53 protein-coding genes and 1 pseudogene (2 of these 54 cut by a window edge) are annotated in these 56,635 nt (G+C 61.5%); 40 read left to right on the plus strand and 14 right to left on the minus strand.

What is annotated here, in order from left to right; genetic code table 11:
* The 7 genes from P3T16_RS18100 to P3T16_RS18130 all read left to right on the plus strand — a co-directional run.
* Positions 1–407: the end of an FAD-dependent oxidoreductase gene (locus P3T16_RS18100; RefSeq protein WP_429343301.1), read on the plus strand. 1,657 nt of this gene lie to the left of the window's left edge; 407 of the gene's 2,064 nt are visible here — the last part of the coding sequence; its start codon lies beyond the left edge, outside the window; its stop codon occupies positions 405–407.
* A gap of 2 nt (positions 408–409) precedes the next feature.
* Positions 410–2,323, plus strand: a complete 1,914-nt coding sequence (locus P3T16_RS18105) for a (Fe-S)-binding protein (RefSeq protein WP_429343302.1) — start codon at positions 410–412, stop codon at positions 2,321–2,323.
* A 4-nt stretch (positions 2,324–2,327) separates the two neighbouring features.
* Positions 2,328–3,497, plus strand: coding sequence for an electron transfer flavoprotein subunit alpha/FixB family protein (locus P3T16_RS18110; protein WP_429343303.1), 1,170 nt, complete (start codon positions 2,328–2,330; stop codon positions 3,495–3,497).
* A complete protein-coding gene (locus tag P3T16_RS18115) occupies positions 3,494–4,270 on the plus strand; it encodes an electron transfer flavoprotein subunit beta/FixA family protein (RefSeq protein ID WP_429343304.1) in 777 nt (258 codons plus the stop codon). Before P3T16_RS18110 ends, P3T16_RS18115 begins: the two co-directional genes overlap by 4 nt.
* A 73-nt stretch (positions 4,271–4,343) precedes the next feature.
* On the plus strand, positions 4,344–5,654 hold the full coding sequence (locus P3T16_RS18120; RefSeq protein ID WP_429343305.1) for an aromatic ring-hydroxylating oxygenase subunit alpha: 1,311 nt from the start codon (positions 4,344–4,346) through the stop codon (positions 5,652–5,654).
* A 33-nt stretch (positions 5,655–5,687) separates the two neighbouring features.
* On the plus strand, positions 5,688–6,929 hold the full coding sequence (locus P3T16_RS18125) for a 2Fe-2S iron-sulfur cluster-binding protein (RefSeq protein WP_429343306.1): 1,242 nt from the start codon (positions 5,688–5,690) through the stop codon (positions 6,927–6,929).
* A gap of 146 nt (positions 6,930–7,075) precedes the next feature.
* Positions 7,076–7,933, plus strand: coding sequence for a glycine betaine ABC transporter substrate-binding protein (locus P3T16_RS18130; protein ID WP_429343307.1), 858 nt, complete (start codon positions 7,076–7,078; stop codon positions 7,931–7,933).
* An 87-nt stretch (positions 7,934–8,020) separates the two neighbouring features.
* On the opposite strand, the gene purU is transcribed toward P3T16_RS18130, so the two are convergent.
* Positions 8,021–8,896 (minus strand): formyltetrahydrofolate deformylase, encoded by an 876-nt coding sequence (purU, locus tag P3T16_RS18135; RefSeq protein WP_429258859.1) that lies wholly within the window; start codon positions 8,894–8,896, stop codon positions 8,021–8,023.
* Between the two features lie 434 nt (positions 8,897–9,330).
* On the opposite strand from purU, the gene P3T16_RS18140 reads away from it, so the two are divergent.
* From P3T16_RS18140 to P3T16_RS18150, 3 genes are all read left to right on the plus strand, one after another.
* A complete protein-coding gene (locus tag P3T16_RS18140; protein WP_429343308.1) occupies positions 9,331–10,479 on the plus strand; it encodes a porin in 1,149 nt (382 codons plus the stop codon).
* Positions 10,480–10,848: 369 nt separating this feature from the next.
* Positions 10,849–11,667, plus strand: a complete 819-nt coding sequence (locus P3T16_RS18145; RefSeq protein ID WP_429343309.1) for a YhfC family intramembrane metalloprotease — start codon at positions 10,849–10,851, stop codon at positions 11,665–11,667.
* A 26-nt stretch (positions 11,668–11,693) separates the two neighbouring features.
* Positions 11,694–12,059, plus strand: coding sequence for a DUF3022 domain-containing protein (locus P3T16_RS18150; protein WP_429343310.1), 366 nt, complete (start codon positions 11,694–11,696; stop codon positions 12,057–12,059).
* Between the two features lie 36 nt (positions 12,060–12,095).
* On the opposite strand, the gene P3T16_RS18155 is transcribed toward P3T16_RS18150, so the two are convergent.
* Both P3T16_RS18155 and P3T16_RS18160 read right to left on the minus strand, forming a co-directional pair.
* Positions 12,096–12,533 (minus strand): PGDYG domain-containing protein, encoded by a 438-nt coding sequence (locus P3T16_RS18155; RefSeq protein WP_429343311.1) that lies wholly within the window; start codon positions 12,531–12,533, stop codon positions 12,096–12,098.
* Positions 12,534–12,749: 216 nt separating this feature from the next.
* Positions 12,750–13,259, minus strand: coding sequence for a Spy/CpxP family protein refolding chaperone (locus tag P3T16_RS18160; RefSeq protein ID WP_429343312.1), 510 nt, complete (start codon positions 13,257–13,259; stop codon positions 12,750–12,752).
* Positions 13,260–13,418: 159 nt separating this feature from the next.
* Between P3T16_RS18160 and P3T16_RS18165 the strand changes: the two genes are divergently transcribed.
* From P3T16_RS18165 to P3T16_RS18175, 3 genes are all read left to right on the plus strand, one after another.
* Positions 13,419–14,303 (plus strand): LysR family transcriptional regulator, encoded by an 885-nt coding sequence (locus tag P3T16_RS18165; protein WP_429343313.1) that lies wholly within the window; start codon positions 13,419–13,421, stop codon positions 14,301–14,303.
* Positions 14,304–14,400: 97 nt separating this feature from the next.
* Positions 14,401–14,865 (plus strand): Lrp/AsnC family transcriptional regulator, encoded by a 465-nt coding sequence (locus tag P3T16_RS18170; RefSeq protein WP_429343314.1) that lies wholly within the window; start codon positions 14,401–14,403, stop codon positions 14,863–14,865.
* 246 nt (positions 14,866–15,111) lie between these two features.
* A complete protein-coding gene (locus P3T16_RS18175) occupies positions 15,112–16,212 on the plus strand; it encodes a saccharopine dehydrogenase C-terminal domain-containing protein (RefSeq protein WP_429258851.1) in 1,101 nt (366 codons plus the stop codon).
* A gap of 47 nt (positions 16,213–16,259) precedes the next feature.
* Here P3T16_RS18175 and P3T16_RS18180 read toward each other — a convergent pair whose 3' ends face one another.
* Both P3T16_RS18180 and cydX read right to left on the minus strand, forming a co-directional pair.
* The gene (locus P3T16_RS18180; RefSeq protein WP_429343315.1) at positions 16,260–16,889 is read right to left on the minus strand and encodes an AAA family ATPase; all 630 of its coding nucleotides are present in this window, start codon (positions 16,887–16,889) and stop codon (positions 16,260–16,262) included.
* A complete protein-coding gene (cydX, locus tag P3T16_RS18185) occupies positions 16,886–17,044 on the minus strand; it encodes a cytochrome bd-I oxidase subunit CydX (RefSeq protein WP_429258941.1) in 159 nt (52 codons plus the stop codon). The genes P3T16_RS18180 and cydX overlap by 4 nt, the downstream gene beginning before the upstream one ends.
* Before the next feature lie 219 nt (positions 17,045–17,263).
* Here cydX and P3T16_RS18190 point away from each other — a divergent pair, with 219 nt between their 5' ends.
* The gene (locus P3T16_RS18190) at positions 17,264–17,707 is read left to right on the plus strand and encodes a hypothetical protein (RefSeq protein ID WP_429343316.1); all 444 of its coding nucleotides are present in this window, start codon (positions 17,264–17,266) and stop codon (positions 17,705–17,707) included.
* A gap of 154 nt (positions 17,708–17,861) precedes the next feature.
* Entirely contained in the window at positions 17,862–18,839 is a 978-nt protein-coding gene (corA, locus tag P3T16_RS18195) for a magnesium/cobalt transporter CorA (protein WP_429343317.1), read from the plus strand.
* Positions 18,840–18,901: 62 nt separating this feature from the next.
* On the opposite strand, the gene P3T16_RS18200 is transcribed toward corA, so the two are convergent.
* Positions 18,902–19,537, minus strand: a complete 636-nt coding sequence (locus P3T16_RS18200; RefSeq protein WP_429343318.1) for a LysE family translocator — start codon at positions 19,535–19,537, stop codon at positions 18,902–18,904.
* A gap of 404 nt (positions 19,538–19,941) precedes the next feature.
* Between P3T16_RS18200 and P3T16_RS18205 the strand changes: the two genes are divergently transcribed.
* The 15 genes from P3T16_RS18205 (at position 19,942) to P3T16_RS18275 (ending at position 41,099) form a co-directional block, all read left to right on the plus strand.
* The gene (locus P3T16_RS18205) at positions 19,942–20,898 is read left to right on the plus strand and encodes a sugar ABC transporter substrate-binding protein (RefSeq protein ID WP_429343319.1); all 957 of its coding nucleotides are present in this window, start codon (positions 19,942–19,944) and stop codon (positions 20,896–20,898) included.
* Between the two features lie 267 nt (positions 20,899–21,165).
* Positions 21,166–22,761: a sugar ABC transporter ATP-binding protein gene (locus tag P3T16_RS18210; protein ID WP_429343320.1), complete on the plus strand. Its 1,596-nt coding sequence runs from the start codon at positions 21,166–21,168 to the stop codon at positions 22,759–22,761.
* Complete coding sequence (locus tag P3T16_RS18215) at positions 22,758–23,777, plus strand: ABC transporter permease (RefSeq protein WP_429258844.1); 1,020 nt, start codon at positions 22,758–22,760, stop codon at positions 23,775–23,777. Before P3T16_RS18210 ends, P3T16_RS18215 begins: the two co-directional genes overlap by 4 nt.
* A 160-nt stretch (positions 23,778–23,937) precedes the next feature.
* Positions 23,938–24,966: a LacI family DNA-binding transcriptional regulator gene (locus tag P3T16_RS18220; protein ID WP_429343321.1), complete on the plus strand. Its 1,029-nt coding sequence runs from the start codon at positions 23,938–23,940 to the stop codon at positions 24,964–24,966.
* A 73-nt stretch (positions 24,967–25,039) separates the two neighbouring features.
* The gene (gene rbsK, locus P3T16_RS18225) at positions 25,040–25,966 is read left to right on the plus strand and encodes a ribokinase (protein WP_429343322.1); all 927 of its coding nucleotides are present in this window, start codon (positions 25,040–25,042) and stop codon (positions 25,964–25,966) included.
* A gap of 203 nt (positions 25,967–26,169) precedes the next feature.
* The gene (locus P3T16_RS18230) at positions 26,170–27,918 is read left to right on the plus strand and encodes a methyl-accepting chemotaxis protein (RefSeq protein ID WP_429343323.1); all 1,749 of its coding nucleotides are present in this window, start codon (positions 26,170–26,172) and stop codon (positions 27,916–27,918) included.
* Positions 27,919–28,173: 255 nt separating this feature from the next.
* Positions 28,174–28,935, plus strand: a complete 762-nt coding sequence (locus P3T16_RS18235; protein ID WP_429258840.1) for a 2-keto-4-pentenoate hydratase — start codon at positions 28,174–28,176, stop codon at positions 28,933–28,935.
* A 640-nt stretch (positions 28,936–29,575) separates the two neighbouring features.
* Positions 29,576–31,498, plus strand: coding sequence for a PrkA family serine protein kinase (locus P3T16_RS18240; protein ID WP_429258839.1), 1,923 nt, complete (start codon positions 29,576–29,578; stop codon positions 31,496–31,498).
* Positions 31,499–31,624: 126 nt separating this feature from the next.
* On the plus strand, positions 31,625–32,896 hold the full coding sequence (locus P3T16_RS18245; RefSeq protein WP_429258838.1) for a YeaH/YhbH family protein: 1,272 nt from the start codon (positions 31,625–31,627) through the stop codon (positions 32,894–32,896).
* On the plus strand, positions 32,893–34,569 hold the full coding sequence (locus tag P3T16_RS18250) for a SpoVR family protein (RefSeq protein ID WP_429258837.1): 1,677 nt from the start codon (positions 32,893–32,895) through the stop codon (positions 34,567–34,569). The genes P3T16_RS18245 and P3T16_RS18250 overlap by 4 nt, the downstream gene beginning before the upstream one ends.
* A gap of 1,025 nt (positions 34,570–35,594) precedes the next feature.
* Positions 35,595–36,890: an MFS family transporter gene (locus P3T16_RS18255; RefSeq protein ID WP_429343324.1), complete on the plus strand. Its 1,296-nt coding sequence runs from the start codon at positions 35,595–35,597 to the stop codon at positions 36,888–36,890.
* A gap of 309 nt (positions 36,891–37,199) precedes the next feature.
* Positions 37,200–38,045: a TauD/TfdA dioxygenase family protein gene (locus P3T16_RS18260; protein ID WP_429343359.1), complete on the plus strand. Its 846-nt coding sequence runs from the start codon at positions 37,200–37,202 to the stop codon at positions 38,043–38,045.
* Positions 38,046–38,097: 52 nt separating this feature from the next.
* Positions 38,098–39,159, plus strand: coding sequence for an ABC transporter substrate-binding protein (locus tag P3T16_RS18265; protein WP_429343325.1), 1,062 nt, complete (start codon positions 38,098–38,100; stop codon positions 39,157–39,159).
* A gap of 222 nt (positions 39,160–39,381) precedes the next feature.
* Positions 39,382–40,224 carry an ABC transporter ATP-binding protein gene (locus P3T16_RS18270; RefSeq protein ID WP_429343326.1) on the plus strand — a complete coding sequence of 281 codons (843 nt, stop codon included), beginning with the start codon at positions 39,382–39,384 and terminating at the stop codon, positions 40,222–40,224.
* A complete protein-coding gene (locus P3T16_RS18275) occupies positions 40,221–41,099 on the plus strand; it encodes an ABC transporter permease (RefSeq protein WP_429343327.1) in 879 nt (292 codons plus the stop codon). Before P3T16_RS18270 ends, P3T16_RS18275 begins: the two co-directional genes overlap by 4 nt.
* A 45-nt stretch (positions 41,100–41,144) precedes the next feature.
* Here the strand turns inward: P3T16_RS18275 and P3T16_RS18280 are convergent, their stop codons facing one another.
* Positions 41,145–42,092 (minus strand): glycosyltransferase family 2 protein, encoded by a 948-nt coding sequence (locus P3T16_RS18280; protein WP_429343328.1) that lies wholly within the window; start codon positions 42,090–42,092, stop codon positions 41,145–41,147.
* 379 nt (positions 42,093–42,471) lie between these two features.
* On the opposite strand from P3T16_RS18280, the gene P3T16_RS18285 reads away from it, so the two are divergent.
* The 4 genes from P3T16_RS18285 (at position 42,472) to P3T16_RS18300 (ending at position 44,895) form a co-directional block, all read left to right on the plus strand.
* Positions 42,472–43,338 carry an NmrA family NAD(P)-binding protein gene (locus tag P3T16_RS18285; RefSeq protein WP_429343329.1) on the plus strand — a complete coding sequence of 289 codons (867 nt, stop codon included), beginning with the start codon at positions 42,472–42,474 and terminating at the stop codon, positions 43,336–43,338.
* 87 nt (positions 43,339–43,425) lie between these two features.
* On the plus strand, positions 43,426–43,911 hold the full coding sequence (locus P3T16_RS18290) for an SRPBCC family protein (RefSeq protein ID WP_429343330.1): 486 nt from the start codon (positions 43,426–43,428) through the stop codon (positions 43,909–43,911).
* Positions 43,912–44,257: 346 nt separating this feature from the next.
* Positions 44,258–44,461, plus strand: coding sequence for a cold-shock protein (locus tag P3T16_RS18295; protein WP_429258829.1), 204 nt, complete (start codon positions 44,258–44,260; stop codon positions 44,459–44,461).
* Positions 44,462–44,664: 203 nt separating this feature from the next.
* Positions 44,665–44,895: a hypothetical protein gene (locus tag P3T16_RS18300; protein ID WP_429258828.1), complete on the plus strand. Its 231-nt coding sequence runs from the start codon at positions 44,665–44,667 to the stop codon at positions 44,893–44,895.
* A gap of 58 nt (positions 44,896–44,953) precedes the next feature.
* Here P3T16_RS18300 and P3T16_RS18305 read toward each other — a convergent pair whose 3' ends face one another.
* A complete protein-coding gene (locus P3T16_RS18305; protein WP_429343331.1) occupies positions 44,954–45,400 on the minus strand; it encodes a hypothetical protein in 447 nt (148 codons plus the stop codon).
* Positions 45,401–45,452: 52 nt separating this feature from the next.
* Between P3T16_RS18305 and P3T16_RS18310 the strand changes: the two genes are divergently transcribed.
* Positions 45,453–46,175 carry a dienelactone hydrolase family protein gene (locus tag P3T16_RS18310; RefSeq protein ID WP_429343332.1) on the plus strand — a complete coding sequence of 241 codons (723 nt, stop codon included), beginning with the start codon at positions 45,453–45,455 and terminating at the stop codon, positions 46,173–46,175.
* 147 nt (positions 46,176–46,322) lie between these two features.
* Here the strand turns inward: P3T16_RS18310 and P3T16_RS18315 are convergent, their stop codons facing one another.
* On the minus strand, positions 46,323–46,595 hold the full coding sequence (locus P3T16_RS18315) for a hypothetical protein (RefSeq protein ID WP_429258825.1): 273 nt from the start codon (positions 46,593–46,595) through the stop codon (positions 46,323–46,325).
* Between the two features lie 103 nt (positions 46,596–46,698).
* Between P3T16_RS18315 and cynR the strand changes: the two genes are divergently transcribed.
* Positions 46,699–47,607, plus strand: a complete 909-nt coding sequence (gene cynR, locus P3T16_RS18320; RefSeq protein ID WP_429343333.1) for a transcriptional regulator CynR — start codon at positions 46,699–46,701, stop codon at positions 47,605–47,607.
* A gap of 35 nt (positions 47,608–47,642) precedes the next feature.
* Here the strand turns inward: cynR and P3T16_RS18325 are convergent, their stop codons facing one another.
* Together P3T16_RS18325 and P3T16_RS18330 are read right to left on the minus strand one after the other, a co-directional pair.
* Positions 47,643–48,518 carry an amidohydrolase family protein gene (locus P3T16_RS18325; RefSeq protein WP_429343334.1) on the minus strand — a complete coding sequence of 292 codons (876 nt, stop codon included), beginning with the start codon at positions 48,516–48,518 and terminating at the stop codon, positions 47,643–47,645.
* 3 nt (positions 48,519–48,521) lie between these two features.
* Positions 48,522–49,820: an MFS transporter gene (locus P3T16_RS18330; RefSeq protein ID WP_429343335.1), complete on the minus strand. Its 1,299-nt coding sequence runs from the start codon at positions 49,818–49,820 to the stop codon at positions 48,522–48,524.
* A gap of 155 nt (positions 49,821–49,975) precedes the next feature.
* On the opposite strand from P3T16_RS18330, the gene P3T16_RS18335 reads away from it, so the two are divergent.
* Both P3T16_RS18335 and P3T16_RS18340 read left to right on the plus strand, forming a co-directional pair.
* On the plus strand, positions 49,976–50,719 hold the full coding sequence (locus P3T16_RS18335) for a GntR family transcriptional regulator (protein WP_429258821.1): 744 nt from the start codon (positions 49,976–49,978) through the stop codon (positions 50,717–50,719).
* 343 nt (positions 50,720–51,062) lie between these two features.
* Complete coding sequence (locus P3T16_RS18340; protein ID WP_429343360.1) at positions 51,063–52,340, plus strand: MFS transporter; 1,278 nt, start codon at positions 51,063–51,065, stop codon at positions 52,338–52,340.
* A 110-nt stretch (positions 52,341–52,450) separates the two neighbouring features.
* On the opposite strand, the gene P3T16_RS18345 is transcribed toward P3T16_RS18340, so the two are convergent.
* Positions 52,451–53,074, minus strand: a complete 624-nt coding sequence (locus tag P3T16_RS18345; protein ID WP_429343336.1) for an ABC transporter ATP-binding protein — start codon at positions 53,072–53,074, stop codon at positions 52,451–52,453.
* A gap of 290 nt (positions 53,075–53,364) precedes the next feature.
* On the opposite strand from P3T16_RS18345, the pseudogene P3T16_RS18350 reads away from it, so the two are divergent.
* Together P3T16_RS18350 and P3T16_RS18355 are read left to right on the plus strand one after the other, a co-directional pair.
* Positions 53,365–53,848 (plus strand): annotated as a pseudogene (locus P3T16_RS18350) (MarR family winged helix-turn-helix transcriptional regulator).
* Positions 53,845–55,140, plus strand: a complete 1,296-nt coding sequence (locus P3T16_RS18355) for an MFS transporter (RefSeq protein WP_429343337.1) — start codon at positions 53,845–53,847, stop codon at positions 55,138–55,140. Before P3T16_RS18350 ends, P3T16_RS18355 begins: the two are co-directional and overlap by 4 nt.
* 58 nt (positions 55,141–55,198) lie before the next feature.
* On the opposite strand, the gene P3T16_RS18360 is transcribed toward P3T16_RS18355, so the two are convergent.
* Positions 55,199–55,867 (minus strand): response regulator transcription factor, encoded by a 669-nt coding sequence (locus P3T16_RS18360; protein WP_429343338.1) that lies wholly within the window; start codon positions 55,865–55,867, stop codon positions 55,199–55,201.
* An 18-nt stretch (positions 55,868–55,885) separates the two neighbouring features.
* A protein-coding gene (locus P3T16_RS18365; RefSeq protein WP_429343361.1) for a S1C family serine protease crosses the window boundary here: on the minus strand, positions 55,886–56,635 show its 3' portion. The gene runs 156 nt beyond the window's last position; only the last 750 of its 906 coding nucleotides appear in the window; the start codon falls outside the window, past its right edge — the gene reads right to left on this strand; the stop codon is at positions 55,886–55,888.

Raw genomic sequence — 56,635 nt, forward strand, 5'->3', positions numbered from 1 at the left:
ATGACGTGGGCGGCACCACGTTCCCGATCTTCTATCGCCGCCTCTATGCGCAAGGCGTGATTCACACGCCGAACTACTGGCTCGACAAGGTCTACGAAGAGAACGGCAAAAAAATCGCCGTGATCCGCAACGAGTACACGGAAGAGCAGGAAGAGCGCGCGGTCGATCAGGTTGTGATCGAAAACGGCAGCACGCCGAACGACGCGTTGTACTGGGCGCTCAAGCCGGAGTCGGTCAATCGGGGCCAGGTGGACGTGCACAAGCTGTTCGCCTCCGAACCCCAGCCTTCGTTGAGCGAGGACCTTGGTAACGGCCGCTTCCTGCTGTTCCGCGTCGGCGACTGCATTTCGATGCACAACATTCACGGCGCGATTTACGACGCGCTGCGCCTTTGCAAGGATTTCTGACGATGAGCCCCGTGTTTGTCATCACTGTCCTGCTGTGGTTGTCGGTGGCCGGCCTCGCGTTCGCGCTGGCCAGACGCGCCGCTTACTGGCGCGAAGGTCGCGCGACGGCAGCGGGCGCATACGGCTGGGCCAATCTGCTTGCGATTCCGAAGCGCTATTTCGTGGACCTGCATCATGTGGTCGCGCGCGATCCGTACATCGCGAAGACGCACGTGGCGACCGCGGGCGGTGCGCTCCTCGCGATGGCGCTGGTGTTCGTCAACTACGGGCTCGTGATCTATTCGCCGTGGCTCGACAAACTGATCTTCCTCGCGGCACTCGTGATGCTGACGGGCGCGGTGTTCGTCTGGCGTCGGCGACATGGCGCGAAGGCGGTGCCGGCGCGGCTCTCGCGTGGGCCGTGGGATCGTCTGCCGCTGCTGCTCGGGTCGTTCGCGCTGGGTCTCGCGCTTTTTATCGCGCTGCCGGCGGCCGCGATGTCGGGTGCGCTCGCGGTGATCGTCGCGTTGTTGATCGGCGTGGGCGCGTTCACGATGACCTTCGGCGCCGCGCGCGGCGGTCCGATGAAGCATGCGCTCGCCGGGCTCCTGCATCTCGCGTTTCATCCGCGCCAGGAGCGTTTTGCCGGGCGCAACGATCACGACATCGTGCCGCCGACCGCGCTGAAGGCGCCGCTGCTCGACGCAAAAGATTATGGCGTCAGCAAGCCGGTTGAGTTTCGCTGGAACCAGTTGCTGAGCTTCGACGCGTGCGTGCAGTGCGGCAAGTGCGAAGCGGCGTGCCCCGCGTTCGCCGCCGGTCAGCCGCTCAATCCGAAGAAGCTGATCCAGGACCTCGTTACCGGGATGGTGGGCGGCACGGACGCCGCGTACGCGGGCAGCCCGACGCCCGGCATTCCGGTCGGCCAGCACAGTGGGGCGCCGGGCAAGCCGTTGATTTCGAGCCTCATCGAAGCGGATACGCTGTGGTCGTGCACGACCTGCCGCGCTTGCGTGCAGGAGTGCCCGATGTTGATCGAGCACGTCGATGCGATCGTGGACATGCGGCGCAACCAGACGCTGGTTGAAGGCAACGTGCCGGGCAAAGGGCCGATCACGCTCGCGAACCTGCGCGAGACCGGCAGCGCGAACGGCTACGACATTGGCGCGCGTTACGACTGGGCCGTCGATCTGCAGGTGCAGGTTGCGCAGCCGGGGCGTCCGGTGGACGTGCTGCTGATCGCCGGCGAAGGCGCGTTCGACATGCGTTATCAGCGCACGCTGCGCGCGCTGGTGAAGGTGCTGAACCGCGCGGGCATCGACTATGCGGTGCTCGGCGGTGTCGAAACCGATACCGGCGACACCGCACGGCGGCTCGGCGACGAAGCCACTTTCCAGCAGCTCGCGCACAAGCTGATCGGCACGCTGTCGCAGTACGCGTTCCGCAAGATCGTGACCGCCGACCCGCATGTGCTGCACAGCCTGCGTAATGAATATCGCGCGCTCGGCGGCTTCTACGAAGTGCAGCATCACACGGCGCTGATCGAGGAACTGGTTGCCAGCGGCAAGCTGTCGCCGCGCGCGGTCGCCGCATTCGCGGACCGCAAGATCACGTATCACGATCCGTGCTATCTGGGCCGCTATAACGGTGAAACGGAAGCACCGCGCCGCCTGCTGAAAACCATCGGCATCAACGTGATGGAAATGGAGCGCAACGGCATGCGCGGACGTTGCTGCGGGGGTGGCGGCGGTGCGCCGTTGACCGATATTCCCGGCAAGAAGCGCATTCCGGACATCCGTATCGACGACGCGCGCGCGGTCGGCGCTGACATCGTCGCGGTGGGTTGCCCGAATTGCACGGCGATGCTCGAAGGCGTGGTCGGCCCGCGTCCGGAAGTGCTCGACGTCGCCGAACTGGTTGCAGCGGCGCTGGAGTAACGCGATGAACAATCTCAAACGAATCGATCCGCGCCGGCCGTTCACGATCACGGCGGAAGGGCTCAAACGCATCACGGCCGGCGTTGCCGGTGCCGCGGGCTTGACCGGATTTCCCGCGCCCGGCTCCGCGCATCGCGAGCAGCCGAAGCCTCGCCGCACCACGGCCACGCCGCAGCGCGTGATGCTGGTCGCCGCGCACGCTGACCGTGGCGCGCTCGATGATCACGCACGCCAGGCGCTTGCCGCCGCGGCGCTGATCGCGGACGCACACACCGAAGTCGTGTTGCTGGTATTCGGTGAATTCACCGGCGACGCGGCCGCGCTCGGCGCCGACAAGCTGATCGAGTTGCCGATGTTCGACCGCCGCCGGTTTGCGCCGATCGACGCATTGAACGCACTGGCCGCGTGCATTGCGGCCTATGCGCCGGTGCACGTTTTTATGCCCGACAACGCAACCGGCGACGGCGATCTGGGCCGCCGTTATGCGGCTGCCGTCAATGCAAGCGTCGCGACGCATGTCGTCGAGATCGACGCGACGCATGTCGCGACTTACGTGCAGGCCAATAGTGCATTCGCCGCGCGTGGGTTGCCCGAGGTCGTTCTGCTCGCACCGCACGCGGTCGATCCGAAATTGCCGTTTATCGGCGCGGGCGAACGCGTGGTGTGGCGCTTCGACGGCGAGCCCGTGTCGTCCAAAGGCGTGGTGCGCGATCTCGGCATCGAGGAGATCGACGCTGCCCGGCTCGCATTGGAAGAAGCGGATTTCATCGTGTCGGCGGGCAACGGCGTCAGCGATGTCGCCGCGTTCGAGCGTCTGGCGAGCACGCTGGGCGCCGCGATCGGCGCAAGCCGCGTCGCCGTGGACGACGGCAAGTTCACGCGCGACAAGCAGATCGGCGCGACCGGTAAGACCGTCGAAGCGAGCGTCTATATCGCGTTCGGTATTTCCGGCGCGGTGCAGCATCTGCAGGGCATCAAGGATTGCCGGCACGTGATCGCCGTCAATCTCGACGCCAGCGCGCCGATCGCCAAACGCGCGAATCTGACCGTGATTGCCGACGCGCGGGAAACCATCGCGGCACTGACGGAAGCGGCGGCTGCTGCGCGCAGCGCGCGCGGCACGGGCGCTGCGCTGCTGGATTCCGCGGCCGTTGCCGAAGGAGCGCTCGTATGAAAATCGCCGTACTGGTTTCAGTGGGACGCCATCCGGTTAGCGGCACGGCGCGCTACAGCCGCAACGACGCCGCCGCGCTGGGCATCGCGCTGTCGCTCGCGAAAAAGCACGCCGCGACGCTCGACGTGCTGCATGCCGGCGACCCGTCGAATCCCGCGTTAAGCGAATATCTCGCGCTGGGCGCGCGCAGCGTCGAAGTGCTTGACCTGCCGTCGACGCCGGAACTGCAAACCGATGCGGCGCCGCCGCTGGCCGCGCGCCTGAAGGGCTACGACCTGGTGCTGACCGGGACCCGTGCCGAAGGCGCGTTTGACAGCGGCATGCTGCCGTATCGCGTCGCGAATGCGTTGGAGATTCCTTTGGTCGGCGCGGCCGTCGATCTGACGATTCGCGACGGTCGCGCCGAGATTCGCCAATTCATGCCGAAGGGTTTGCGCCGGCGGGTGGAGGTTGAGTTGCCTGCGCTGATCGCCGTGCATCCGATGGCAAACGCCGCGCCGGGTTACGCGTACGCACGCATGCGCGAAGGCGCGATCCGCGCGGTTCCGACGCAGGCCGCAGCCGATGCTGACCGCCTCGCCTGGAGCACCCGCCCGGCCACCGCCAGGCCCGTGCGCCTCGCCGCCGCCGAAAAGCGCTCCGGCCACGCCCGCATGCTCTCGGCGACCACGACGGAAAGCCGCGGCGGCAACGTCGTAATTGAAGGGAGTTCCGTCGAAAAAGCACAAGTGATCCTCGCGTATTTGCGCGAGCATCAACTCGTAGATTACTGATTTCCGGTTCCGGCCAGCATGCGACCAGGAGGGCCTGGCGCGGCGCCAGACGTGACACGCAACGGAGCACACAATGAAAGTTTCCGCAGACGTTCGCGCAATGATCGAACGCCGCAAAAGAGGCTATACGCTGGAAGCGCCGTTCTATACGAGCGAAGACATTTTCGCGCTCGATCTCGACGCGATCTTCCGGCAACACTGGATTCAGGTCGCGGTCGAGCCGGACGTGCCGGAGCCGGGCGATTACATCACGGTGGACATCGGCAACGATTCGATCCTGATCGTGCGCGACGACGACATGCAGGTGCGGGCGTTCCACAACGTGTGTCGCCATCGCGGCGCGCGGCTGTGCAATACCGACAAGGGTTCGCTCGGCAATATCGTGTGCCCGTACCACAGCTGGACCTACAGCCTGACCGGCGAGCTGATGTTCGCCGAACACATGGGCGATCAGTTCGACCGCTGCAAACATAGCCTGAAGACGGTGCACGTCGAGAACCTCTCCGGGCTGATTTTCATCTGCCTCGCCGACACGCCGCCCGCGGATTTCGCGGTGGTGCGCGCCGAAATGGAGCCGTATCTGTTGCCGCACGATCTGCAGAACTGCAAGATCGCGGCGTCGATCGACATCATCGAGGAAGGCAACTGGAAGCTGACGATGGAGAACAATCGTGAGTGCTATCACTGCGTCGCGAACCATCCCGAGCTGACCATTTCCCTGTACGAATACGGGTTCGGTTATCAACGCACGCCTGCTAACGAAGAGGGCATGGCCGCTTTTGAAGCGACCGTGGCACGCCGCACCGCGCAATGGGAAGCAATGAAGCTGCCGTCGGCGGAAATCGACCGGCTCGACGATCTTGTCACCGGCTTTCGCACGCAACGTTTGCCACTCGACCGCGACGGCGAATCGCAAACCATGGATGCGCGCGTGGCGTCGAAGAAACTGCTCGGCGGTTTCGAGCAGGCCGACCTCGGCGGGCTGTCGTTCTGGACACAGCCGAATTCATGGCATCACTTCATGAGCGACCATATCGTCAGCTTCTCGGTGATTCCACTGTCGGCCGGAAAAACGCTGGTGCGCACCAAGTGGCTTGTGCACAAGGACGCGCGCGAAGGCATCGACTACGACGTGAACAACCTGACAGCCGTATGGCGCGCGACCAACGACCAGGACCGCGCGCTCGTCGAGTACTCGCAGCGTGGCGCGAACAGCAGCGCGTATGAGCCGGGCCCGTACTCGCCGTTCACCGAAGGACTCGTCGAGAAATTCTGCGCGTGGTACATCGGTCGCATCGCGGATTACAGCAATGCGCCACACACCACGGATGCCGGCGACACGCCGGTTTCGCACGGCGAAAAAGTCGTGTCATTCAAGCGCTGAGCGCGACGCCGCAACCAGGAGCGGGAGAAAACAATGATGCGCGATCCGGCGACATTTCAGCTCAGTCCCGAAGCAGCTCCCAACCGCGTCACGCAGCCGCGGTTCTGGGAGACGTTGCCGGCGCGCTGGAACAGCGATGCCGACGACACGCTGGTGTGCTGCCAGGTCCGGCAGGAAACGCATGACGTCAAGAGCTTCTTCTTTCGTGCGCCGTCTGAACGGGTGTTCGTATTCGAGCCGGGGCAGTTCATTACTCTGGAGCTGGAGATCGACGGCGAGCCGGTGAATCGCTGCTATACGATCTCGTCGCCGCCTACGCGCCCGCACACTATTTCGATCACGGCGAAGCGCGTGCCGGGCGGCAAGGTGTCGAACTGGCTGCACGACAATCTACACCCCGGCATGCAGGTGCGTGTGCTGGGACCGTCCGGTGAATTCACCTGCGCGCGGCATCCGGCGCGCAAGTATCTGTATCTTTCGGCGGGCTCGGGTATCACACCGTTGATGTCGATGAGCCGCGCGCATCACGAACTCGGCGAAGACAGCGATATCGTGTTCGTGCACAGCGCCCGCACGCCGGACGACATCATTTTCGCGCGAGAACTCGATCTGATCGCATCGAATCAGGCCAGGTTCCGCACGGCGTTCGTTTGCGAACGGGTAGGCGCGCGCACGAACTGGCCAGGTGTCACCGGTTTTCTGACATTGCCGCTGCTCAAGCTGATCGCGCCGGATTTTCTGGAGCGGGAAATCTTCACCTGCGGGCCAGCGCCGTATATGCAGGCGGTGCGCAATCTGCTGGAAGAGGGCGGCTTCGACCGCGGTCACTATCACGAGGAAAGCTTCTCGTTCGAAACGGTCGGCGAAATAGTCAACGGAGCGGTCACGCAATTGACGACCGCGCCCGTGGCCGATGCGTTGCAGACGGCGGAGACTCTGGTCGACGCGCGGGAGCAGTCAGTTGGGTTCGCGCCCGATCCGGCACCGGTCAAAACGTCCGTCGAGACGGAGATCAGGTTCAAGGTCAGCTTCGCTAAAAGCAATCGCGAGATCGAATGCGGCAGCGGACAGCACGTGCTCGATGCGGCAAAGAAAGCCGGTGTGCGTCTGCCGGCGTCGTGCACGCAAGGCATGTGCGGCACCTGCAAGGTCAAGCTCGTGTCGGGCGAGGTCGCGATGAAGCACGCGGGCGGCATTCGTCAGCGGGAAATCGATCAGGGCATGGTGCTGCTTTGCTGCAGCAAGCCGCTGAGCGATCTGGTCGTCGATAAGTAAGACGGGAACACGGTGCATTAGCCGTTCGCCGGCGATGCAGGTCGCTTGCGGACAACTGGATGTCGGAAATCGGCGCTACCCGGCAATTCTGGCTGGTGATTCTAAATGCTCAATGGGTTGTCTGAACGGTGAACGGGAGAACGACGATGAGACTGATCAAAAAGATACTGGTGTTGAGCGCGATGAGCGCGGCGCTGGCGGCGAGCAGCGTGGGCGTGTCGGCGGATACGAAGCCGATCATCAAGATCGGCTACGTGGAAGGCTGGGACGATAGCGTGGCCACCTCGAACGTGGCCGCGCGCGTGATCGAGAAGCGCCTCGGCTATCAGGTGCAACTCGTGCCGGTCGCGGCCGGTGTGATGTGGCAGGGCGTGGCGCGCGGCGACCTCGACGCGACGCTGTCCGCCTGGCTGCCGGTCACGCACGGCGCGTACTGGAACAACTTCAAGGATAAGGTGGTCGACCTGGGCCCGAACTTCAACGACGCAAAAATCGGCCTGATCGTGCCGGAAAACGTCGACGTGAATGCACTCGGCGATCTGGAAGCGAAGAAGGCGGAGTTCGGCTCACGTATTGTCGGCATCGATGCCGGCGCGGGCGTGATGCAGAAAACCAGCGAAGCGATCAAGGCCTATAACCTCAACTATCAGTTGATGCCCAGTTCGGGCAGCGCGATGACCGCTGAACTGGCGCGCTCGGAAGCCGCTAACAAGCCGATCATCGTGACGGGTTGGAAGCCGCACTGGATGTTCGCGAAGTACAAGCTGAAATTCCTCGACGACCCGAAGAAAGTGTTCGGCGAAGCAGAACATGTGGATAGCGTCGTGAATCCAGAACTCGAGAAGAAGGCGCCGCCGGTCGTCGCGTTTCTCAAGAAGTTCCAATGGAAACCGGGCGAGATCGACAGCGTGATGCTGTCGACGCAGAACGGCGAGAAGCCGACCGCCGCCGCGGATGCGTGGATCAGCGCGCACGGCGATCGGGTGGATAGCTGGGTGAAGTGACGCGCTCGTTGCACTGACCGGGTTGCCTGCATTGCGGCAACTTCACTGGAGAAAGAGAAAACGCCGCTTTTTTAGCGGCGTTTTCGCTTATTGCAGCACGACGGTGCGATCGCCGTTGATGAACACGCGCCGCTCGATAAACGCCTTCACCGCGCGTGCGAGCGTGATGCATTCGACGTCGCGGCCGGTGGCGAGCAGCCGCTCCGGGCTGTACGAATGATCGACGCGTTCAACCACCTGTTCGATGATGGGACCTTCGTCGAGATCGTCGGTGACGAAATGCGCGGTCGCGCCGATCAGTTTGACGCCGCGCGTATGCGCCTGGTGATACGGCTTTGCGCCCTTGAAGCCGGGCAGAAACGAATGATGGATGTTGATCGCACGCGCAGCGAGTGCGCGGCTCGTTTCGCCCGAGAGAATCTGCATATAACGCGCAAGGATCATCAGTTCCGCGCCGGACGTCTCGAACAGATCGAGCAGGCGCGCCTCCTGTTGCGGCTTCGTCCCGGCGCTGATCGGAAGATGATGGAAGGGCAAGCCGTGCTGCCGCGCGAGCGGTTCGAGATCGCGATGATTCGAGCCGATGCCGACAATATTCATCTTCAGTTCGCCCATGCGCCAGCGGAACAGCAGATCGGCGAGACAGTGTTCGAGTTTCGACACCATGATCAGCACCTTCGGCCGCGTGCCGACGTCGTGCATCGCCCATGTCATCTGGAAGCGCTCGGCGATCGGTGTGAACTCGCGTTGCAGTGCCTGCATCTGCAGCGCTTCGTTGCGATCCACACCATGAAACACGCAGCGCACGAAGAAGCGCTCGCTGAGGTCGTCGTCGAAAACAGTGAGCTCGTCAATATAGCAATGATGTCGGTCGAGAAAGCCGACGACGGCGGCGACCTGGCCTGCTGCGCTCGGACACGCGACAGTCAGCACCAGTTGATCGGGACGGGGATCGGAAGACATGCACTCTCCACTCAGACTATAGGCGATGCCGCGGGGCGCGGCATGCATCGTCGAAGTAGAGCAAATCAGCCGTGCACGCGGATAGAAGCGAACCGCCGTCGCACTGGAACGGGAACGTCAGCGTGAAGTAACGCAGATATTCGTCGCTATGAGGTCGCGGCGCGACATATTCATGTCGCTTCAGGTCGAATCCTCATCAATCTGGACCCGTATTCTTGATCCGGCCGATGCAGGTATGCCGGACGGTGACATGTGCCGGCGTGAGTTTCAATCGAGAGCCACGAATCATTGCAGTCCGTCGTCAACAGTTGCACCCGGTCTCAGCCGTTTTCGAACTGCCCGTCATGCGAGAAGCGCCGCGCGCCGTTACACGTCACGCAGTGGGAATCGCTTTTTCCAACGAAATCTGCAGGCAAAGAGCAGGGGAGAATTAGATGAAGAAGAGCCATACCGTCTGCCTTTCGGGACTCACCCTCGCGGCCGGTGCCATTTGCGCGCCAGCGGCGGTCCATGCACAAAGCAGTGTCATTCTGTATGGGATTGTGGATGCCGGCATCACTTACGTGAACAATGCCGGTGGCGCGCATCAGGTCAAATTCGACGACGGCATTTCATACGCCAACCGGATCGGCTTCAAAGGCGTTGAAGAACTCGGTGGCGGTATGCAAGCCGTGTTCGTGCTTGAATCGGGTTTCCACCTGGGTAACGGGCAACTCGGATTCGGCGGTGCTGAATTTGGACGTCAGGCATATGTGGGCATCAAGAACGCATGGGGCACGCTCTCGCTAGGAAACCAGCTCGACATGACCGAGGAGTTCGTCTACCTGTACAACATTTCCTCATGGGCGAGCGGCTATGCGATTCACCAGGGCGACTTCGACCGCATGAACGGCGATCGCCTGCCGAACTCGGTCAAGTTTTTGTCGAATGACTTTGCTGGCTTTACCTTCGGCGGCATGTACTCGTTCGGTAATACCGCCGGCAACTTCCATCAGAAAAGCGCGTGGAGCGTCGGCGCACATTACGATCACGGCCCGTTCAACATGGGCGCGGCCTATACCCAGTTGAACGACCCGTACGGCATCTATGCGTTCGATCCGTACGCGATGATCGGCACGCGCACCTTCCTCGGCCAGCCGACTGTTTCCGTCGATCCGGCAACGGGCGCGGTGACGGATCTGTACAGCTCGTCCGCGTTCCCGGTTGACAGGCAGGGCGCATTTGCGGTCGGCGCGGCCTATACGATCGGCGACCTGATGCTCTCCGGCGACTTCACCTACACGACCATCAAGGGTTTCGGCCAAAGCTCGCACATGCAGGTGTATGAGGCGGGCGCGTCGTACAACTTCACGCCGGCGCTGGTGCTGTATGGTGGCTATCAGCACACCCGCTTTGAGGCCAACCACTGGAACCAGGGTTCGCTTGCGCTGCATTACCTGTTGTCCAAACGCACCGACGTCTATCTCTCGGGCGATTATTTGCGCGCTTCCGATGGCGTGAATGCGGTGATCGGCTACAGTTTCACGCCTTCGTCGTCAAGCACGCAGGCCGATGTGCGGATCGGCATGCGGCACTCGTTCTAACGAAATGGCGCGGGCCGTCGAGGCTCGCGATAACATCATCGATGTCAGGTGATGGGGCAATCGGGTTCGCGTATGCGCATCTGCGATGCGACGATTGTCCCTCTTGATGCGCCTGCAGATAACGTCACGCCTGACGAAAGCACGAAAGCACGCAAGCACGAAAGCGTTTTACGCCTGGTACATCAAGCTGCAATCGAACGACACCTGACTTCCCCGACCTTCATTAGCTTCTCGCCTCGACATAAGGACAGGCGAGAGAATACGGCACCATTGCGGTATTCAAGATGAATTAGATAACAATGGTTATCAGTTAAGATCATGCGGTTTGAGGCGCGCAGCGGTTGCGCGCCGGTTACTGCAAGGAAGCTCATGGTTGTTGCATCGCTCACCCTCACATGCCTCGCGCTCGCGACGCTCTTCGTCGCCGCTTTGCCCATCCTGCTGTATCGCCGTTTCCGCACGCCGCTGGCGCTTGACCGCCGCGACGCGATCGCCGGCATTGCCGTCTTCGCGTTCTTCGCGATGGTGATCGAAAGGGCGCTGAACGCATTTGTGCTTCAGCAAAACGAGGCCACGGCCACGCTGTTATCGAATCCGGTCGTGTTTCTGATTTACGGCGCGTTCGCGGCCGGCATCTGCGAGGAAACCGGACGCTTCATCGCGATGCGGTTGCTGCTGAAGCGCGCGTTGAGGAAGGCATCACCATCGGCTGGCACGGACGGCACCGCGCTGTCCTATGGACTCGGTCACGGCGGCGCCGAAGCGTGGCTCGTCGGCGTGCTGGTGCAGGTGCAGTGGATCGTGTTCGCGGTCTTTGAAAATCGCGGTGAACTCGGCGCGCATCTCTCGAATGTGCCGGCCGAATCGCTCATGCGTATTCATCTGGTTCTCGCGAGCCTGTCACCGGCGACGGCGGGCATTTTCGCGCTCGAACGCGTGGCGGCGCTGGTGTTCCAGATCGCGTTGTCGGTGCTGATGTGGCGCGGCGTGCGGGCAGGGTGGCGCTGGATTCTGCCGCTCGCCATCGTCGCGCATGCGGCGGTTGATCTGCCGGCGGCCCTGTTTCAGGCGCGTCTCTTGCCGCTTGTCGCGGTCGATGGCATCTATGTACTCGTGGCGGTCGGCGTTGCGGGTATGCTGATCAAGGTGTTCCGCCGCCCGGCGCGCCCTGCTCATTCACCCCAATAATCACCTGAAGCCCTCGGCCAGTAACGATGGAAGTCTATCAATACGACTGCGCAAGCCCCGACTTCGAGCAACTGGCGCGTGTGATCAGCGACCTGTTCCCGGAGCAGACCCAGTTCATCGAGCGTCCCGCGGACAACGGCACGCCGGTGCTGACCGTGCTCTGGGTCGCGATGCGCTTCGGTTCGACCGCGCGACGCATCACGATGAGCGTCGTGATCACACCGGCCGCGCTCGCGCGCTATCGGGCGACGCCGGCGCGTCTGCGTGACCGCAGCTTCGCGGTGTTGCGCGCGTATGTGGAAGCGACGCTCGGGTCGCTCGAGGAGATGTACGCGAACGGCGAGGCCGTGCCGCGTGAAGTCACGGTCGACCTGGGCGATGAATTCGCGTGAACTTGATGAAATGTCGTTGACCGCGGATCGTGCCGCTCAATCCGCGAGGCGATAAACCTTCGCGAAGCGCGCGGCCTGAACGACCCCGTAATCGCCCGGCGCGTATTGCATGATCCAGTCGCCTGCGGTGCCGCGCAGCACATCGCCGCCCGCTGCGGTACGCGCCATCGAAAATGGCGCGTCCATCTGTTTCGCCAGCACGACGGCCGGACGATTGCGATACAGGCCCGCGTCGCCGTGCGCCAGCGACGCCGCTGCCGGTAGATATTTCGCATCGAAACGTTCACGCGACACCACCCAGCGATCGCCGGTCGAACCGGTGATCAGCGCATCGCCGCGCGTGTAGCGGTTCGGGCCTTCGAGGCTCATCAGTTCGCCGTCGCCAGGCGCGAATTCGACGCAGACAGTTTCGTCCTTGACGTAGCGTTGCGCTGCCGGATCAATGCGGAGGTCGATATTCTTCAGTTCGATCATGACTTCGGTTGCCGTAAGGCTGGTAAGGGTGCGGGGCAGCGGGCTGCAAGGTCGCAAGGGTAGCGCGAAAGCCTGCGCTCTGCATCTATGAGTGATATCGCGCGCGCCAGGAACAGAAACAGAAACGCCCGCCGGTGAGGAAGGCGGGCGTTTCTGCTGCTTATATAGCCTGCGCTGCGTGCGCCGACTGAATCGCCACAGGTCAGCAATAAAACCTTACGGCTTGACGGTCTCGTCATCCGGTGCGGCGTTTTTCTTCCCCTTGCCACCGTGATGCCCTGCGGCGTGCGACGGATGATGGAAGGTCGTATCGGCGAGCTTTTTCTGATCCGGCGAGAGGCTGTTGTAGAGCGGTTCGAACGCATCGACCAGCTTCTTCGTGCCGTCCGCGTGGGCGGTTGCGATGGCCGAATACTGCTTCATGTCATCGAGCGCGGACTGGTTCGGATGCGCCATGCGTTGCTCGTACAGACCCGACATCGTCTGGCCGTTCGTACGCATTACATCAGCGAAGGCTTTCCATTGCGGTTCCTGCTGCGGCGTGATTTTCAGCTGCGTATGCAGGTACGTAATGCGCTGTTCGACGCGCTGTTCATAACGCGCCGCGCCCGAAGCGGGAGCGGGCGCAGCGGCCGGTGCCGATGCCGCGCTGGCGGGTGCCGCGGTTTGCGCAAATGCGCCGCTCATCGCCAGCGTGGAGGCGAGTATAACGAGAGTTTTTTTCATCGAGACTCCTGATGTCTGTTCGTATCGGGCTCAGGCGCACCGTGCCTCGACGGGCCTCCCGTGTGCGCTTCACCGTGGGCGCTATTAGTATCACGATATCTGCGCATACCGACCGGTTTGCCACAACTACTTACAACCGAAACGAACAGGAAATAGCGCGTGGATAAATTCGTCAGCATGGAGATCTTCGTGGCCGTCGTCGAGGCAGGCAGCCTGACGGCCGCCGCCGAGCGCTTCGACATTTCGTCGGCGATGGTCGGCAAGCACATCCGCTCGCTCGAAACGCGGCTCGCGACGCGCCTGCTGACCCGCACGACGCGCCGTCAGAGCCTCACCGAAATCGGCCGTCAATACTATGAGCAGTGCCGGCGGATTCTCGCGGAAGTGCAGTCGGCGGAGTCGCTGGCCGAGGCGATGACGGCAGCGCCGCGCGGCGTGCTGAAGGTGACCGTGCCGCTGACGTACGGCGTCGAGGTGTTCTCACCCGCGATGACTGACTATCTCAGCGCGTGGCCTGACGTCAGTCTCGAACTCGATGTGTCGAACCGGATTGTCGATCTCGTCGACGAAGGCTTCGATGCGGCCGTGCGCATCGGCGAACTGCCGGATTCGAGCTTCGTCGCGCGGCCGCTCAAGCCTTACCGGATGCGCGCGTGCGCGTCGCCCGAATACCTCGCGCGGATGGGCACGCCGCGCTCGCCTGCCGATCTCGAACGGCACGAATGCCTCGGTTTTCTGCACTGGGGACGCGAAGGGCAGTGGCGGCTCGACGGCCAAGCCGACTGCGCGAACCCGTTGCGGGCGGGACGTTTTCGCGCGAACAACGGTCAGGCGCTGAAGGTGGCCGCGTTGCGCGGCTTCGGGCTCGTGCTGCAACCGGAAGCGTTGCTGGCAAGAGAGATCGAAAGCGGGCAACTGGTGGCGGTGCTGGATGAGTACCTGCCGGAAGGCGCGCCCGTGCATCTGATCTATTCACGCGACCGGCGTGCGACACCGAAGCTGACGACGTTCATCGATTTCGTCATCGAGCGGTTTGGTGCGTGACATCGCGCGTGACATTGTGCGGCGGCAGGCGATAATCCGTGCGTGCCTCGTGCGCATATGAAGCCGCCCATTCCTTCAACGTGAAAATTCACTATCGATGAGACCACCGCGCCTCGACCAGCTCGACGACCTCGACCGGAACCTGGTTGCCCTTCTGCAGGAAAACGCCCGCGAGAGCGTGGCGAATCTCGCGCGCCAGCTGGGCGTCGCGCGCACCACGGTGATCGCGCGCATCGCGCGGCTCGAAAAGACAAACGTGATCGCGGGATATAGCGTGCGGCTCGGCCAGGACGTACTCGACGCAAGCATCTACGCTTATGTCGGCATCATCATCGCGCCGAAGTACGGGCCGGATGTGCAGAAACGGCTCGGCAAAATGCCCGAGGTGCAATTGCTGTGCGCGGTGAGCGGCGAGTTCGATTATGTCGCGTGGCTGCGGGCCGATTCGCCGGATCGCCTGAACGATATGCTCGATCAGATCGGCGGGCTGGAAGGCGTCGAGCGCACCACGACGTCGATCATTCTCGCGCGGAAGATTGATCGGGGGATGCCGCACGGCTAGGTCCACGCGGTCTTCAATCCCGAGTCGCATTTACGCGGTTTTAACGCGTTTTCGTCACATTGGCTTCGATGTTCGTCATTTCGACGAAATTCGCCGTCATAACGCAGCATTTTGTGTCTGTCATTCGAACGCACCTCTCCATAAACTGTATCCCAAGGGCTCGGCTCATCGCGCGCTGCGTCAGGCGCAGCGCGCCTTCGAAGCCGTCGACCACAAGCACAGTTCACACAGAAAAAGGAGAAGCGCATGAAAGTTGCCATCGTCGGTGCCGGTCTGATCGGCCACACCATTGCCCATATGCTTCGTGAAACCGGCGACTACGAAGTCGTCGCGTTCGACCGCGATCAACATGCGCTCGACAAGCTCGCCGCACAGGGCATTCCGACCCACCGTGTCGACTCCGGCGACGCCGCCGCGTTACGCGCCGCGGTGCAGGGTTTCGATGCGCTCATCAACGCGCTGCCGTACTACCTCGCGGTGAACGTCGCGGCGGCGGCGAAGGGCGCGGGCGTCCACTATTTCGACCTGACCGAAGACGTGCGCGCAACCCACGCGATCCGCGCGATCGCCGATGACGCCGAGCACGCCTTCATGCCGCAGTGCGGTCTCGCGCCGGGCTTTATCGGCATCGCCGCGCACGAGCTGGCGAACCGCTTCACCGAAATCCGCGACGTCAAGATGCGCGTCGGCGCACTGCCCGAATTCCCGACCAATGCGCTGAAATACAACCTGACGTGGAGCGTCGACGGCCTGATCAACGAGTATTGCCAGCCCTGCGAAGCGATCCGCGACAGCCGCACGCAATGGGTGCAGCCGCTCGAAGGCCTCGAACATTTCTCGCTCGACGGCACCGAATACGAAGCCTTCAACACGTCCGGCGGCCTTGGCACGCTGTGCGAAACGCTGTCGGGCCGCGTCGAGACGCTCGACTACAAGTCGGTCCGGTATCCGGGCCACCGCGACCTGATGCAGTTCCTGCTCGAAGACCTGCGTCTGGCCTCGGATCGCGACACACTGAAGTCGATCATGCGCCGCTCGATCCCCGCGACCGCACAGGACGTCGTGCTGATCTTCATCACCGTGTCCGGCATGCGCGATGGTCAACTGGTACAGGAAGTGTTCACGCGCAAGATCTTCGCGAAGACGGTCTGCGGTGTGCCGATGAGCGCGATCCAGATCACGACTGCCGGCGCGATGTGCGCGGTACTCGATCTGTTCCGCGAGAAGAAGCTGCCGCAAAAGGGTTTCGTGCGTCAGGAGCAGGTCTCGCTGCGCGAGTTCCTCGCTAACCGCTTCGGGCAACTCTACGAAGGGCAGGCGCTGCACGAAGCGACGGCGACCGTTTAAGCCATCCGTCGCATGCGCCGTGCTGGCCGCCGCTGAAGCAAGGCAGTTCAGGCCGGCACGGGCGGCATGATCACATCGGGTTCGTCAGGTGCGCGCGGCGCACCGACGATCCACGCGAGCAACGCGTCATAGCTGGCGGCTTGCGGCGCCGTATTATCGAACATCAGCAGTTCTTCGCACAGGTCGCCACTCGGGACAAACCGGCGCTGCCGGTATTCGTCCCAGTGCGCGAGCTTGTACGCATCGTTCGGATTGTTCCGCGCGACGATGCGCTGGTGCGCCGTCTCTTCCGACGTATAGACCCACACGACGCGAATCTCGACATCTTCCGTCACGCCGAGCCACGCACGGTCAAACAGACGTCGGTCGCGGATCTCGCGCGACAACGGCCCGATCACGAGCGCGCTGATACCCAGCTCGAGATTTTCGCGCGCGGTGTCGATGAGCCCCTGATACTCGGGGTCGCGCAGATGCTGGAGAAAAAGCGGGCTGTCGCGGTCGTTCGGATCGCCAGTGAGCGCGCCCATCGCGGCTGCGCTGTAACGGCCGTAGAGCGTGTCCTTGTCGAGCAGACAGAAGGCCGTGCCGGTCGCGCGCGTCAGCGGCCTGATCAGGCGTTTCGCGAGTGTCGTCTTGCCCGTGCCCGCGTGGCCGCAGAAAAAAACCAGATGCGTCACAAACGCGTGTCCTTTGCACCGGGCGGCAACGCGTCCTTATCGGCCGCGACGCCGCTATCGCGTGCGAACGTATCGTTCGCCTCGAGCCACATCACGTTGATGATGCCAAAGCCGAGTGCAACGCCGATGCCGAGAATCCAGGTGAAATACCACATCGCAGTCTCCCTGTCGGTAAGGCCGCCGGACGCGCGACGCATTCAGCGGGCATGGCGCGATCATGACCAGGAAGACCGGGCCGCGCAAGAGGGTACAACGCGGGGTACAACGCGGCATGCCCGCGTGCGCGGCGTTGCCTGCAAGGCATAACCCGCAGGTATCATTGACACCGATCAAACGGCGCCGCCGGACGAGAAACGAGACAAGGGGACACCGAGATGCCGATGCGTCTGCCGGTTGCATGGAAAATCGCCGCGAGCGCGGCGCTGCTGGCGTGGCTGACATCGATCGCAGGCTGTGCCCCGACGCCCGCCGGGCCCGTGCCGTACAAGGACGTGACCGCCGAGCGCATCGTCAAGCAAGGCTACACCCAGCCGGAAGCCGGCAAGATCGCGGTCGATGTCCGCCGCGAGCGTTCCGGCGATGTCGTGATCCGCTTTCGCGACGCGCTCGTCTATGTGGACGGAGAACAGGTCACCGATCTGATGAACGGCGAACGCGTCGTGTTCTATCTCGTCCCGGGCATGCACCGGATCGCAGTTTCGACGCAGTTCGATCCCATCGTCGAAATCGAGTTCATGGTCACCGAAAAGTACACGAATCACGCCAGCATCACGTTCAATCAGGACCACCGGATCCAGTTGCGGCGTGTGCCGAGATGAAACACCCGTGAACATACCGGCCGCGCCCGCAATTCGGCATATCATCCGCACGAAGAATCGGTAACATGATGACCGCTCCATTCTCCGTACCCGGACAGGCCTCGCGCATCCACACCAGCGGCCCGTCTGCCGCTGTTATGAAGGTAATCAAACGATGCTGATCAACTGCGCTGCATACCAGGATGGCCGGAAACTGGCCGACATCGAGATCGACGACATCAGCATCTATGTGGCGAAGCCCGAGTGCTTCGTCTGGGTCGCGCTGAAAGATCCCGGCCCCGGCGAACTCGATGTGATGAAGCACGAGTTCGGCCTGCATGAACTGGCTGTCGAAGACGTCCGCAATGGCCACCAGCGTCCGAAAATCGAGGAATACGGCGATTCGCTCTTCGCCGTGATGCATACCATCGAAATGGACGAAGACGGCGAACTGGTGATCGGTGAAGTGGACGTGTTCGTCGGCCCGAACTATGTGCTGTCGGTGCGTAACCGGACCCGGCACGGGTTCCAGGAAGTACGCGCACGCTGCGAGCGCGAGCCGAAGCTGCTGAAGGAAGGTTCGGCCTTCGTGCTGTACGCGCTCGCAGACAATATCGTCGACCGCTACTTTCCGATTCTCGAAGCGCTTGGCGCCGAAATCGAGGAGATCGAGGATCGCATCTTCGGCAAGCACAGCCTCGCCACGTCGCGCGCGATCATCGAGGATCTGTATGCGTTAAAGCGCCGGCTCGTCCTGCTGGAGCATCACATCGCGCCGCTCCTCGAGGGCATCGGCCAGCTGACGGGCGGCCGCATTCCGACGATCTGTCAGGGCATGCAGGCGTATTTCCGCGATGTCTACGATCACCTCGACCGCATCGTGCGCACGATCGAAGGCCGGCGCGACATCATCGTGACGGCTGTTCAGGTCAATCTCGGGATGATCTCGCTTGCCGAGAACGAGGTGACCAAGCGCCTCGCTTCCTTCGCCGCGCTCTTTGCCGTGCCTACGATGATCGCCGGTATCTACGGGATGAATTTCCAGCAGATTCCCGAACTGCACTGGCAATACGGTTATCCGGCATGTATCGCCATGATGGCGTTGATCGATACGATTCTGTACTGGCGATTCAAGAAGGCAGGCTGGCTGTAGGCGTGGGCGGTGGCCAGTCCATCACATTGCGAGGGCGCCGGTGAAGGCGCCTTAACGCCGGGTTAGCGCCGGGTCAACGCCAGCCGCACCCCAAGCCCGATAAAGCCCGCGCCGACCACGCGATCGATCCAGCGTCGTACGAGCGGCTTCGAGCGCACCGCGCGCGCGGCGCGCGCCGCAAGCCACGCGACGACGCAGTCGTTGATGAGCCCAAGCGTCACGAACACCGCGCCCAGCACGAGAAAAGCGGCTGTCTTGTGCGGGCTGTCGGTGGCGACGAACTGCGGGAAGAACGCGATATAGAAGAGCAGCACCTTCGGGTTGGACGCGTTCGTCACGAAGCCGCGAAAGAGCAGGGTGCCGCGCGATAACTGCGTCGCAGCACCGTTATCCGCGCTGCCAGCCGGGCTGGCGCCCGGCCACAGCATCCGCAGACCGAGCCACGTCAGGTACGCCGCGCCGATCCACTTGATCGCGTCGAACGCGCCGGGCGATGCCGCAATCAGCGCGGTCAGGCCCACCGCGCATGCGACCGTATGCGCGCAGCCACCCAGCGATACGCCCAGCGCCGAGAGCATGCCGGCGCGCCGGCCCTGCGCGATGCTCTGGCCCGCCACGTAGGCGATATCGGGCCCGGGCGTCAGATTGAGCGCGGTCACGGCGACGAGAAACAGCGGAAACTGGACGATCCCGAACATGGCATGCCCCGTCCTTGTCGGCGAAGAGGTTGCGTCGATCATAGCGAAATCGCACCCGCCCTGCAGGGGCCACCGCGGACGGGCAGAATCACCGCGTTCTTCCCGCTTGCAGCGCGCGCAATAAAAGGCCAGCATAAGCGGCCCGTCTGTGTTCAACCGTGCATCGGATGGGATAACCTCAACGCCGGACCGAGTGAGAGACCTTGCCAGAACCCAGTCTTGCGGCACACCACACGGCTTGCCGCCCGAGTTGCATCTCGCACGCGCGCGGCATCGTTGCGTGTGCGCTGCAACACGGCCAGCCGTTGACATATCCGACAGGCTGCGTTGAGAATAGGCCCCGCAAACGTTTGCGCGCAATCAAAAATACGGCTCTTACGGAGCCCCAACAACTGGAGATACGCATGAACCTCCGCATTCGCCGCCGCGTTCTGGCGGCCACTGTCGTGCTCACCGCTGCCGCCGTTCTGCCCGTTTCGAGTGCTTACGCACAGGCTGCCCACAAGCCCAAGGTCGCGCTCGTCATGAAGTCCCTCGCCAACGAGTTCTTCCTCACCATGGAAACCGGCGCGAAGGATTATCAGAAACACAATCCGAACAACTTCGACCTGATCACCAACGGCATCAAGGACGAGACCGATACCGCGAACCAGATCCGCATCGTCGAACAGATGATCGTGTCGAAGGTCGATGTGATCGTGCTCGCGCCGGCCGATTCGAAGGCCCTCGTGCCGGTCGTGAAGAAGGCCGTTGATGCCGGCATCATCGTCGTCAACATCGACAACCGGCTCGATCCGGACGTGCTGAAGTCGAAAGATCTCAACGTGCCGTTCGTCGGTCCGGATAACCGCAAGGGCGCGCAAAAGGTGGGCGACTACCTTGCGAAGAAGCTGAAATCGGGCGATGAAGTTGCCATCCTCGAAGGCGTGTCGACGACCACCAACGCACAGCAGCGTACCGCGGGCTTTAAGGATGCGATGCAGACCGTCGGTGCGAAGGTCGTGTCCGTGCAGTCGGGCGAGTGGGAGATCGACAAGGGCAACGCGGTGGCGTCGGCCATGCTCAGCGAGCATCCAGGCGTGAAGGCGCTACTCGCGGGCAACGACAACATGGCGATCGGCGCCGTGTCGGCCGTGCGCGCAGCGGGCAAGCAGGGCAAGGTCTACGTGGTGGGTTACGACAACATCAACGCGATCAGGCCGATGCTGAAGGACGGCCGCGTGCTCGCCACCGCCGACCAGTACGCAGCCAAGCAGGCCGTGTTCGGTATCGATACCGGGCTGAAGGCGATCAACGAGCACAAGAAGCAGTCGGAGCTGTCCGGCGTGGTTGAAACGCCGGTCGACCTCATCACGAAGTAACGGCCGACCCGTTACGCGCAGGCCCGTGGACCGGCGCCGCTTTCGCGCACGCCGGTCCATTGGGTTGCAACAGGCGCTCAAGAAAGGCGCGCCGCCGCCGTTATTGCACAGATAACGTCATGGCGGCAGGCTGCCGGACCGCGCGCATCCAGCCATGCCGCGCCTCGCCCGCGCCCGGCCGGCATGACACAGGCAGCGCCCACCGGCCTTTTCGCGCGACGAACATCGCATGAAAGCCGGCGTGGACACTGCAAGAACAGGATTGCGATGGATTTGACCGCACAGGATGTACAGCCGGCCATATTGTCCGTCACAGGCATCGGCAAGACGTATGTCGAACCGGTGCTCGCCGACGTCGACCTCGAACTGCACGCAGGCGAGGTGCTGGCGCTCACGGGCGAAAACGGCGCGGGCAAGAGCACGCTGTCGAAGATCATCGGCGGTCTGGTCGATCCGACGACCGGTTCGATGCACCTCGACGGCAACGCGTATGCGCCCGCCAGCCGGACCGCCGCGGAAGCGCTCGGCGTGCGGATGGTGATGCAGGAGCTGAACCTGCTGCCGACGTTATCGGTGGCGGAGAATCTCTTCCTGAACCATCTGCCGCAAAGCGGGCTGCTGCGCTTCGGCTGGATCGACCGCCGCAAGCTGCGCGAGGACGCGCGCGAAGCGATGGCGCAGGTCGGGCTCGATGCGATCGACCCGGACACGCTCGTCGGCGAACTCGGCATCGGGCATCAGCAGATGGTCGAGATCGCGCGCAACCTGATCGGCGACTGTCGCGTGCTGATCCTCGACGAGCCGACCGCGATGCTGACTTCGCGCGAAGTGGACCTGCTGTTCGAGCAGATCGCCCGGCTGAAATCGCGCGGCGTGGCGCTGGTCTACATCTCGCACCGGCTCGAAGAACTGGCGCGGGTGGCTGAACAGGTCGCGATTTTGCGCGACGGCAAGCTGGTGCACGTGGACCGGATGGCGAACCTGACGAGCGACCGGATCGTCACGCTGATGGTGGGCCGCGAGATCGGCGAACGGATCGATCTCGGCGTGCGCAACATCGGCGCGCCGCTCCTGAAAGTGGACGGCATGGGACGCGCGGATGTCGTGCGCGACGTATCGTTCGAGGTGCGCGCCGGCGAGATTTTCGGCGTGAGCGGGTTGATCGGCGCGGGTCGCACCGAACTGATGCGGCTGATTTACGGCGCCGACGTGAAGGATCGCGGCACGGTATCACTGGCGCCGTCGCCGGGTGCTGCGCCCGTGCCGGTGCAGATCGCTTCGCCCTCCGACGCGGTCCGTCAGGGCGTTGCGCTCATCACCGAGGATCGCAAGGGCGAAGGCCTGCTGCTGCCGCAGCCCATCGCGGCGAATGTGTCGCTGGGCAATGTTGGCAGCGTCGCGCGTCACGGCGTGATCGACGCGAAACGCGAAGACGCACTGGCGCAGAAGCAGATTCAGGCGATGCGGATTCGCAGCGCCGGGCCGGCCCAACCGGTCAGCGAGCTGTCGGGCGGCAACCAGCAAAAGGTCGTGATCGGCCGCTGGCTCGCGCGCGACTGCAAGGTGCTGCTCTTCGACGAACCGACGCGCGGCATCGATGTCGGCGCGAAGTTCGATATTTATGGATTGATGGGCACGCTGGCGCGCGAGGGCCGGGCGCTCGTCGTCGTGTCGAGTGATCTGCGCGAACTGATGCTGATCTGCGACCGGATCGGCGTGATGTCGGCGGGACGCATGACGGGCATTTTCAGCCGGGACGACTGGTCGCAGGACGCGCTGCTTGCAGCGGCGTTCGCCGGTTACCGGAGCCGCGAGGCGCTGCTCCACGCGCCCGCCACGCATGAAGCAGGGAGTGTGTCATGACGAATTTGACGAACCCGCCGGACGCCGTGCCGCCGACCGACCCGTCGGCGCCGATTCCAGCGGGAAAACCGGCCGGCACGCGCCTCGGCTTTTCGAATTACCTCGGTCTCGCCGGCGCGCTGCTTGCGATGATCGCGCTGTTCTCGGTACTGAGTTCGCATTTCCTGACGTACGACACGTTCGTCACGATCGCCAACCAGATTCCCGACCTCGTCGTGATGTCGGTCGGCATGACGTTCGTGCTGATCATCGCGGGCATCGACCTGTCGGTGGGTTCGGTGCTGGCGCTGGGCGCGTCGGTGGTCAGCGTGGCTGCGCTGAAGTGGCACTGGGGACCGTTTCCCGCCGCGCTCATCGGCCTCGCGGCCGCTGCGCTGACGGGCACGGTGACGGGCGCGGTCACGGTCGGCTGGCGGATTCCATCGTTTATCGTGTCGCTGGGCGTGCTGGAAGCAGCACGGGGTCTCGCTTACCAGATGACGAATTCGCGCACCGCCTACATCGGCGACGCGTTCGATTTTCTGTCGAACCCGATTGCCGTCGGCATTTCGCCGGCGTTCCTGATCGCGGTCGCGGTGATGATCGTCGCGCAGTTCGTGTTGACGCGTACCGTGTTCGGCCGCTATCTGGTCGGCATCGGCACGAATGAAGAAGCCGTGCGGCTCGCGGGCGTCAATCCGCGGCCGTACAAGATCATCGTGTTCGCGCTGATGGGCGCACTGTCGGGGCTGGCCGCGCTGTTCCAGATTTCGCGTCTCGAAGCCGCGGATCCGAACGCGGGCGTCGGGCTGGAGCTGCAGGTGATCGCCGCCGTCGTGATCGGCGGCACGAGCCTGATGGGCGGGCGCGGTTCCGTGATCAGCACCTTCTTCGGCGTGTTGATCATCTCGGTGCTGGCAGCGGGTCTCGCACAGATTGGCGCGAATGAGCCGACCAAGCGCATCATCACCGGGGCGGTGATCGTGGTCGCGGTCGTGCTCGATACGTATCGCAGCCGGCGCAAGCGGAAGGCATAGGGGCAGCGCGGTACATGTAGCGGCAGTCAGTTGGGGGTAGCGAGCAGTTGCAGGAAGATGAAACTGGGCCAGTCATTGATTGAAAAAGCCGGCGGTGGACGCAAAAAACGCGTCGCATGACAGACCGGCTAGCAACAAGAACTAGCGGGAGAAACGGGTTATGGCGACGATCAAGGATGTGGCGGCCGTGGCCGGCGTGTCGTTCACGACGGTGTCGCATGTCGTGAACAATTCACGACCGGTGTCGGCCGATGTGCGCGCGAAGGTCGAACGCGCGATCAGCCAGCTCCACTATGTACCGTCAGCGGTTGCACGCTCGCTGAAGGCACGCGCGACCGCAACGATTGGTCTCGTGGTACCGAACAGCACGAATCCCTATTTCGCGGAGCTTGCGCGCGGTATCGAGGACGGTTGCGCGCGCAACGGCTACTGTGTGTTCTTCTGCAACTCCGACGACGACCCGGCCAAGCAGCGGAACTATCTGCGCGTGCTGCAGGAAAAGCGCATCGACGGGCTGATCATCGCCTCGGCCGGCGACGATGCAGTGCTGGCACAGAGTCTTGCTGACGCGCGCGAACCGCTCGTCGTTGTCGACCGGAATATCGAAGGTCTGAACGCCGATCTCGTCCAGATCGACCATGAAAAGGGCGCCTACCTGGCGACGCGGCATCTGCTCGAACTGGGCCATGCGCGGATCGGCTGCATTACCGGCCCCGTGGAGACAGCGGTGAGCGCGATGCGTGTGCACGGCTTTATTCGTGCGATGACGGAGCGCGGCATCGAGATTCCGGCGGGGGCGATCGTCGAAAGCGATTTTTCCGGCATGGGCGGGCATCGCGCTGCCAGCGAACTGTTCAACACCGTGGCCCCGAGCGCGATTTTCGCGGGCAACGACATGATGGGCATCGGTGCGCTGCGCGCAGCGGCCGAGCGCGGCATCAGCGTGCCGCGGGACTGTTCGATCATCGGTTTCGACGATATCGAACTGGGACGCTTCACATATCCGGCGCTGTCGACGGTCGGCCAGTCGGTGCGTGCGCTCGGCGACATGGCCGCGCAGACGCTGCTCGAACGCATCACCGGCGTGACGGACGCGCCGACCCGCCGGCGCGTGGTGGCGCCGCGGCTGATCATTCGCGAGTCGACTGCGGCGTTCATGGGCACAGGGCGGCGTCGCGCTGCGGCCTGATTTATCACGGGAAACCGCGGATCTCGCAGGTTCCATCGCGGCACGGCAGTGCTGAAAGTTGAAGGAGACGGATGTGGCAATAGAAGGAACGCGCGGCCGGGTTGCCGTAGTGGGCAGCCTGAACATGGATCTCGTCGCGCGTGCGCCGCGTCTGCCGCGCCCCGGCGAGACGCTCGCCGGACACGCATTCGCCCAGGTTGCAGGCGGCAAGGGCGGCAATCAGGCCGTCGCCGCGGCCCGGCTTGGCGCGCAGGTCGCGATGATCGGCTGCGTCGGCCCCGATGCCAACGGGGCGCAGCTGCGCGCGGGTCTCGAAGCGGAGGGCATCGACTGCGAGGCGGTCGAAACGAGCGAGACGGCCTCGACCGGCGTCGCGCTGATCATCGTCGATGACGGCAGCCAGAACGCGATCGTCATCGTGGCCGGCAGCAATGGCGAAGTCACGCCTGCGAGCGTCGCGCGCCACGAAGCGGCGCTGGCGGCGGCCGATGTCGTCGTCTGCCAGCTGGAAACGCCACCCGGGACCGTCAAGGCCGCACTTGCAGCGGCTCGACGTCTGGGCAAGACCGTCATCCTGAATCCGGCGCCGGCCACCGGTCCCTTGCCGGCCGACTGGCTGCCGCTCGTCGATTATCTGATTCCGAACGAACTCGAAGCGGCGACCCTGACGGGCCTGCCGGTCAACACGCCCGAGGATGCCGCGAATGCCGCCGCAGCGCTTCGCCGGGCAGGCGCGCGCAACGTGCTGGTCACGCTGGGTGCGCAGGGCGTGCATGTTTCGCTGGAAAGCGGGCAATCCGCGCATTACGCGGCGCCGAAGGTGAAAGCGGTGGATACGACAGCGGCGGGCGATACGTTTATCGGCGGCCTCGCGGCGCAACTCGCCGGGGGCGTGTCCGTCGATGATGCGATCCGCTTCGCGCAGCGGGCGGCGGCGCTGTCCGTCACGCGGGAGGGCGCGCAGCCATCCATCCCGTACCGCGCGGAAGTGACCCTCTAACCCTCCTCTCAGGATGTGGGGTTATTGTAATTTTTACAGCAATACATCGCAGTATTAATCAGACAATATAAAAGCTTCAAGTCCTGTTTAGCGGTGCCGTAAACCCGTTAGAGCTTCGGTTCTATTACCGGAGCAAACGTGTGCGCGGCGTGCTTTTCGTGCTGCGCATGCCAATTCTCATTCGACGGAATACGGGAAGAAGCATGTTGAACAAGGGCATCACGATCAAGACGCGCATCGGATTGACGATGGCGTTTCTCGCTGCACTGTTGATCGTTATCGGCGTACTCGGCCTGTTTGGGATGGGCCGCTCGAACGAAGCTTATCGCGACACTTTCACCAACCAGATGCCAAGTGCCGAAAGTATCGGCACGGCCGAACTGTTCGTCGCACGCGAGCGCCTTGCGCTCGACCGCGCTGCATTCCAGATCGGCACCCCGGACGCCGCACAGACACTCGAACGCGCGCGCCTCATGCGCTCGAAGTCGGAAGCGGCCTGGAAGAAATACATGGACCTGCCGCGCGGGGCCGAAGAAGACCGCCTGGCGCAGGATGTGGACGCGAAACGCGCGGCGGAATATCAGGTCGCGGACGCATTCGCCGCCGCGGTCACGGCCAATGAGCAGGCGAAGCTCCTCGATCTGGCCAAGCAGTTGCAGGCGGCTCATAACGAACTGTCTTCTGCGGACGAAACGCTGAGCAAATTCCAGTTCACCCAGGCGCAGAAAGGTTTCGACGGCGCGCAAGCCAGTTTCGCGACGTTCCGCATCGTGACGATCGTTGCGATCGCCGCAGGCATACTCGCCGCGCTCTTCTCGAACATCACGCTGCGTGCCGCGATTTCCCGCCCGCTCAGCGACGCCATCGCGCACTTCGATGCCATCGCTGCCGGCGACCTGCGTCGCCCGGTTGTGGTGCGAACGCGTGACGAAATGGGCCTGTTGCTGGAAGGCGTCGGCCGGATGCAGCGCAGTCTGGTCGAGACGGTGCGCTCGGTGCGCTCCGGTAGCGAATCGATCGCCACGGCGACGCGCCAGATCGCGGCTGGCAACACTGACCTGTCGTCGCGTACGGAAGAGCAGGCTTCGGCGTTGCAGGAAACCGCGTCGAGCATGGAAGAGCTCACCGGCACCGTGAAGCAGAACGCCGACAACGCCCGCCAGGCGAGCGCGCTGGCGGCGAATGCGTCGGAGATCGCGAACAAGGGCAGTGCGGTGGTCGGCCAGGTCGTCGGCACCATGGGCGACATCAACCAGAGCTCGGCGAGGATCGCCGACATCATCTCGATCATCGAAGGCATCGCGTTCCAGACCAACATTCTCGCGCTGAACGCGGCCGTCGAAGCGGCCCGCGCCGGTGAGGAAGGCCGCGGCTTCGCGGTCGTGGCAGGCGAAGTGCGCAGCCTCGCGCAGCGTTCGTCGGCGGCGGCCAAGGAAATCAAGGAACTGATCGACACGTCGGTGGAGCGCGTACAGTCGGGCTCCGCGCTCGTTGACGAAGCGGGCCGCACGATGACCGAGATCATCGGTGCAGTGCAGCGTGTGACCGACATCATGGGCGAAATCGCCGCGGCTTCGGAAGAGCAGAGCAGCGGGATCGACCAGGTCGCCCGCGCCGTCACGCAGATGGATGAAGTGACCCAGCAGAACGCGGCGCTCGTTGAGGAAGCGGCGGCGGCGGCACAATCGCTCGAAGATCAGGCCGGCAAGCTGCGCACGGCTGTCGCCGTATTCCATCTGGACGAAAGCGCGGCCGTCTCGAGCCCGGCTGCAGCTGCACGCATGCCTGCACGTCGGGCGATGCCGGCAGTGGTGCGCAAGGCCGCGCCGGCCGCTCGGGCGAAGGCAGCAAGTCTTGCGCCTGCACTGGCTGTAGCCGCCGCGCCTGTCGCGGCCGTGCGCGCGCCGTCCGTGGCGACGGCTGGCGGCGACAAGGACTGGGAAACCTTCTGACGGGCACGGCGGCGCTGTGGCGCCGCTCGGGCAGGATCAAAAGACCGGGGTTGCAGACGCAACCACGGTCTTTTTTTTGTCTTCAGAATAGCGACATGACCCGGGATCGACGCGCTTCCGGTACATTGTCGGGCGCGAAGGTTGCTCGCGCGGCATGATCATCCATCGTCCGTTGCCGGGCGATGCCACTCCGAAGCTGTGAAGAAGCCAGTAAACGCGAAGCGCGTTAAGCGCGATAGTTGAAAGGGATCCGGGATGACGCAATACGACCTCGCCACACGCCTTGTGGAAGCGCGCCAGCAGCACCGACCGGTCGAAGGGCTGCCGCAGGACAGCCTGCCACCCGACGCGGCCAGCGCTTACGCGATCCAGCAGGCCGTCATCGCCGGACTGGGCACCACCACGGGCGGCTGGAAAATCGGCGCCAAAGCCCCGGGGGGCGCCGCCTCGGGTGCGCCGATTCCGGCGCCACTGGTGCTGGCTTCGCCCGCGCGCGTCGCCCACAGCGCGTTCTTTCGCGTCCTGCTGGAACTCGAGGTTGCGTTCCGTTTCGCCGAGCCGATCGAGCCGCGCAACGTCGCCTATGCGCGCGATGAGGTGCTATCCCGCGTCGGCGCAGTGCTGCCGGCCATCGAGATCGTCGACAGTCGCTTCGACGACTGGCCCGACGTTGCGCCGCTCGCGCAGCTGGCCGACGCACAGAACAACGGCGCGCTCATTACGGGCCCGTCCGTGCCGTATGCGGGCTTCGCGCGCACATTCGACTTCGTTTCACCTCAACTCGAGCTGACGTTCAACGGCACCTCGCTCGTGCCCGAGTCGACCGGCAATCCGGCCGGCGACCCGCGCGAACTGCTCGTCTGGTTTGTTAACCATTGCGCCGCAATGGGTATCGCGATCGAACCGGAATGGACCATCACCACCGGCACGTATGTGGGCGCGCACCGCATCAGTGAGCCGGGTACCGTGCATGGTCACATTCACGGTCTCGGCGAAGTGGATATCGTCCTGACATAAGTGGCCGGCCTGGCATGCGTCGAGATGTGGGCATGTGACCTGCATACCGCGCCGGCCTGTCCGTTCATCTGCCTCTGCAACGTTGCCCCAACGTCGCCCGCTGCACGGGCGAATCCATCTGTTACACATCCCGTTACACGAGATAGTGGGACGCACTGCATCCAGCTGCAGTGCGTGCCCGTACCTGCCGTAAACCCGTTTATGTGCACCGGCAGCGTACATCGCGCGTTGTGGGTAAGAAGCAGGGACGTAGCGTTGAACACGCATGATGTAACACAACTGAAGGTGGTCGCGCGCACACGCGTTGCGCGCGTAATGTGCGCAGGCAGACATCAGAACCAGCGTGCGTTTGCGATTGTCTGATTGACGGAGCATTTATGCTGTATGAGCAGCGAAAGCGTCAGCGATGACGCCGGCTTGAATGCTGCGGTACGGGCCGCGGGGGCTCGCGGAGCGCTAGATTGTAGGTGACCCGAAATTGCTTTGCGAGAGGACGAATGTAACGACGCGGTTACGGGGCGATTTTCGCAACGTAGTTCGTGAAAAAAAATTTAAAAGGGTTTAGGATGAATTCGAGCGATGTTGTTTCCGATTAGCGCGCCGCGCACAGCATCGGTCTAGACTTCGGCGAGGAGGTAGCATGGATATCTACGGCAGTTTCGCGACCCGCTTCGAGAAAACCCGGGAGGATGAGCTCTCGCTCGAGGAGTATCTCGCGCTCTGCAAAGACAATCCCGCCGCGTACGCCACGGCAGGCGAACGCATGTTGACAGCAATTGGGGAACCCGAACAGGTCGACACTCGCAACGATCCGCGCATGTCGCGCATCTTCGCGAACAAGGTGATCAAGGTATACCCCGCGTTCCGTGAGTTCTACGGAATGGAAGAAGTCATTGAGCAGGTGGTCGCGTACTTCCGGCACTCGGCTCAAGGGCTCGAAGAAAAGAAACAGATTCTGTATCTTCTCGGGCCGGTCGGCGGTGGCAAGTCGTCGATTGCGGAACGTCTCAAGCAACTGGCCGAACGCGTACCGTTCTATGCGATCAAGGGATCGCCCGTGAACGAATCGCCACTCGGGTTATTCGATTACGACGAGGACGGTCCGATCCTCGAAGAACAATACGGCATTCCACGCCGCTACCTCAAAACCATTCTCAGTCCGTGGGCCGTCAAGCGCCTTCACGAATACAACGGCGACATCCGCAAGTTCCGCGTCGTGCGTCGTTACCCGTCGATCCTCCGGCAGATCGGTATTGCAAAGACCGAACCGGGCGACGAGAACAATCAGGACATTTCTTCGCTGGTCGGCAAGGTCGACATCCGCAAGCTCGAACAGTACGCACAGGACGATGCTGACGCGTATAGCTACTCCGGCGGCCTGTGTCTCGCGAATCAGGGCCTGCTCGAGTTCGTCGAAATGTTCAAGGCGCCGATCAAGGTGCTGCACCCACTGCTCACAGCAACGCAGGAAGGCAACTTCAAGGGCACGGAAGGCTTCGGCGCGATTCCTTTCGACGGCATCATTCTCGCCCACTCGAACGAGTCGGAATGGAAGGCATTCCGCAACAACCGCAACAACGAAGCACTGCTGGATCGTATCTTCGTCGTGAAGGTGCCGTACTGCCTGCGCTACGGTGAAGAAATGAAGATCTACGAGAAGCTCATTCGAAATTCTTCGCTGGCGAATGCCGTATGTTCGCCGGGTACGTTGAAGATGATGTCGCAGTTCTCGGTGTTGACGCGTCTGCATGAACCGGAGAATTCGAGCCTCTTTTCGAAGATGCAGGTGTACGACGGCGAAAACCTGAAGGACACCGATCCGAAAGCAAAATCGTTCCAGGAGTATCGCGATTTTGCGGGTGTCGACGAAGGCATGACCGGTGTCTCGACGCGCTTCGCGTTCAAGATCCTGTCGCGTGTCTTCAACTTCGATTCGACCGAAGTCGCTGCGAACCCGGTGCATCTGATGTATGTGCTTGAACAGCAGATCGAGCGTGAGCAGTTCCCGCCCGAAACCGAGCAGAAGTATCTGTCTTTCGTGAAGGACGTGCTGGCCTCGCGCTACGCGGAATTCATCGGCAAGGAAATCCAGACCGCTTATCTGGAGTCTTATTCCGAATACGGGCAGAACATCTTCGATCGCTATGTGACGTATGCGGATTTCTGGATTCAGGATCAGGAGTTCCGCGACCACGACACTGGCGAGAGCTTCGACCGTGCGGCGCTGAATGCCGAACTGGAGAAGATCGAGAAGCCCGCGGGTATCAGCAACCCGAAGGACTTCCGCAACGAGATCGTCAATTTCGTGCTGCGTGCGCGTGCTGCGAATGCCGGGAAGAATCCGGCGTGGATCAGCTACGAGAAACTGCGCGTCGTGATCGAAAAGAAGATGTTCTCGAACACAGAAGAACTTTTGCCGGTCATCTCTTTCAATGCGAAAGGGTCGGCGGAGGAGCAGCGCAAGCACGAGGACTTCGTCAACCGGATGGTTGCCAAGGGATACACACCGAAGCAGGTGCGACTCCTTTGCGACTGGTATCTGCGTGTGCGCAAGTCGTCATGACATACGAGGCGTATCGCCCGCGTCGCGCAACGGCGCGGGCACCTTGCGAGGCGCAAGCCGCATGGACATGAGGTTGCATGCGCAACTTGCGTCTCGCGCTTCAGAAATTCGAGCGGGAGACCGGGTGTGCTTCATCAAATCATCGACCGCAGGCTGGCAGGCAAGAACAAGAGCATTGCAAATCGCGAACGCTTCCTGCGTCGCGTAAAGAACTATATTCGTCGCGCCGTATCGGAAGCGGTCCGCGACCGTAGCATCAAGGATATCCAGAACACGCAGAGCATCACGATTCCGCGCAAGGACATCGCGGAGCCTTCGTTCCGGCATGGTCCGGGGGGCAAGCGTGAGATGGTGCATCCCGGCAATGCCGACTACATCCGCGGTGACAAGATTCCGCGTCCTGGCGGCGGAGGCGGTGGCGGCGGAGGCAGCAGCGCGAGCAACGAAGGCGAGGGTCAGGACGACTTCGTGTTCGAGCTGAGCCGCGAAGAGTTCATGCAGTACTTCTTCGACGATCTCGAACTGCCGCGTCTTGTGAAGACGCATCTGCTCGCCGTACCCACGTGGAAGAGCATCCGTGCGGGCTGGGCGGCCGAAGGCACGCCCAACAATATCGACGTCGTACGCTCATTGCGCAGCGCGCTTGGGCGGCGTATCGCGCTCGGCGCGCCGCTCGTCAACCAGTTGCACGAAATGGAGAAGCAGCTTGAAGTGATGAAGGCTGATCCGGCCGATCGTCGCGAAGAGATCAAGGTGCTCGAAGAAGAAATCCATCATCTGCGCGGGCGCATCTGGCGCATTCCGTTCATCGATCCATTCGACCTGCGTTACGTGAACCGCGTGAAGCAGCCGGAGCCGTCGAGCCAGGCTGTGATGTTCTGTCTGATGGATGTGTCCGGTTCGATGGACGAGCAGCGCAAGGATCTCGCAAAGCGCTTTTTCATCCTGCTGTATCTCTTCCTCAAGCGCAATTACGAGCGGATCGAAGTGGTATTCATCCGCCATCACACGCGCGCTGAAGAGGTCGATGAAGACACGTTCTTTCATTCGACGGAAAGCGGCGGTACGGTGGTGTCGAGTGCACTCGAACTGATGACCAAGGTCGTGGAGGACCGTTATTCACCGAGTGAATGGAACATTTACGGCGCTCAGGCATCGGATGGCGACAACTGGACGGACGATTCCCCGAAGTGTCGCAAGATCCTGGCAGATGACATTCTGACGAAGGTGCGCTATTTTGCGTATATTCAGGTCACGCCTGAAGAGCAGAACCTGTGGCTCGAATACGCGCATCTTGCGCAGACGGCGCCACAGATGGCGATGAAGAAAGTGGAAACGGCGGCGGATATCTACCCGGTTTTCCGGGAATTGTTCGAAAAGCAGGTGGCGACCTCATGACCACGCGACATCTGCACAATGAAGCGCGCGGCTACCAGCCAGAGCGCAGGAAGGGCGCGAAGGAGACGGATTCTGGTCGCGCCGGACCGGCTGCAGCAGTAGCACCTGGGCAAACCGCGGTGCCCGTGGAAGGGCAAAGGGAAGTCCGTATGAACGTTGCCGATAGACGGCCTCTGCCGTGCCCGTCCGACTGGACCTTCGAACTCATCGAAGAATACGATACGCACATCTCCCATGTTGCAGAGCAATATGGGCTTGACACGTATCCGATCCAGCTCGAACTCATCAGTTCCGAACAGATGATGGACGCGTACGCGTCTGTCGGCATGCCGGTAAATTACCGGCACTGGTCGTTCGGAAAGCACTACCTCTCGACTGAAAAGAGCTACCGTCGCGGGCAGATGGGGCTTGCGTACGAGATCGTCATCAACTCGAATCCATGCATCGCGTATCTGATGGAAGAGAACACGATGACGATGCAGGCGCTTGTCATCGCGCATGCGGCGTACGGGCACAATTCGTTTTTCAAGGGCAACTATCTGTTCAAGCTCTGGACGGATGCTCACGCGATCATCGACTACCTTGTCTACGCGAAGAACTATATCGCGGAGTGCGAGGAGCGCTTTGGTCTGGACCGTGTGGAAGAACTGCTCGATTCGTGCCATGCGTTGATGAACTATGGCGTGGACCGTTACAAGCGTCCGCAGAAGCTGTCGCTTTCGAAGGAATCGGCGGCACGTCGCGAGCGCGAGGCGTATCTGCAATCGCAGGTGAACGAACTGTGGCGCACGTTGCCTTCGAAGAAGGAGGCGTTGCCTGAGGAGACGGAGGGTCGTTATCCGCCTGAGCCGCAGGAAAATCTGCTGTATTTCGCGGAGAAGAACTCGCCGCTGCTGGAGCCGTGGGAACGGGAGGTGATCCGGATTGTGCGGAAGGTGGGGCAGTATTTCTATCCGCAGCGGCAGACGCAGGTCATGAACGAAGGGTGGGCGACGTTCTGGCATTACACGTTGCTCAACACGCTCTATAACCAGGGCAAGCTGGAAGACGGCTTCATGATGGAGTTTCTCCATTCACACAGCAATGTCGTGTACCAGCCGCCGGTGACGAAGCCGTATTACAGCGGCATCAATCCGTACGCACTGGGCTTTTCGATGATGAGCGATATCCGTCGCATCTGCGAATCGCCTACTGATGAGGACCGGCACTGGTTCCCTGAGCTTGCGGGCAGCCCGTGGCTGGACTCGTTGCATTACGCGATGCGTAATTTCAAGGATGAGAGTTTTGTTGCGCAGTATCTGTCGCCTCATCTGATCCGTGAAATGCGGCTGTTTTCCGTGCTCGATGACGATATGCGGGATGCGCTGGAAGTTTCGGCGATTCATGACGAGAGTGGGTATCAGTACGTGAGGCAGGCGCTGTCGCGGCAGTACGATATGCATCATCGCGAGCCGAATATTCAGGTTTGGTCGGTTAATACGCGTGGCGACCGGAGTTTGACCCTTCGGCATTTTATGAGCGATAACCGGCATCTCTCTGGTGATAGCGAAGAGGTTTTGAAGCATATGGCCAGGCTCTGGCAGTTCGACGTGTTTCTCGAAAGTGTCGATGAGAATGGCACCGTGCGGAAGCGGTATGAATGTCGGTATGTGGCGCCCTTGATCAGGGTTTGATTTTTTTCGGTTTTCTCTGTTTGGGGTTGGTCGTTTTTCTGGATTTTGGTCTTTCCTTGTTTGGCCTTTCCTTGTGTTCATGTCGGTCTATTGGCGTCGCCCCTGTGCGGGGCGGCACCTACTTGCCCACAGGCGCTTCTTGCGACGCGTTTGGGCTTCTTGCTGGCCTTTCCTTGGATTCATGTCGGTCTATTTGCGTTGCCCCTGTGCGGGGCGGCACCTACTTTTCTTTGTCCTTGCCAAAGAAAAGTAGGCAAAAGAAAGGCGCCGAAAACTCTTCGCTTCCTGGCGCGTCATCACCGGGGAATGGCATCCCATGAAGTGTCGCCCTCGCACTTCAAGCGGCATGGGTCCGCGCACGATCTGTTTTCCAGCACAGCAGCCTTTGTGACACAGGGCTCATCCATCCGGCTTCGCACTGCGTGCGCCACCGACCTGCACAACCCGTCCACCGTCACCGCCTGGTAGACCCGTCCGCGACGCGCGCAGCGCGAAGCGGCGTGGATGACAGCCTTGTCACATGCGGTATTGTGCGAGGGGCGGTCTCATGCGCGGACCCATATCGCCTGGAGCGCGAGGGCGACACTTCATGGGGTACCGTTCCCCGCGTGCGACACAACCCGGAATGGACGACATTTCGGCGCCTTTCTTTTGCCTACTTTTCTTTGGCAAGGACAAAGAAAAGTAGGTGCCGCCCCGCACAGGGGCAACGCCAATAGACCGACACGAATACAAGGAAAGGCCAAAAAAAGCGCGCCTGAAACAACGCCTGTGAACAAGGCCGCCCCGCCCAGGGGCAACGCCAATAGACCGACATGAACACAAGGAAAGGCCAACAAAAAACGCACCTGAAGCAACGCCTATGAACAAGACCGCCCCGCCCAGGGGCAACATAAACGACCCACTAACCCCAAAAACCCACAAACCCAAACCTTTCATCCGCTAAAATCCGCGACGGGACAAAAAAACAAAACCCCGAGACAGACGGACAGACAGAAAAAAGCAACGAAAGGAAACCCCAACCTATGACCGACCACACCATCCTCCAACCCCACGACACCCGTCGTCGAATATTCGCCATCGTCGGCGCCTCGTCAGGAAATCTCGTCGAGTGGTTCGACTTCTACGTCTACTCGTTCTGCGCGCTGTACTTCGCGCCGGCCTTCTTCCCGAACGGCAACACGACGACTCAGTTGTTGAACACAGCAGGTGTCTTCGCAGCAGGCTTCCTGATGCGCCCGATCGGCGGCTGGTTCTTCGGGCGTCTCGCCGACAAGAAAGGCCGACGCATCGCAATGATGGTCTCGGTCTTCATGATGTGCGGCGGCTCGCTCGTCATCGCCGTGCTTCCCACCTACGCCCAGATCGGCGCGCTCGCGCCCGCGCTGCTGCTCGTCGCGCGCCTGTTCCAGGGCCTGTCGGTCGGTGGCGAATATGGCACCAGCGCGACCTACATGAGTGAAGTCGCGCTCAAGGGCCGTCGCGGTTTCTTCGCGTCGTTCCAGTACGTCACGCTGATCGGCGGCCAGCTCTGCGCACTGCTCGTTCTCGTGATCCTGCAACAAACCCTCTCCACCGAAGAACTGAAAGCGTGGGGCTGGCGCATTCCGTTCGTCGTCGGCGCCTTCGCGGCACTCGTCGCGCTCTATCTGCGTAAATCGCTCGACGAAACCGCGACCGCCGAAAACCGACATCGCAAGGAAGCAGGCACGCTGCGCGGCCTGTGGGTGCACAAGGGCGCCTTCGCGACCGTGCTCGGCTTCACGGCCGGCGGCTCGCTGATTTTCTATACGTTCACGACGTACATGCAGAAATACCTCGTCAACACGGCGGGTATGCACGCAAAAACCGCCAGCAACGTGATGACGGCCGCGCTCTTCGTCTATATGGTCATACAGCCGCTCTTCGGTGCGCTGTCGGACCGCATCGGCCGCCGCACGTCGATGATGCTGTTCGGTCTCTTCGCCACCATCGGCACGGTGCCGCTGCTGCACACGCTCAAGGACATCACAAACCCGTACGCAGCGTTTGGCCTCATCGTGCTGGCGCTCGCGATCGTCAGCTTCTATACGTCGATCAGCGGCCTCATCAAGGCAGAAATGTTCCCGCCGGAAGTACGTGCGCTCGGCGTGGGCCTGTCGTACGCGCTCGCCAATGCAATCTTCGGCGGCTCGGCGGAATATGTCGCGCTGTGGCTGAAGCAGGCCGGCAGCGAACCGATGTTCTACTGGTACGTCACGGCGCTTTGCGCGATTGCGGGCCTCGTGTCGTTCCGCATGCGCGATCCGGGTAAGGAAGGCTACCTGCGTAACGAACCCTAAGCATTGCGCGCTTTTTGTGGCGCAGACAGACGGCGGTTCCGGTATTCCGGCACCGCCGTTTTTCATGGGGCCGCAGCGGCAGCAATATCCAGGTCAGCATGCCGTTTATCACTTCAGCAGATAAACGTATCGGATTTGCTTCGTTGACCCCTCGCAGCCGTGTCCGTAGATTGACGGTTTGACGGCGCCCGCCGGCGCTCGCACCTCCGACGATCTGACGAAGAGTTTCGCGTGACACCTGCCACTTCCGACTACGCACCCGCTCATCAAGCGGCTCATCAGCCCGTAACCGCCGCTGCAGCGCAACGCATCGAAATCCGCGCATTCGACGCACCCGTGGGCGCCGAAGTGCTGGGTCTCGACCTGAGCCAGCCGCTTCCGGCCGAAGACTTCGCACGTATTCATCGCGCGCATCTCGATCATCACGTGCTGGTGTTCCGCGATCAACGCATCACGCCAGACCAGCATATCGCCTTCAGTCGCCGTTTCGGGCCGCTACAGATTCACGTGCTGCATCAGTTTCAGCTTGCCGGTTATCCGGAAGTGCTGGTGGTATCCAACATCGTCGAGAACGGCAAGCCGATTGGTCTCGGCGACGCTGGGCATTTCTGGCACTCCGATCTGTCGTACAAGGAAAAACCGAGCCTCGGCTCGCTGCTGCATGCTCAGGAGTTGCCATCGGAAGGTGGCGACACGCTCTTCGCCAACATGCATCTCGCGTGGGACACGTTGCCTGCGCACCTGCGCAAAGCGGTGGAGGGGCGTTCGGCCGAACACACCTATCTTGCGAAATACGCGGAATTGCAGAAGCGCAGCCCGTGGCGTCCCAACCTTTCGGCGGAACAGATCGCACAGGTCAAACCCGTCGTGCAGCCTGTCTTGCGTACCCATCCGGAGACGGGCCGCAAGGCACTCTTCGTCAGCGAACATTTCACGACGCACATCGTGGGTCTTCCCGAAGACGAAAGCCGTCAACTGCTCGAAGCACTTTTCGCGCACAGCGTGCGCCCGGAGCATCTCTATCGCCACGTCTGGGCGGAACACGATCTCGTGTTCTGGGACAACCGTTCGCTGATGCATCTCGCCGCCGGCACGCCCGACCATCTGCGCCGCAAGATGTATCGCACAACCATCGAGGGCGATGCGCCGTTCTGACGGCATCCACGTCCGCGCCCCACGCCTCTCACCCACGCACACTGGAGTTCCAATGTTCCCGTTTCGCCCGGCCGCTGTGCGGTCGCCTGCACGCTCGTCCTTCGCGCGCCGGTTCGCCGCCGCCTGCCTCACGCTTTCGATTGGCGTCACGGGTCTCGGCGCGGCCACGCCAGCGCATGCGGAAGGACAGATCCGTATCGCCGAGCAGTTCGGCATCGTCTATCTGCTGCTCAATGTCGCGCGTGATCAGCAACTGATCGAGAAAGAAGGGCGCAAGGCGGGGCTCGATATCAAGGTCGACTGGGTGCAACTCTCGGGTGGCTCGGCCATCAACGATGCGCTGCTGTCCGGTTCGATCGACATCGCGGGCGCCGGCGTGGGTCCGTTGCTGACGATCTGGGATCGCACGCGTGGCCGGCAGAACGTGAAAGGCGTCGCTTCGCTCGGTAATCTGCCGTACTACCTTGTGTCGAACAATCCCAACGTGAAAACGATCGCGGACTTCACGGAGAAGGATCGCATCGCGTTGCCGGCTGTCTCGGTTTCGGTTCAATCGCGTGTATTGCAGTTCGCTGCCGCGAAGCGCTGGGGCGAGAAAGATTTCAACCGGCTCGACAAGCTGACGCAGGCCGTTCCGCATCCGGACGCCGCCGCCGCGATCATCGCCGGCGGCACGGAAATCACCGGACATTTCGGCAATCCGCCTTTCCAGGAACAGGAACTCGCCAGCAATCCGAAGGCGCATATCGTGCTGAATTCGTACGACGTGCTGGGTGGGCCAGGCTCGGCGACTGTCCTCTACGCAACGGAGAAATTCCGCAATGAGAACCCAAAAACATACCGCGCGTTCGTCGATGCGCTCGCTGACGCGGCGCGTTATGTCACCGCCAATCCCGACGCCGCGGCCGATACCTATATCCGCGTGAACCATTCGAAGACCGATCGCAATCTGTTGCTGTCGATCATCCGCAACCCGCAGGTGCAGTTCAAGGTCGCGCCGCAAAACACGTTGCCGCTCGCGCAATTCATGTATCGCGTGGGTGCGATAAAGAACGAGCCGAAATCATGGAAGGACTATTTCTTCGACGATCCGGCTACCGCTGCCGGCAGCTAGATCGCCGCCGATGACGCGCACAAACATCGCATCACGCGTCCAGACAGGGCGTGGCAACAGCGCTTCCGGCGCTTATGCGCCAGCATGTATTGAATATGCGCAATCATTGGTTGGTGTACGCACGCGGGGCCCGTATGGTGTCGTTTTGCTTTTACGGTGTCCCATCGTGAACGTTACGACGCATGTGCCATTCGCCGAAGTGCTACCGCGAGGAGTCGCGTAATGGTGGCCAATCCTTCGATTCTTTTCCCTGACGCCGGGGTTCAGGCAACCAGCGAAGCCGGTGCCCAGCATAGCGAACGGCTGCTTGCTGTCGATAGCGTGAACCTCGAATACCGCACCCGCGAACGCATCGTGCGCGCGACGCATAACGTGAGCTTCGACGTCTACGGCGGCGATCGCTTTGTGCTGCTCGGGCCGTCGGGTTGCGGCAAATCGACGTTGTTGAAAGCGGTCGCCGGTTTCATCCAGCCGCATTCGGGCACGATCTCGCTCGACGGCGAACCCGTTCGCGGACCGGGTGCCGATCGCATCGTCGTGTTTCAGGAATTCGATCAGCTGCCGCCGTGGAAAACGGTGCTGCAAAACGTGATGTTTCCGCTGCGCACGGCGAAAAAACTGGGTCACGCGGCGGCGAAGGAACGCGCGCAGCACTATCTGGACAAAGTCGGTCTGGCGTCGTTTGCCGACGCGTATCCGCATACGTTGTCAGGCGGGATGAAGCAGCGGGTCGCGATCGCGCGGGCGCTCGCCATGCAGCCGCGTGTGCTGCTGATGGACGAACCGTTCGCCGCGCTCGACGCGCTCACGCGACGCAAGATGCAGGAAGAACTGCTGCGTCTGTGGGAAGAGGTGCGTTTCACGTTGCTGTTCGTCACCCATTCAATCGAAGAGGCGCTGGTGGTCGGTAACCGGATTCTGCTGCTGTCGCCGCATCCGGGGCGCGTGCGAGCGGAACTCAATAGCCATCAATACACGCAGGACAGCTTCGGGCGTGTCGACTTTCAGCGCAGCGTTGCGCATATTCACCGCTTGCTGTTCGAAGAGACGGAGCCCGTTCAATGAGTACGCCCGCCACCTTGTTGCCGCCGGTTCGGCCCGAATACGAGCGCCCGCCGGAATTGCCCGATGACGTTGTCATCGAAGCGCCGTTACCGCTCGCGCGGCGCCTCATCGCGCAGTCGTGGCTGCGCAAGACGTTGATCGCGCTGGCGCTGATTGCCGCGTGGGAAACAGCGGCTCGCGTGTTGAACAACGATCTGCTGCTACCGACGTTCGGCGCAACGTTGAGCGCGTTCGTGCAGGGTGTGCTGTCCGGCGAACTGCTGCAGAAGACGGCTGTTTCGCTGTCGGTTCTGGTGCGCGGCTATCTGCTTGGCGTGCTGTTCGCGTTTCTTTTGACGTCGCTAGCGGTATCGACGCGCATCGGCCGCGATCTGTTGTCGATGCTCACCGCGATGTTCAATCCATTGCCGTCGATTGCGCTGCTGCCGCTTGCGCTGTTGTGGTTTGGCCTTGGCACTGGAAGCCTGCTGTTCGTGCTCGTGCACGCCGTGCTGTGGCCATTGGCGCTCAATACGTATTCAGGTTTTCAGGCCGTGCCGGAAACGCTGCGCATGACCGGGCGCAACTACGGCCTGGGCGGTCTGCGTCACGTGACGCTGATTCTCGTGCCGGCCGCGTTGCCGTCGATTCTTGCCGGATTGCGGGTCGGCTGGGCATTTGCGTGGCGCACGCTGATCGCCGCTGAACTCGTATTTGGCGCAAGCAGCGGCAACGGTGGCCTCGGCTGGTACATCTTCCAGAATCGCAACGAGCTCTATACCGACCGCGTATTCGCGGGCCTTGCCGCGGTGATTGCGATTGGCCTCCTCGTCGAGCATCTTGTGTTTGACACGCTCGAGCGTGCGACGGTGCGTCGTTGGGGTGTGCAGCGCTGAGGGGCGCGTGACCATCGTGGATCAGATGAGGCGCACCGTTTGCAGTTAGCGCGGTTTGAGCGTGAGCATCGAACGCGAGATCATCATCAGATGATAGTAGAGCCGCATGCTGAAGCCGTAGTTATAGGCGAACAGATTTTTAGCGGCGATACGCAGCCCTTTGACGGGATCGTGATTGCGCGAGTAAACCGAGACGACGATCGGCACAATGCGTCGCAACGCGAGCTTGCGCGCCGGTTCGAGTTGCCGGTCGAGACGCAGGTTGTCGATGAACGCATACGCCGACACCGAAGCCGCGCTCGTCGAACGTTTGGTCGTCGTCGAAATCGACACATCGGTCTTGCGATAGAACGATACGTATTCGTTGAGGTAGTACACGCGCTTCGCCGCAAGACATAACTCGACGCCGAATACATAGTCGCAGCACATGCCGTACTGTTCCTTGTAACTGATCCGGCGCACGAGATCTGCGTTCGCCATCCAGCCATTGTTAGGGAACATCTGGATCAGACCGGTGCGTCCAGGCGGCTGCTGCAAACCTTCAGCGCTTTTCGTGCGGTAAAAATCGGCATTCAGCCGGTCGCTCGCTTCGCGATCGACGTGTCCCGCCTGATCGACTTCATACTGGTTGGCAAACGCGACCTCGAGATCGGGATGGCGATCCCAGAGCGAAACCAGGCGTTCGACGCCATCGGCGACGAGATAGTCGTCGTCGTGGATCAGCAGTATCTTGCTGCCAACGGCGCGCGCGAAGAGACTCGACACATTACGTGCCTGCCCGAGCGAAGGGGTGTTCCTCACATACCGGACGCGCGGCTCGTGCTGATAACGCGTCGCGATCAACTGCTGTGTGCGGTCATCTTTCGAATCGTCGCCGATCAGGATCTCGACGTTCGCGTGTGTCTGCGCAAGGCACGATTCGATGCACTCGACAATGAGGTCGGGGCGATTGCAGGTCGGCAGACAAATGGAGACCTTCGTTTGCGTCGTCATCGGATTCGCCTTATGTCGTGAGTCAGTGTTCGTGAAGGGTCAATACTGCGCGCTCCCATGACGAACTACTCGCCATGCGATACCAGGGTAGCCCAAAAAAAATCGAAAAAAATCCTCAATAAATCGGCCAAAAAACCGGATTCCGTGCAATCGCCCGCCCTGTAACGCTCGCGCTGCACCGTGCCTGCTGACTTGTCGGGCGCGGGATGTTTGCTGGCAGCAGGACGCGGGGCCGGTTAATACCGCCCCTTTACATTTGAGCCCGATGGGTAGTGACATACTGGCATCAATCAAATGACATTCATGCTCTGGATGGAATTGGGCCTGGCGAACAGAATCCTTCCCGTGCGGTGCTGGCCGCGGTTTACTGGAGAGACAGATGTTCGCGATTACCGGAATTACAGGACAGGTTGGGGGTGTTGTGGCACGGCATCTGCTGGCGACGCAGCAGGATGTTCGCGCCGTCGTGCGTGATGCGAAGAAGGGTGCAGCGTGGGCAGAAGCGGGCTGCGACGTGGCGTTCGCCAGCATGGACGACGGCGAAGCATTGACCCGCGCATTGGCGGGCACCGAAGGCGTATTCATTCTGCTGCCGCCGAATTTTGATCCGTCGCCGGGCTTTCCGGAGTCGCGCCGAATCATCGCGACATTGCGTAGCGCACTCGAAGTCGTGAAGCCCCAAAAAGTCGTGTGTCTTTCGACAATCGGCGCTCAGGCGGAACAGACAAACCTGCTTCAGCAACTGCAGATCATGGAACAGGAACTCGGCACACTGTCGACGCCAGTCGCATTCTTGCGGGCCGCGTGGTTCATGGAAAACGCCGCATGGGACGTCGCGCCAGCGAGCACAACCGGCATCATGCCGAGCTTTCTTCAACCGCTAGACCGACGGGTGCCGATGGTCGCAACCGCCGATGTCGGTCGCGTGGCGGCGATGCTTCTGGGAGAGACGTGGTCTGGCCGTCGCGTGGTGGAGCTCGAGGGCCCGGGGCGCCTCAGCCCCAACGATCTTGCGACGGCCTTCGGTCATCTGCTCGGCAGGGACGTGCGCGCGCAAGCGGTGCCGCGCGATACGTGGGAATCGTTGTTCCGCGCGCAGGGCATGCAGAATCCGGCGCCGCGAATCCAGATGCTCGACGGTTTCAACGAAGGCTGGATCAGGTTCGAAGCCCCAGAGGGCGAAACGATGAAGGGCGCCGTGACCCTCGAAACGGTACTGCGGGGGTTGATCGAGTGCGCAGAATGAGCGCATCAGGCACTATATCGATGCGAAACCCGGAAAGCGCGGGCGGCTGGCGGGATCTGGCGTGGCAACCTGATCGCGGGAGGAATCGTGCACACGATCGAATACCGTTTTTCGACGACGTGGCGAATCGAGGCGCCGTTGCCTGCGGTCTGGGCCGCCGTCCACGATTCGTCGCACTGGCCGCGATGGTGGAAAAGCGTCGAACGCGTCATCGAGGTCGCGCCGGGAACCGGCGAGGGCGTGGGTGCCGTGCACCGCTATATATGGAAGGGCGCATTGCCTTACCGGCTTGTGTTCGACATGCAGGTGACGCGTATCGAGCCCCTTGTCGCGCTGGAAGGCGACGCCTCGGGCGATGTACAGGGAACCGGTCGCTGGTTTTTTTCACACGATGGCAGCGCGACGATCGTGCGTTATGACTGGCACGTCCGTACAAGCCGGCCGTGGATGAATCTGCTCGCGCCGATAGCGCGCCCCGTTTTTCAGTGGAATCACGACGCGGTCATGCGCGAAGGCGGCGAATCCCTCGCTCGTCTTCTTCACGCGCGTCTGCTTAGTATTGACCACGCGTGAAGCGGTTTGCGTCTCCTTACGGGTCCTCGTGTGCGATATGCAAGGCTTCCGGCGAAGACAACCCCTGGCCCATGTATTCAATGAGCCGCGCCGTGCGAGCGCCCGATCCGAAGAGATCGTGTAACCCTTTGCTGTGGCGGCTGCGAGCGAGACCAACAAACCGTTACTGAATAAACCTTGCTTCGAAGGGCCCAACAGCGTACTGTGGGGGCCGAAGTTCAAGAAGGTCGATTGCTGATCATCAATGTGTCGCCTCTTCCGCGGTATTCGTTGTCCTCTCACTCCTTGATTCTTCTCCATCGCCCCTCTGTGGGGCGGATTACTTATTTTTTTCGCAAGGTTGGTTATGGATACCGGTACCGTCAAGTGGTTCAACGATAGCAAAGGCTTCGGCTTCATTACGCCGGACGCAGGTGGTGAAGATCTGTTCGCGCACTTCTCGGAAGTGAAGGGCGACGGCTTCAAGACCCTGGCTGAAAACCAGAAGGTCAGCTACGAAACGAAGCGTGGTCCGAAGGGCCTGCAAGCTGCGAACATCACGCCGCTTTAAGCCTGACAGACCTCTCAGCCGCGCGCCCGTCATGGGCATCCGGCTGATCTGGTTGTAACGACAACCTTTATGGTCGTCGTCCGCTGCCGCCCTTATAGGGCGGCAGTTTTGTTTGTGCGACCGCTTTGCGTTTTTCCGTTCGCTTCGTTTGATTGATAGACTGATATCCCGAGGCACAAAAGACCCGGAAACAGGAGACATCCATGACGAAAATTGCCTTCAAGGATTTCGAGCGGCAGGTTGTGCAACGTCATTTGATCAAGGGGCACGTGTACGAAAACGCGGCGGCGTTGGTGGAAAGGGCCAATGCGTGGATCAGCGAGGCGGGGATCGATGTGGTGAACATCGAAAGCCTGTCCACATTCGGCACGGGCGACGATACGAGCGTCAGCCACTGGTATTCGGGCATCCGCATCTGGTATCGGACGCAATAACCGGGCGAACGCCACACGCTCAATGACAGCATCGCCTGTTTGTCTGCTGTCGTTGATATCATCTGGCTCGCTGCGGCGACGCGAGTCTGCTTGCCGCATCCATTTGATCAAAAGAAAAGCCGGAACAACGATGCGTTTGCGGAAAATTGAGTTTGCGTTTCTGGCTATAGCGGTGGTGTCGGTCGTGGGTTTTGGAACGTGGCTTCAGCGGGAGATGGACCGTGCCGCGCGTACACGGAATCAACGCACGGTCGATGACGTTCACAATAATTGCAGCGATGCCGTTAATCGCCGCTCCAGTCACCTCGATACGATCTGGTGTGGCGCCGTCGCCCGCGACCGGACGAATCTGACTCGCCAGGTCGCCCAGCTTGTTATCAGGTAAAGCTATATAACGTGTTTCATCAGGCGGTATGAACGGGAACACCCACGTTGCGGCAGCGTTGCCGGGTACTGCGACAACAGCATGCCTCGCCCATCGGCAGACGAGGTAGCGCGTCTGCATCATCGCGCTGCAGGCGCTATGCTAGCGGTTCCGTTTAATCGAGGACCCGCTCATGAAACAGACATCAGGCTCCATGGTCACCTTTCGCCGCCCTGACGGCCAGGAGGTGCAGGGCTATCTCGCGAAGCCGCAGAAACTCGAGGACGCACCTGCCATCGTCGTGATTCAGGAATGGTGGGGTTTGAACGACCAGATTCGCGGCGTAGCGGACCGGCTTGCGCAGTCCGGCTATCTGGCGCTGGTCCCCGATCTGTACCGGGGAAAAGCGACAGTGGAAGAGGAGGAGGCGCACCATTTGATGACCGGGCTCGACTTTGGCGACGCCACTGCTCAGGATATTCGTGGTGCCGTCCAGTACCTGAAGACGCATTCAGAACGGGTCGGCGTGGCCGGCTATTGCATGGGTGGTGCGCTGACATTGCTGGCGCTCTGCCAGATCCCTGAGCTGTCGGCCGGCGTGGTCTGGTACGGCTTCCCGCCGATCGAGTACATCGACGCGACGAAAATCAAGGTTCCGGTGCTGGGTCACTGGGCCACACAGGACGCGTTCTTTGCAGCTGAAACGGTGGATGCACTGGAAACCAGGCTGGTCGACGCCAGTGTCGACGTGGAGTTTCATCGCTATCTCGCGCATCATGCGTTCGCCAACGAAACGGCGGTCGGGCCGGGCCGGATCTCCAGAACCCAGTTCGATCCGGTCTGGTCACAGCTGGCCTGGGACCGCACGCTGACCTTTCTGGGCCGCTCGATGTGGCCTCAGCGGGTTCGAGGCTGACCTGGCTCGCAGCGTCTACGCCGGCGGCTCTGGTCATACGCGTGTGGACCCGACGGCGCACGGCCTTTCAGTGCGGGCGATTTGGTTAAATACGGATATCTAACCAATAAGATATCTGTAGTGCACCGAAAATGCGCTCACAGTTACTCAGTTCAGAGTTTCGAGCCGCCGTCGACGCGCAACGTGTCTCCGGTAACCCAGCGTGCCGCGTCCGACCCCGGTCGGGCGTTGTTGCGAAAGCCGTCGGTTCCGTCGGGACGGACGTTCGATTTCTTTCACGCCGTCCTCACCAAGATATGCGTACCGGCCGTTACGTGAGCCCTTCAGCGCGACTTCGTCCGACATGAAGCGCGCGATCAGGCAGGTGGCCAATGCACCCAGGAACATCGCACTGATCGAAGCGACGATGAGGTCTTGCATAAGGAATCCCGTTGAGTAATTTCATTCAATTCTGGGTGCAGCTGTTCATATAGTCCAAGACCTGTTTAGAATAGACTCGATAATTAAAACTTATGGGAGGCGCGTGATACTCCGTCACATACGCTATCTGCTGGCGGTCGCCGAATATCGCAACTTCACGCGCGCAGCCGACAGCCTGCATATCTCGCAGCCCGCGCTGTCACAGCAGATACGTCAGCTCGAAAATGAGATCGGCGGACAGTTGTTCGACCGGAGCGGCCGTGTGGTGCGGCTTACCGATTTCGGAAGCGCCTACATCGACTATGCACGCCGTGCGCTGCTGGACCTCGATGCGGGCCAGCGCGCCTTGCACGATGTGCGAGATCTGTCGCGGGGACGGCTGAGGCTCGCTTTCACGCCGACTTTCACCGAATATCTGGTGGCGCCGGCCATCGAACGTTTCCATTCGACGTATCCCAACATTGCGATCGAGATGACAGAACTGTCGCTGGAGGCCATTGAAGGCGGATTGAGCGAAGACCGGATTGATCTGGCGATCGGATTTACGGATATACGGTCGGACGATATCGAGGCCGAAGCGCTGTTTCAGGAGCGAATGACGCTCATCGTGAGCGATAGCCATCCTGTCGCGGAACAGGGCGTAGCCGTTGTCCCCTCGCAACTGGCTACATTGCCTTTGGCCTTGCTCAGCGGTCAGTTCATGTCGCGCTTCTACGTCGACAGCTACTTTGAGTCGCAAGGAATCAAGCCCAACGCTGCGATGCAGGCGAATTCGATCAGTGCCGTGCTAAAGATCGTACGCAGAGGAATCGTCGCAACGCTTCTGCCCAGTGCGCTGCAGTATGAGCATCGCGATCTGAAGTACATCGCCCTTGAACCACGATTCCCGGCGCGAACCGTGGCACTGCTCAGAAGGAAAGGCGCCTATCAGACGGCGACCGCGGCCGCGTTCTCCGCCACCCTGAGAGCGTTACTGGAAACCGGAGCGTTGTCATCGCTGTCTGCCGAATAGCAGAGGGTGATGGAATATCGGTGAGTGTCCCCTCGCTAGGAAATTGAAGTCGTCAAAGTCTTCTTTCCCGTCGGCTCTTTTGCAAAGCGATAGAACGATTGAGCGGTTGAGCACAGCATGGCGTCGAGAATAGCCTTATTCAGGTTCAGGTCGAGCAGGTTCGATAGCGTATCGCTGTAGTTCGCGACCTGCTCGAACTGGGTGTGCGGCCAGTCGCTGCCCCACATGAGATGCTCGGGTCCGAACGCGTCAAGTAGTTGCGCGGTAGCGTCGTAGATAAAATTCGACCCCCGCGCTGCGCATCGGTAGGCGCCCGAGACTTTCACCCATACACGGCCCGACGGGCCGAAGCGCAGCAGGCTCTTGAATCCCGGATCGTTCGTTCCTTGCTGAGGATCCGGCCGGCCGAAGTGATCCACCACCACCGGGAGTCCGGTGTCGAGCAATAATTGAATCAGAGGCGCTATGTCGGCCGCCTCTCTGTGCAGTTCGACGTGATAGCCAAGGTCGCCGAGCCATCGCCACAGATTCGCATAGCTGGGATTGCCCAGGTCTGGATATGCCTGCTGCACGAGGTTTAACCGGATGCCGGCAACGCCGGCCATACTCATATTCAAGAGCGCTTCCCGGCTAACGTCTGGCGAAACCACGGCAACGCCCTTAAGCCGGCCCTGATTCCCGGCGAGTGCACGCAGCAGGCAACTGTTGTCAGTGCCAAGAAAACTTGGCTGAACGAGAACCGCGTTGCCGATATCGTGCGCGTCTAACAGTCCCAGGTAGGCATCAAGCGGTGCGTCGTAGTCGGGCGCGTAACGCCGCTCGACCGCTAGCGGCAGGGATGTCGAAAAGACGTGAGCATGCGTGTCGACACGTTGGGACAGTTGCCGTGTAGCGACGATTGGCCGGTTCATTGATTAGCTCCGTGGACGGTTGAGCGACAACTCAACGTCCTTGATTGCCTGGGCGTTGTTTTCGACGCTCGAAGGCCGCAGACGCTTGCCACGCGTTTCCGGAAGAAAGAGCACGGCGATCATCGCGAGTCCATAGGCAATAGCAGCATCGATTCCGATTGCCGCACCCAGGGACATCGAGTGGCTCATGTAGCCGACCAGGACGGGAAATCCGGCTGATGCGATGCGGCCAAAGTTATAGCAAAAGCCCACTCCCGTGCCGCGCATGTCGGCCGGATAAAGCTCATTGAAAAGTGCGCCCAGACTGGCAGGAATGCCGGCGGCGAAGAAGCCCAGCGGGAAGCCGAGAATCAGCATCTCAGTGTTGCTTAAGGGCAGCATCACATAAGCGAGGACCGTGACGATGCAGCAAAACGCGAAGAGCGCGACGTTACGCCGGCGGCCGATGCGGTCCAGCAGATAAGCGCTCGCCATGCAACCGCACCAGAACGCCGCGATGACGACAGCCAGATAGCCACCGGTATTCAATACGGAGAGATGGCGCTCCTTGGAGAGGAAGGTCGGCAGCCACGTCATAATGGCGTAATACCCACCGTGGGCGCCCGTGCCAAGAATTGCGCCAATGAGCGTCGTCTTGAGAACGCGCGGCTGGAAGACCTGCGCAATCTGTCCCCACACGGAGACTGTCGGCTCGTTCGAACTCGGACCCATACGGGCAGGCTCTTTGAGATTGCGCCGGACAAACAGGACCAGACCGGCAGGCAGCAAGCCGACACCGAACATCACGCGCCACGCTGTATCGGACGGGAGCCAGGAAAACGCCACGGCATAGAGCAGCACCGCGCCCGCCCAGCCTGTCGCCCACGCGCTCTGTACCGCACCCATTGCCTTGCCACGGTGTTCAGCGCGGATCGTTTCCGCCATTAGCACCGCGCCAGCCGCCCACTCGCCGCCGAAACCGAAACCCTGCAACGCTTTGAGCACGAGCAACTGGGGAAAGCTTTGCGCGAAAGCGCAAAGAAACGTGAAGCTTGCAAACCAGAGGATGGTGATCTGAAGCGTGCGGACGCGCCCGAGTTTGTCGGACAGCGCTCCGGCAAGCCAGCCACCCAACGCCGACGAGACCAGGGTCACGCTGCTTATCGCACCTGCCTGGGTATGGTCGATGCCGTACGCCGCGATGATGGCCGGGATAGCCAGCGTGAACATCTGCACGTCGAGCGCATCGAGCCCCCAGCCCGCGAAGCACCCCCAAAAGGTGTTCCGCTCCAGCGGGGTGCCTTCCTTGTACCAATTGAACATTGCTGTCTCCGTCGTCATCCGTCATATATTCATATACATGACTATATGTATAGTGTAGACCAGCCGGCCAGAATTTCAGCAGGGAGAAACCCTCGCTAGGCGTCGCAGATCCTTATGCGATACAGTGACTACTCCTGTGAATAACTATATGAATCATGAACACGGCTTCCCAATCGTCGATCCCAGACGAAAGATTGCCTCGCTATCAGCAACTGCGGGATGACCTGGTGCGTCGCATCGCAGAAGGCGAGTGGTCGCCCGAAAAGGCCATAGCGACCGAGGCCGAGCTCAGTCAGTTCTATAACGTTTCGACGGGAACGCTGCGCAAGGCGATAGACATTCTGGTTGCAGATGGGGTGCTCACGCGAACGCAAGGGAAGGGGACGTTCGTTCGCCGACCCCGGTTCGACTCCTCACTGTTTCGTTTCTTTCGGTTCAAGTCGCCCAACGGGGAGCCGGTACGGCCGACCGCACGCATTCTTCGACGCGAGATTGTGAAGCCACGCGAGGAAATCCGGTCGGCATTGCAGATGAAGGCAGGCGAGAAGGCGATTCACCTCTCCCGGGTCCGGATGATCGACAGTGAAGTCGTTTTATCGGAAGAAATCTGGCTTCGGCGCAGCCGGTTTGAGGCACTTGCGACATTGAAACTGGAAGACTTCGACGATCTGCTTTACCCGATGTATGAGCGTTTGTGCCGCCAGATCATCGCTTCTGCTTCGGAAACGCTCAACGTCGAGCAAGCTACGGCCGACGATGTATCCGTGCTGAAAGTCAAAGCTAACAGCCCGATTATTGTTGTGCAGCGGGTCGCTGCGGATTTTGCGGGGACGCCTTCCGAGTGGCGAAGCACACGTGGCGCTGCCGCTTCCTTCCAGTATCAGGTCGACATTCGCTGACCGATCCAGCGTTGACGCTATCGCTTGCATTTCGTACTTCTGCGCCAGGCGCCGCGTCACGTGATCCGGTCAGCGTAGCCTGAAGAAGATTGCTACCATCCGCCGCCGGCGGACACCCGGGCCGACCGTAGCGGTGTCTTTCCGGGCCCGCAACGCCCCCTGACATGGCATTGTTCGGGTAAAACCCCATGGCGTCGCCGGACAATTCATATAAACATATATATGAATGTATGAATTCCAATGCACCCGCGACTCGCCACAAACGTGGTGTTGGGTCAGCGGTCGCAGCCGGCGCACCCATGGAGCAGTCATGTCGACACCTTTCAGATCCGAACCGCAGGTCATGAAGAAAATGGCTTGGCGTCTTATGCCATTGCTCATTGTTATGTTCCTGATCGCGTTCATTGACCGGCAGAATGTCGGCTTTGCCAAGCTGGAAATGGTGCATGCGTTGGGGATGACAGAGGCGGCATATGGCCTCGGCGCCTCGCTTTTCTTCATCGGCTATCTGCTCTTTGAGGTGCCCAGCACCCTTGCATTGCATCGATTCGGCGCGCGCAAATGGCTCGCGCGAATCATGGTTACGTGGGGCGTCATCACGGTGCTGATGGCATTCACGCACACGTTGCCCGTTTTTTATACGTTCCGGTTCGCGCTTGGCGTTGCGGAGGCCGGTTTTTATCCTGGCGTCATCTATTACCTGACGCAGTGGTTCCCACAAAGCTACCGTACCAGGGTACTCGGATTTTTCACGCTAGGCAGTGCGCTGGCAAATATGCTTGGCGCGTTAGTGGGTGGTCTCCTGCTTTCGTTAGGCGGAACGCTGGGGCTTGCCGGCTGGCAGTGGGTTTTTATCGCGACCGGCATTCCGGCAATCGTGATCGCGTTCGTGGCATTGAAGTACCTCCCCAATTCTGTGGAAGACGCGCCATTTCTCTCCGAACAGGAGAAAGCCCTCGTGCTTGCTGCGTTTAAGCGGGAAGCGTCGGTGGAGGCTACGGCTTCTCGCCCTTGGGCAGCGCTGCTTGACCCGAAAGTACTGATGTTCGCCGCCACTTACATGCTGATGTCGACGTCGCTGTACGGCGTCACCTATTGGCTGCCCACACTGGTCAAGAGTTACGGCGTCTCATCGTCGGTGAACGGATTGCTGAACATGATTCCCTGGGCGCTCGGGACACTGTTGCTTCTGTGGTTGCCGGGCAAGCTCAAACGCGAGCGCGTGGTTTTGAAGGCAATGACCGTCGTGGCAGGTATTGGCGTCATCTGCTTTGCCGCCAGTCTTCTCCTGCCGACGACAACGTTGCGCTTTGCAGCACTGTGTCTGGGTGGCGCGTGCATTCCGCTTCTTTATCCTTGCTTCTGGTCGCTTCCGCCGCGCTTTTTTGTGGGCGCCCGAGCGGCGGCCAGCGTTGCAGCCATCAACTGCATCGGCAACCTCGGCGGGTTCTTCAGCCAGAACCTGATGCCCTACGTTGGGAAAGTAACGCAGAGCCACGCGACTCCTATGCTCGTACCGATGGCCTGCCTGTTCGTCCTTGCGATTGGCACCGCGACTGCATGGTCGGTGAGTGCGCGCAAGCGAGCGGTGGTCGCCTCAGCCGAGCCCCGGTCTGTTTGAATCGAGAGGGGCGTTTTGCCTGCGGTAGAGTTCTGTGGATGGCTGCGTGAAGAAGATCCGGCCAACGTGGCCTATGAATTCGCTTCCAGGCAAGGCGCTTGCACGGTCTCTTAGACGGTCATGCCAAGGTCGACAAAACTGATCGATTTCGCATTGCAAGCTTGCGCAAGGCCCGTGTCATAGCTTGAGAAAAAGACCGTGCGATCCTGGGCCAACGTTTTGAACAACTCAACCAGAACAGCGCGCGCTGCGGCGTCGAGCCCGCCGCCCGGATCATCCGCGATGACGACTGTCGCTTTGCCCAACGCAGTCGCCGTCAGGAACATTTTTTTTCGGGTGCCAAACGACATTTGCTCGAAGCGTTTCTCGATATGTGGCGCCAGTCCGAAGCGTTCTGCCAGGTCAAGCGTATTGCTGTCGACTGCCGTGCTCCTGGTCGATGCCACGCGTTCCAGATACGCGCGACCTGTCTGGAGCGGATCAGCCATGCAGTCGTCAGGTACGTAAGCGAGCAGGCGTTTCGCATCGTGTGTTGCGGTGCGCAACGAATACCCGTCGATCCACACATCGCCTTCGTCGGCCGGGATCGCGCCGGCGAGGACGCCGAGCAAAGTGGACTTGCCGCTTCCCGATTCATCGTTCAGCAATACACATCCCGCGCCGGTGCTGTAGCGCAGCCCCTGGAAAATAGTGCGCTCGCCATAGCGCTTGCAAAGGTTTTCGAATCGAAGCATGAGGTGCAGGGCTGGTCAGACGAAGATTTTGCTGTGCGCCAGTAGCGCAGATTGCGATCGGTATCGTCCCGGCAGCACGGAGTGTTGAGAGGATGAGCGTTGCGACAAGTGTAACAGTGCAAAGCAGTCGCGCCTGAGGCAGCACGATGGTCGCCAGATTGATACAACCATTTTCCGCTTGCAAACGGTAGCGCTTCATTTGCGAACCCGTGCCCGGTCGACTTGACGTTCATGTGCATGCGAAGGTAACCTGAAAAGGTAACCTTCTTAAATTACGACGGATCCTGGAGATGAACGAGCAGCAGGATGATGCCGACATCGCGCGCGCATTAGCGTTGGCAGGGGAGCTTCGCGTTCTCAGCGGCAAGCTGAAGAGAAGGATGCGCGAAGAGGCGAATCTGGGCGATCTAACCTGGTCGCAGACACGGGTTCTGTCTGTACTGGAGCGCGAGGGGCCCACAACCGTGACAGCGCTTGCACGGGCTGAAGGCATGCGTCCGCAATCGATGGGCGAGACGGTTTCAGTGCTGAAGGCCGCCGGACTCGTGAGCGGCGAACCGGATCCCGCAGATGGTCGACAAACCGTCCTGTCGCTGACCGCTGCGTGCCGGAAAGCGATCAAGGCCGGCCGCGCGGCACGGGAGGACTGGCTGTTCCGTGCCATTCGCGCGAAGCTGGCCAGCGGAGCAAAAGAAGCTCGCGACGGCTGTCGAACTGCTCAAGCGCGTCCTCGACGGCGGCAATGTTCCTGAGGACTCGGGAGCGGGCAGGTGAGCGGCACGTTCCGTTCGCTGCGCGGCTACAACTATCGGGTGTGGGCGAGTGGGGCGATTGTGTCCAACGTCGGAACGTGGATGCAACGTACTGCGCAGGACTGGCTGGTTCTGACGCAGCTGACACATCACAACGCAACCGCTGTAGGCATCGTCATGTCGCTGCAGTTCGGGCCTCAACTACTCCTGTTGCCGCTAACCGGTTTCGCGGCCGATCATTTCGACCGGCGCAGACTCCTGTTCGCCACGCAGACTGCGATGGGAACATTGGCGCTTGGACTCGGCATGCTCACTGTCACCGGGTCTGTTCAGCTGTGGCACGTGTATGTGTTCGCCTTTCTGCTTGGTTGCGTCACCGCGTTCGACGCACCCGCGCGCCAGACCTTCGTGTCGGAACTGGTTGGCGAGCGTGATCTGTCGAACGCCGTGGCGCTGAATTCCACGTCTTTCAATGCGGCACGGATGATCGGTCCTGCTGTTGCCGGCGTCCTGATCGCCGCGGTGGGAACAGGATGGGTATTTCTGATCAACGCGGCCTCGTTTGCTGCCGTCATTGGCTCGCTCCGGAGCCTTCGCCTCGATGAGCTTCATCTGAAGAGCAGGGCGGCGCCCACCCGCGGAAGTCTGGCCGAAGGTTTTCGCTATGTCTGGAATCGCCCTGACCTGAAAGCCGTCCTGCTCATGCTTTTCCTGATCGGCACATTCGGCCTCAATTTTCCAGTTTTCATTTCGACGATGTCAGTCACGGCCTTTCATGCCGGAGCGGGCCAATACGGGCTGCTGACGTCGATCATGGCGACCGGATCGGTGGCTGGCGCGCTCCTCGCTGCCAGACGGCCGAAACCGCGCATCACGCTATTGCTGACCGCATCCGCAGTTTTCGGATCCGGCTGCGCGCTGGCTGCGATCATGCCCACCTATGGACTGTTTGGCGCCGCGCTTGTGATAGTCGGCGTCGCCGCGCAGACCGTCACGACGTCGACCAACAGCCTCGTGCAACTGTCGACCGAGCCCGCGATGCGCGGCCGTGTGGTCGCGATACTGCTTGCCATCGCGTTGGGCGGCACGCCGCTCGGCGCGCCGGTGGTCGGCTGGGTCGCCGATCACTTCGGGCCGCGCTGGGCGCTTGGCGTAGGTGCTGCGTCGGGTTTTGCCGCAGCGATCGTTGCAATCCGTTATTTGATGAAGTGCGGGTATCTGCGTGTGCACAGGGACGGCGGACGCATTCGCTTCAGTTTCGACAGGCTCCATGCTGGGGATGCTGGAATCGGTCGGCCTGTGGATCAGGCTTGATTGGCGTTGACGTTCGATGGATAGCGCCAGGACGCGGCGACGACATCGCGTCGATTCACTACACCATGATGAATCCGTGCCGCATACCGAGCATCACCGCTTCAGTGCGGTTGGTTGCGCCGAGCTTGCCGAAAATCGAGGAGAGGTGGAATTTCACCGTGTTGTCTGAGATATCGAGTTGCCGTGCGATCTCCTTGTTGCCGAGTCCGTCCGCGAGCATCGCCAGTACTTCGATCTCGCGCAAAGTCAGAATTTCGAGGGGCATTCTGGGCGTCGTCTGCCGCGGCAGTTTCCGTCCGGCCAGGAGCCGCGCGAGGATCTCCGGCGACAGCACGCTAAGGCCTGCGGCCACGGCTTCGATCGATGCGACGATTTCGCCTGGCATCGCGTTGCGCGGCAGGATCGCCGTCGCGTCACCCGGCAAGGCATCAAGGATCCAGTCGCTGTCCGCCTCGTCGATCAACAGGACGAGCGCCGAGGGCGCGTGTCCTGCGTCCAGTCCGTCCTGGGGCACGTCGCTCGCCGCGGGCTCCACGTCGATCACGATCACATCCGGTACTGAACCGGCAAGACGGTCGGCGAGCATTTCCGCGTCCGCTGCGCTGGCCGCGAATCTGAGTGCCGGACTGGACTCGACAAGCGCTTGCAGGCTTGCGCGCACCTGCGGCGAATCCGCAATGACCGCGACCTGAACTGCGCCCATCTGTGCCATCTGTCCATCCGACATTTGACCGGTTCCTGGACTTCACCGGCATGAATCCCGTTGTGGGCGTTCGCCGACGGTGACCGAACACTCGCTGCGTTCACCGCCCCGGATCAACCCGATTTTCAACCGCTGTCCGATCCTTCCGGAACCCAGCGCGGTGTGCACGTCGTCCATGTCGCGGCAAGGCTTGCCGTCCAGTTCGATCAGCACATCGCCGAGGAGCACGCCCGCCGCCTCGGCGGGACCGCCCGGCGCGAGCGAATTGACCAGTAATCCGCGGTTGGAAGACAGGTTCATGTTCTTGATCCACGCGTCCGACAGGTTCACCTGCTGCGTGCCGACGCCAAGATAGCCCCGTGAGACTCTCCCTTTAGCCAGCAATTCGTCGGTGACGCGCTCCACGGTCATCCCGGGAATCACGATGCCGAAGCCACGCGCCAGCGCCGATGTGCAGATGCCCATGACGTGCCCGCGCACATCCGCGAGGGCCGCGCCTGAGAACCCCGGGTGCAGGCCGCCGTCCAGTCGTACGAAGGCATCGAGCTGACCGCCGCGCCAGGTGCGCCACGGACCACCAGCGCTGCCGATCACGCCGAAATCGGCACTGGTGCCGAACGCGTCGCCCCGCGCGACCGCGAGCGCAAGATGACCTGCCTTGAGCGAGCGGGCATCGCCGGACTCGACTGGGTCCAGGTCCACGCCGTCCAGTTTCAGTACGGCGACGTCAGTGCCTGTATCCCGTCCCGCGAGGACTGCGGCGACCACACGACCATCGGCCAGAGTCACCTC

The organism is Paraburkholderia sp. GAS42 (assembly GCF_050436565.1).
Taxonomy (GTDB): Bacteria; Pseudomonadota; Gammaproteobacteria; order Burkholderiales; family Burkholderiaceae; genus Paraburkholderia.

What these genes read in the sequence shown, in the direction of transcription:
- P3T16_RS18105 (WP_429343302.1), top strand. Translation starts at nt 410, where the DNA reads ATGAGCCCCGTGTTTGTCATCACTGTCCTGCTGTGGTTGTCGGTGGCC.
- P3T16_RS18110 (WP_429343303.1), top strand. Translation starts at nt 2,328, where the DNA reads ATGAACAATCTCAAACGAATCGATCCGCGCCGGCCGTTCACGATCACG.
- P3T16_RS18115 (WP_429343304.1), top strand. Translation starts at nt 3,494, where the DNA reads ATGAAAATCGCCGTACTGGTTTCAGTGGGACGCCATCCGGTTAGCGGC.
- P3T16_RS18120 (WP_429343305.1), top strand. Translation starts at nt 4,344, where the DNA reads ATGAAAGTTTCCGCAGACGTTCGCGCAATGATCGAACGCCGCAAAAGA.
- P3T16_RS18125 (WP_429343306.1), top strand. Translation starts at nt 5,688, where the DNA reads ATGATGCGCGATCCGGCGACATTTCAGCTCAGTCCCGAAGCAGCTCCC.
- P3T16_RS18130 (WP_429343307.1), top strand. Translation starts at nt 7,076, where the DNA reads ATGAGACTGATCAAAAAGATACTGGTGTTGAGCGCGATGAGCGCGGCG.
- purU (WP_429258859.1), bottom strand. Translation starts at nt 8,896, where the DNA reads ATGTCTTCCGATCCCCGTCCCGATCAACTGGTGCTGACTGTCGCGTGT.
- P3T16_RS18140 (WP_429343308.1), top strand. Translation starts at nt 9,331, where the DNA reads ATGAAGAAGAGCCATACCGTCTGCCTTTCGGGACTCACCCTCGCGGCC.
- P3T16_RS18145 (WP_429343309.1), top strand. Translation starts at nt 10,849, where the DNA reads ATGGTTGTTGCATCGCTCACCCTCACATGCCTCGCGCTCGCGACGCTC.
- P3T16_RS18150 (WP_429343310.1), top strand. Translation starts at nt 11,694, where the DNA reads ATGGAAGTCTATCAATACGACTGCGCAAGCCCCGACTTCGAGCAACTG.
- P3T16_RS18155 (WP_429343311.1), bottom strand. Translation starts at nt 12,533, where the DNA reads ATGATCGAACTGAAGAATATCGACCTCCGCATTGATCCGGCAGCGCAA.
- P3T16_RS18160 (WP_429343312.1), bottom strand. Translation starts at nt 13,259, where the DNA reads ATGAAAAAAACTCTCGTTATACTCGCCTCCACGCTGGCGATGAGCGGC.
- P3T16_RS18170 (WP_429343314.1), top strand. Translation starts at nt 14,401, where the DNA reads ATGAGACCACCGCGCCTCGACCAGCTCGACGACCTCGACCGGAACCTG.
- P3T16_RS18175 (WP_429258851.1), top strand. Translation starts at nt 15,112, where the DNA reads ATGAAAGTTGCCATCGTCGGTGCCGGTCTGATCGGCCACACCATTGCC.
- cydX (WP_429258941.1), bottom strand. Translation starts at nt 17,044, where the DNA reads ATGTGGTATTTCACCTGGATTCTCGGCATCGGCGTTGCACTCGGCTTT.
- P3T16_RS18190 (WP_429343316.1), top strand. Translation starts at nt 17,264, where the DNA reads ATGCCGATGCGTCTGCCGGTTGCATGGAAAATCGCCGCGAGCGCGGCG.
- corA (WP_429343317.1), top strand. Translation starts at nt 17,862, where the DNA reads ATGCTGATCAACTGCGCTGCATACCAGGATGGCCGGAAACTGGCCGAC.
- P3T16_RS18200 (WP_429343318.1), bottom strand. Translation starts at nt 19,537, where the DNA reads ATGTTCGGGATCGTCCAGTTTCCGCTGTTTCTCGTCGCCGTGACCGCG.
- P3T16_RS18205 (WP_429343319.1), top strand. Translation starts at nt 19,942, where the DNA reads ATGAACCTCCGCATTCGCCGCCGCGTTCTGGCGGCCACTGTCGTGCTC.
- P3T16_RS18210 (WP_429343320.1), top strand. Translation starts at nt 21,166, where the DNA reads ATGGATTTGACCGCACAGGATGTACAGCCGGCCATATTGTCCGTCACA.
- P3T16_RS18215 (WP_429258844.1), top strand. Translation starts at nt 22,758, where the DNA reads ATGACGAATTTGACGAACCCGCCGGACGCCGTGCCGCCGACCGACCCG.
- P3T16_RS18220 (WP_429343321.1), top strand. Translation starts at nt 23,938, where the DNA reads ATGGCGACGATCAAGGATGTGGCGGCCGTGGCCGGCGTGTCGTTCACG.
- P3T16_RS18230 (WP_429343323.1), top strand. Translation starts at nt 26,170, where the DNA reads ATGTTGAACAAGGGCATCACGATCAAGACGCGCATCGGATTGACGATG.
- P3T16_RS18235 (WP_429258840.1), top strand. Translation starts at nt 28,174, where the DNA reads ATGACGCAATACGACCTCGCCACACGCCTTGTGGAAGCGCGCCAGCAG.
- P3T16_RS18240 (WP_429258839.1), top strand. Translation starts at nt 29,576, where the DNA reads ATGGATATCTACGGCAGTTTCGCGACCCGCTTCGAGAAAACCCGGGAG.
- P3T16_RS18250 (WP_429258837.1), top strand. Translation starts at nt 32,893, where the DNA reads ATGACCACGCGACATCTGCACAATGAAGCGCGCGGCTACCAGCCAGAG.
- P3T16_RS18255 (WP_429343324.1), top strand. Translation starts at nt 35,595, where the DNA reads ATGACCGACCACACCATCCTCCAACCCCACGACACCCGTCGTCGAATA.
- P3T16_RS18265 (WP_429343325.1), top strand. Translation starts at nt 38,098, where the DNA reads ATGTTCCCGTTTCGCCCGGCCGCTGTGCGGTCGCCTGCACGCTCGTCC.
- P3T16_RS18270 (WP_429343326.1), top strand. Translation starts at nt 39,382, where the DNA reads ATGGTGGCCAATCCTTCGATTCTTTTCCCTGACGCCGGGGTTCAGGCA.
- P3T16_RS18275 (WP_429343327.1), top strand. Translation starts at nt 40,221, where the DNA reads ATGAGTACGCCCGCCACCTTGTTGCCGCCGGTTCGGCCCGAATACGAG.
- P3T16_RS18280 (WP_429343328.1), bottom strand. Translation starts at nt 42,092, where the DNA reads ATGACGACGCAAACGAAGGTCTCCATTTGTCTGCCGACCTGCAATCGC.
- P3T16_RS18285 (WP_429343329.1), top strand. Translation starts at nt 42,472, where the DNA reads ATGTTCGCGATTACCGGAATTACAGGACAGGTTGGGGGTGTTGTGGCA.
- P3T16_RS18295 (WP_429258829.1), top strand. Translation starts at nt 44,258, where the DNA reads ATGGATACCGGTACCGTCAAGTGGTTCAACGATAGCAAAGGCTTCGGC.
- P3T16_RS18300 (WP_429258828.1), top strand. Translation starts at nt 44,665, where the DNA reads ATGACGAAAATTGCCTTCAAGGATTTCGAGCGGCAGGTTGTGCAACGT.
- P3T16_RS18305 (WP_429343331.1), bottom strand. Translation starts at nt 45,400, where the DNA reads ATGCAGACGCGCTACCTCGTCTGCCGATGGGCGAGGCATGCTGTTGTC.
- P3T16_RS18310 (WP_429343332.1), top strand. Translation starts at nt 45,453, where the DNA reads ATGAAACAGACATCAGGCTCCATGGTCACCTTTCGCCGCCCTGACGGC.
- P3T16_RS18315 (WP_429258825.1), bottom strand. Translation starts at nt 46,595, where the DNA reads ATGCAAGACCTCATCGTCGCTTCGATCAGTGCGATGTTCCTGGGTGCA.
- P3T16_RS18325 (WP_429343334.1), bottom strand. Translation starts at nt 48,518, where the DNA reads ATGAACCGGCCAATCGTCGCTACACGGCAACTGTCCCAACGTGTCGAC.
- P3T16_RS18330 (WP_429343335.1), bottom strand. Translation starts at nt 49,820, where the DNA reads ATGTTCAATTGGTACAAGGAAGGCACCCCGCTGGAGCGGAACACCTTT.
- P3T16_RS18335 (WP_429258821.1), top strand. Translation starts at nt 49,976, where the DNA reads ATGAACACGGCTTCCCAATCGTCGATCCCAGACGAAAGATTGCCTCGC.
- P3T16_RS18340 (WP_429343360.1), top strand. Translation starts at nt 51,063, where the DNA reads ATGAAGAAAATGGCTTGGCGTCTTATGCCATTGCTCATTGTTATGTTC.
- P3T16_RS18345 (WP_429343336.1), bottom strand. Translation starts at nt 53,074, where the DNA reads ATGCTTCGATTCGAAAACCTTTGCAAGCGCTATGGCGAGCGCACTATT.
- P3T16_RS18360 (WP_429343338.1), bottom strand. Translation starts at nt 55,867, where the DNA reads ATGTCGGATGGACAGATGGCACAGATGGGCGCAGTTCAGGTCGCGGTC.